The organism is Pseudonocardia terrae (genome assembly GCF_021343995.1).
GTDB lineage: Bacteria > Actinomycetota > Actinomycetes > Mycobacteriales > Pseudonocardiaceae > Pseudonocardia > Pseudonocardia terrae.
In genome coordinates, this window is the sequence record NZ_JAJTTE010000020.1 from 57202 (window position 1) to 114125 (window position 56924).

Below are 56924 nucleotides of genomic sequence, written 5' to 3' on the forward strand. Positions count from 1 at the left end.
GGCGGAGGGCGGCTACGTGGTCGCGGCCGGTTCAGTGGTTCGCGGCCGCCGCTACCGAGCGACGGACGCCGAGGTCGCGCAGCTGCCCACCTGGTTGGCGTCGCTCCTCACCGACCACGAGGCCCGGGACACTAAGGACTCGGCCAAGGGCGGTCGCCGAGCGAACTTCACGCCGCTCCTGGACGTCGTCGGTCGTCGCTCCGCCTACGTGGCCGCAGCCTTGCGCGGTGAGCTGGGCAAAGTCCTCGCCGCGCGGCCCGGCTGCCGCAATCACACCGTGAACGCCGCCGCGTTCGCGCTAGGCCAGCTCGTCGGAGCAGGTCTGCTCACGGAAGGGCTGGCAGTAGCGGCCCTGTCGGAAGCCTCCGCAGCGATCGGGCTCCCGCCGCGAGAGGCGGACCGCACCATCCGCTCGGGCCTGTCCGCCGGGTCTCGCACTCCGCGCCGTACGACCTTGGAGGGACGGACGTGACCAGGCGTCGCACCGCCAACGACATCCTCAACGGCCTCGACGCCGACCGACACCTCCGCGCCCTCCACGGCGAGGACCTGCCGCAGAGCCAGGGCTGGGATGCCGATCCGACGCCGCTGACCCCGCGCCGCCTCGTCCCGCCCTTCCCCGTCGACGCGCTACCGCCGTGGGTGGCGGACATGGTCATGGCGGTCGCCGAGTTCACCCAGACCCCGCTCGACCTGCCCGGCTGCCTCGCCCTCGCCGCGCTCTCCACCGCTGCGGGTGGGCGGGCCGAGGTCGAGATCCGCCCCGGGTGGCGCGAACCGCTCAACCTCTACACCGTCGTCGCGATGCCACCCGGCTCACGCAAGAGCGCAGTGTTCGCCGCGATGACCGCACCGCTGCTGGAGGCCGAGCGCCAGCTCATCGATGCCGCCCGCCCCCGGATCGTGGAGGCGGAGCTGGCTTGCAAGATGGTGGTGAAGGAAGCCGAGCGGCGCTCGATCGACGCCGCGAACATGCGCGATCCTGCGGCCCGAGCCGAGGCCCTCGCGGCAGCCACCGACGCCACTATCGAAGCCGAGAAGCCCGTCCCCGCGCTGCCACGTCTGATCGCCGACGACGTCACCACCGAAGCCGCCGCGTCCCTGCTCGCCGAACAACAGGGCCGCCTCGCGGTCCTGTCGGCTGAGGGTGGAATCTTCTCCACTCTGGCCGGCCGCTACTCAAGCGGCGTTCCGTCCCTTGAGGTCTTCCTGAAGGGCCATGCAGGCGACCTGCTGCGGGTGGACCGCAAGGGCCGCCCGGCCGAACATGTCGCAGCTCCCGCCTTGACACTCGGCCTGGCGCTGCAGCCCGAGGTCCTGACCGACATTGCGAAGATGCCCGGCTTCCGCGGCCGTGGCCTCCTGGCCCGGATCCTCTACTCGCTGCCGGAGAACACCGTGGGCCGCCGCCAGGTCGGCGCGCCGGCGGTCCCGGCTCCGATCGCCAATACCTATGCCAGCCGCCTGACCAGGCTCGTCCTTCACTTGGCCGACCACGACGAGCCCCGCCGTCTACGGTTGAGCCGCGAGGCCGACCGCGAAGTCCTCGACCTCGAACGGCGCCTCGAGCCGCGCCTGGCCCCGCACGCCGACCTGGCCCACATGACGGACTGGGCCTCCAAACTCAACGGCGCGATCGCACGCCTCGCAGGGCTGCTGTTTGTCGCCGACGTGCTCCCCACCGGCTGGGGCGAGCCCATCCCGCCTCGCCGCGTCGACGCTGCTGCACGACTGGGCCACTACTTCCTCGGCCACGCCCTCGCCGTCTTCGACCACATGGGAGCGGATCCGACCGTTGACGACGCCCACGCCGTCTTGGACTGGATCAGGCGCACTGGCGCCCAGCGGTTCACCCGCCGGGACGCCTTCACCGGGCTGTCCCGATCGCGCTTCCGGAAGGTCACCGACCTTGAAGCTCCCCTGGCGCTCTTGGAAGCCCACGGCTTCATTCGGAGCACCGCACCGGCTGCGCCGACCGGCGGGCGCCCGTCCTCACCGCGCTGGGAGGTCCATCCCCGTGCCGCGAAAGCCGCAGAAGCCGCAGAACTCCGGGGGTGAACACCTTTTGCGGCTTCTGCGGCTTCTGCGGCAGGGCAAGTGCTTCTGGAGCCGCCATCGCGGCCCGGGGCGAGGCCGCGCCGATCTGGCCCAATCCCCAGACCGCACCGGGACTCGGTGGTTTGCCACGACGGGGTGGAGTCCGGCATCGTGTGCGGCTGCAGCGGTTACAGTCAGTCTTGACGGTATACCGATCATGGGATCGGGAACGGGCGTACCCGATCGAGTGGTGAGTCGTTGTAGCAGCAAGCGGCGATGTCGCTGTCGGATGCTGACCTCGAGGAGGAGGACGGTATGGACGGAGAGACGCGAGTGGCGCTCATGCGCCGCCGGGACTCCGGCGAGTCCTGGGTCGCGCAGGGGCACCGGCTGTCCAAGCCGCAGGCAGACGAGGTCGTGGAGCTGCTGCTCGCCGCCCGCCGTCAGCTCTCGGACGACCTGCTCCCGCACCCCGAGCACGTCGTCGACTACCCCTCGGCGCGGGCGGTGCTCAGCGCCGTCTGGACCTCGGCCGTCACGACGGTGACAGCCGCGGCGACCGGAGGCAGTGCAGCCGTCAGCACTGACTTGGTATCGCTACTCCAGTCGGTCAAGGAGGTCGACGAGCGCATCCTTGTCGCGCAGGTCCGCTACCGGGACCAGGCCTTTCAACGGGTCCGGGACGCTTTGGCGATGCTGGGCGAGGCGAAGAGCAGCAAGGCCCTCGTCGACCTGGCACCCGTCACCGCGTGCAGCCTCGGCTTCGACCGGTCGATCATCTCCCGGGTCGAGGACTCGCTCTGGATCCCCGAGCGCGTGCACGTCGAGAGGGACACCCAGTGGGCCGAGGAGATCCTCGAGGTCGGGCGTGCCCAGCCACAGGTCCTCAACGGGACGCTGGTGGAGACGGAGATGGTGCGCCGCCGGACGCCGATCCTCGTCGACCAGGTGCAGGACCGGCCCGGTGTGCACCGCCCCATCGCCGACGCCTCGATGTCCCGCAGCTACTCGGCCGCCCCGATCATGATCAAGGGCGAGGTGGCGGGCTTCGTGCACGTCGACTGCTACTACCAGCAGCGCAACCTCGACGAGGCGGACCGGCAGGTTCTCGCCATGTACACCGAGGGACTCGGCCAGGCGTTGTCCCGCACCATGGTCCTCGACCGGCTCGACGGGATCCGCTCGGACATGGACAGCCTCACCCGGAGGGTCTCGGAGGCGCGCGACGACACGGGCGCGCCCTGTCCGTGGGGGATCGAGGAGCCGGTGCTCCAGGCGGACTCGCGCCGTCCCCGCGTGACGGCGGGGGTCGAGCAGTTCCTGCATCATGCACCAGTCGATCCCACTCTGACCCGGCGCGAGGTCGAGGTGCTCCGGCTCATGGCGGCGGGAGACACCAACGCCCGCATCGCCCGACGCCTCGTCATCTCCGAGGGCACCGTGAAGTCGCACGTCAAGCACGTCCTGCGGAAGCTCGGCGCGGCCAACCGCGCGGAAGCCGTCTCGCACTGGCTGCGGATGGGGCAGGGGATGCAGCGTGAGCACACCAACCCCGGTGACGCCTGGCGCTGAGCCGGACCCGGTCGCCGTCCCGGCGACCGTCGACGCCTATCTCGCACGCCTCGACCGCGCGAGTCGGGGCCACCGCCGATCGGTCCGGGCTGACCTGCGTGCGTTGGTGTGGACCTCCGTCGCCCGCGAGGTGGGCGGCGACCCGGCGCCTGCCCGCGTGGCCGCCGCGTTGGCCGCCCTCGGCCAGCCCGAAGATCTCGCCGCCGGGTCCGGCGGCGTCCCCGCCGCGCCCGCCGGCAAGCGTGCGGCGCCGCCGTCGTGGACGTGTATCCACCTCCTCGGTGCGTCCGCTCTGACCCTTGGTGTCACGACCGTCGTGGGCGTCATCCGGCTGTGGCGCGATCGTGAGTGGCGGCGACTTCATGTACTCAGCGCAATCATGCTCATCGTTCTGGGCGGCGTGCTCGTGCCTCTCCTGACTCCTCTCGGAACGGTCGTCGGAGGAGCGATCGGCCTCGTGGCCGTAGGCCCACTCGGTGCTGCCGGCTACCTCGCGGCAGTGCGCAAAATCGCCCCCTGAACACCCGTAACCTTGTGCCTTCCCGCTCGTTGGCGGCCTCTTCTACCCCTCAAGGGGGAGGGGTATACGCCCCCAACGGGAGGTGTGCCCCACGCCACCGGTTGGACAGACTCCCACTAGACGCAGTCCGCCGTCATCCGACTACTCAGGGTGACTATCGGACAGACTCAAGGGAGAGCGATGACCGCGCCTGGGACGATCGCCCAGCAGCCCGCCCGGGCTGCCGCGCCGCCGCGCCGTAAGGCGGGAGGCGGCCTGAGCCGTGTCGTCGGACCGTTCGTGACGGCCGGCGAGATGTGGCAGCTGATGGTCAAGGTCTTCGTCATGGCGGTCCGCCACCCGGTGGGCTACTGGGGCGACGTCCGAGACCAGTGCTTCGACATCCTGAAGCTGACCTGGCTGCCGATGTCGCTGGCCGCCTTCGGCTTCGGGTTCGGCGCCCCTGGGCTGACCGGTGGCGCCATCTTCTACGTCTTCGGCATCCCCTACCGCCTCGGCTCGTTCTTCGAGTTCGCGAGCGTGCGGGAGTTCGCGCCGTTCATCAACGGCATGGTCGTGGCGGGCGTCGTCGGCACCGCGATCACGGCGGACCTCGGTGCGCGCCGGATCCGCGACGAGATCGACGCCATGGAGGTCCTCGGCGTCGACCCGATCCGCACGCTCGTCCTGCCCCGGGTCCTGGCTTGCGTGATCATGACCGCGGTCCTCGACATCATGGCGCTGGTCGTGGGGCTGGCCAGCGGCTGGGTCGCGGCAGGGCCGATCTTCGACGCCAGCTATGCCGCCTATTACGGCAGCCTGTTCGACCTGCTGAACACCGCGGACTTGTGGGGCAGCGTCGTGAAGTGCGCGCTCTACGGCCTGATCATCGGGGTCGTGTGCTCCTACGTGGGGCTGAACGCCAAGGGCGGCCCGATCGGCGTCGGCAAGGCCGTCAACCAAGCGGTCGTCATCGCCTTCGCCGGCATCTGGGTCATCAACTTCGTCTTCACCCTCACGCTGCTGGGCCTCAACCCCCAGATCAGCGTCTACAAGTAAGGAGGCCGTCCGATGACCATGCTCGACGACCGGAACGGCCCTCGTGACCCGGCCCCGCAGCTGAAGGCGCCGGCGCCCAAGGACGTGGACCTCGGTTTCTCGGCCATCACGACGCGGATCCGCAACGGCTTCGAGGAGGCCGGGGACATCGGCCGGTTCACGGCCGACACCGTCAAGGACTTCCCGGACATGTTCCGGCGCTACGTCCCCGAGGTGTTCCGCCAGGCCGGGGTCATGATCTTCAGCTCCGCGCTGATCATCTGGTTCATGATGTTCATCATGGGCGGGCAGTGCGGCCTGGAGGCCAGCTACACGCTCAAGCAGATCGGTGCCCCGCTCTACTCCGCGGTGTTCGACGCCTACTGCGGGCTCCGCGAGCTCTCGGTCTACATGTGGGGCTGGATTCTCGCCGCGAAGGTCGGCTGCGGCTTCGTCGCGGAGATCGGTTCGATGCGCATTGCCGACGAGGTCGACGCCATGGAGGTCATGGGCATCAAGTCCAAGTCCTACCTGGTAGGCACCCGCATCGCCGCCACCATCATCGCGGTCCCATTCATGTACGCAGTGGGCCTGGCCATCCTCTACTGCGCAATGTACCTGATCACGGTCGTCAACCTGGGTGGTGTCTCACCAGGTGGCTTCCTCTACCTGTTCTGGCTTTACCAGAGTCCCTACGACTCGTTCGCCGTGATGTGCAAGATCATGGCCGAGTCGATCGTCATCGTCGGTGTCGGCCTCTACTACGGCTACAACGCACGTGGCGGTCCCGTCGGAGTGGGCCGCGCGACGGCCAAGTCGATGATCATCAACCTTGTGTTGATCTCGGTCATCGGCACCATCGGCACGCTGGCCTTCTGGGGCCTCGACGCCAACTCGCCCATCGCCAACTGATTCGCTGCCCGGGCACTGCTCCCCGCCGCCGCCCGGCTCCGCTCCCCTGGAGAACCCCCGTGAACTCCCCCATGCACCGCGACGCGCCCACCGAGCAGTTCTCGGCCGTTGCTCAGGCGCCCACGCGCGGCCCCGGCTGGTCGCTCGAGACTCGCGACTTCCACCACGGTGACGACCCGATCCTGCAGGTCCGCGGCCTGGCGAAGTCTTTCGGCTCGACCCAGATCCTGAAGAACATCAACTTCGAGTTCCAACACAACGCCATCACCACCGTCCTGGGCCCCTCGGGTACCGGTAAGTCGGTGCTGATCAAGCACCTCGTCGGGCTGCTCGCCCCGGACGCGGGCGAGGTCCGCGTCGGCGGCCAGGACATCTGGGCGATGAGCGAGAACGAGCGGTACGACATGCGGACCCGCTTCGGCGTCTGCTGGCAGGACGGGGCCCTGTTCGGGTCCATGAACCTCTACGACAACGTCGCCTTCCCGCTGCGCAAGCACACGCGCAAGTCGGAGAAGGAGATCGAGCAGATCGTGATGAAGGCGCTCGACGAGGTCGGCCTCGGCAAGGCCGCCCACAAGGCGCCGAACGAGGTCTCCGGCGGCATGAAGAAGCGCGCGGGCTTCGCCCGCGCCCTGGTGATGAACCCGGACATCGTGCTTTTCGACGAGCCGGACTCGGGCCTCGACCCCGTCCGCACCAGCCTGCTCTGCGACATCATCATGGACGTCCACAACCAGCACGGCGGGACCTACCTGCTGGTCACGCACGACATCAAGACCGCGCGGAAGGTCAGCGACTACGTCGGCCTCATCTGGAAGGGCGAGGTCGTGCACTACGGGCCGGCGCAGGAGGCGTTCGAGCACCAGGACCCGTTCGTGAAGCAGTTCCTCGCGGGACAGTCCGCCGGCCCGCTGGGCATGGACTGATGGCCGCCCCCCAGACCCGCCCGGTCGTCCCGATCGTGGCGGGGGTGCTCGCGCTGCTCCTGGTGGCCGGCCTGGTCCTCGCGTTCAGCGGCGGCGGCCGCTACACGGTCACCGCCGTCATGCCCGCCGGCAACCCCAACCTCATCGAGGGGGCGCCCGTCTACATCGACGGCTTCGAGGCGGGCTCCATCGAGACCATCGAGCCCGAGAACAACCAGGCCGTCATCACGGTGTCACTCGACCGCGACCTCGCCCCTCTGCACGCGGGGGCGTTCTTCCACGTGCAGTGGAAGGCGCTCGTCGGTGAACGGTTGCTGTTCATCGAGGACGGTCCGAAGGAGAACGCGGAGATCCCCAGCGGCGGCATGGTCGAGGGCGACTTCCCCAAGCCGACCGAGGTCGCCGACATCCTGGCTGCGCTCGACCCGGCGACCCGGGAGAAGCTCGGCTCGCTGACCGAGACCCTGCAGACCACCGTGAAGGGGCACGAGCAGGACCTCAACGGCACCCTGCAGACCGCGGGTCCGGCACTCGCGGCCGTCGGCGAGGTGCTTCGGGGCATCGGGACCGACGGGCCCGCGATCAACGCCCTCGTCACGGACCTGAACTCGACGATGGCGACCATCGCGAACCGGCAGGATGCACTGAGTGGGGTCGTCACCGACCTGTCCACCAGCTCGAAGGCCATGGCCGCTCAACGTGAGCAGCTCCGGGCCGCCCTGCAGAAGCTGCCCAGCACGCTCGACATCGCGCAGGGCACGCTCGGTCGGGTCCCCGGTGTCACCGAGGAGACCCTCCCGCTGCTGTCCGACCTGGAGTCGGCCACCGCCAAGCTCCCGGGCGTGTCCGAGCAGCTCGCGCCGTTGCTCGCCGATCTGCGCCCCCTGGTCGCGGACCTGAAGCCGACGCTCGAGTCGGCGTCCCTGCTGCTGGACCGCACTCCGGGGCTGCTGGATTCCGCCCACGGCGCGCTGCCGGGGCTGAGCACCGCGGCGGACGCCTACACCCCGGCGCTGGACTTCCTGCGGCCCTACACGCCGGACGTCACCAGCTTCCTCACCAACTGGGGCGGTGCGGGCCAGAACTACGACTCGAACGGCCGCTACATGCGCATCTTCGCCCAGGAGGGCACCACCAGCCCGGATGTGAACCCGGGCGTCACCCCGCCGGGGATCCAGCACGAGGACGCACCGGCGCCGTTCAGTGCCCTCGACACCGCGGGCAACGGCCCGGTCGACGCCGGCGGGGAGGGACCCCGATGAGTCTCGGAATCTCCAAGGCGAAAATCGTCGCCGTGGCGGCGGTGGCGCTGGTCGCCGCGACCGGCGCGGCCTCGGGCCTCGACGCTGCTCAGGACGACGGCCGCGTGATCATGACCGAGTTCGCCGACGTCAGCCCGATCCTCGCCGGCCAGCAGGTCAAGGTGAAGGGCGTGACGGTGGGTGAGATCGGCGAGCCGAGCTACCTGCCGGACCGCAAGATCTCCCTGGTGCCGCTGCACGTCGATGCGCGGGCGCTGCCCGTCCACACGGACGCGACGGCCAGGGTGGCGCCACTGAGCCTGTTGGGTGAGCGCTACATCGACCTCGACCCCGGCAGTGCGGGTGCTCCTGAGCTGCCGCGAAACCAGTCGATCACCGCCGACAAGACCGGCCAGGCCCAGGACCTGCAGGACATCCTCGACACGCTGGACGACCCGACGGCGGCGGGGCTCGCCTCGCTGGTCACGACGCTCGGTCAGGGCGCCGACAACAACGGCGAGAACATCCAGAAGACCCTCGCCGCCCTGGCCCCCGCGATGGGCGACACGAACAAGCTCGTCTCGGTGCTGTCGGACCAGAACGAGCTGCTGGGCCGGGTCGTCGACCAGGTCCAGCCGGTGACGTCGGCCCTGGCGGCCGACGACGGGAAGAAGCTCGACGGGCTCGTCGGCTCGGCGAAGTCGCTGCTCGCGACGACCGCCCGGCGGGACGCGCAGCTGCGCGCCACCCTGACCGAACTCCCCTCGACCCTCGCGGCGGCCCGTCAGACACTGGCTGACCTCACCGGGACGGCGCAGTCGGCCTCGGTGACCCTGGGAAACCTGCGACCCACCACGGACAACCTCGTTGCCATCAGCCAGGAGCTGCAGGCGTTCGCGGACTCAGCAGACCCGGCGCTGGCCTCGGCCGACCCGGTGCTCGATCGGGCGAGCGAGCTGCTCGACGCCGCTCAGCCGGTCGCCGCGTCGCTGCGTGCGGCGGGTCCGGACCTGCGTGAGACCGTCGACGGCGCCGAGCCGATCGTCGGGGAGCTGCAGGGCAACCTCGGCGGCGTCCTCGGCTTCATCCGCAACTGGGCGCTGACCACCAACCAGAAGGACGGCCTCTCGCACTATTTCCGGGCCAACTTCGTCGTCAACCCGGATGCGGTGTCCGGGTTCCTGCCCGGCGGCTTGCCCTCCACGGCGCAGTTGCCGGGGGCCGACCCGACACCCGACCCGCAGATCCAGACGCCCGCCCCCCGGCCGGATGACCTGCCCACCCCGGGCGGCCTGCTCCAGGGCCAGCCCGACCCGAGCGGAAGTGCCACCGGTCTCGAGCCGGAGCAGGAACGCGGCGCGCTCGGCTTCCTCCTGGGAGGTAAGTGATGGCACAGACGTCAGCTGGTGCCGCGGCCCGCAAGGCCCGCAACGCCCGCTCACGGGCGGCTGTGATCGGTGTGCTCATGGCGGTCGGCGCGCTGTTCTTCCTCTACGTGGCGCTCAATGCGCCGAAGGGGCTGCCGTTCGAGCCGCACACCTACCGCAAGGTCGCCGTCTCCGACGTCGGTGACCTCGCGGTGGGCAACGACGTCCGGTTCGCCCAGGTCCGGGTCGGTCGGGTCGACGACATCGCGCTGCAGGACGGCCAGGCCGTCGTCACCATGCAGATCGACGACGTCGACTCGCCCATCTACAAGGACGCGCGGGCCGGAGTGGTCGGCCGGTCCGGCCTGGGTCAGCTCTACCTCGATGTCGACCCAGGCACCCCGGCCGCGGGCGAGCTCGGCGAGGACGACGTGCTGCCCGCGGACCGCTCGCTCGGATCCGTCCAGCTGCTGGACCTGGCCGGCGTCTTCGACCCGGCCACCCAGGACGGTGCCCGCACCACCCTGCAGCAGGTCGGCAACGGTGCGGCGGGACACGGCCAGGACCTGCAGGACTTCCTGGCCGCCTCCCCGCAGATTCTGCCTGACCTGGGCACGACGGCCCGCTCGCTGTCGGTCGACGACGGGCGGGACCTCACCGCCATGCTGCGGTCGCTGGAGAGCCTCAGCTCCCGCTTCGATGGCAGGCAGCAGGAGATCAGTGAGCTCGTCGGCCAGCTGGACACGACTCTCGCCGCGGTGAACGCCGACAACGGCGACGCACTGGGCAAGACCCTGGATGTCGCGCCCGTGGCGATGACCGAGGTCCGCAAGGCCCTGGTCGATCTGCAGCAGCCGCTACGTACCACGACCTCCGCAGTCACCCAGCTGCAGCCCGGGGCCCGCTCGCTCGGCGACGCGACCCCGGACCTGCGGGGCGTGCTCACCGAGGCGCCGCAGCCCCTCGACAAGCTACCCGGGGTCGCGGACACGGCTGAGCCTGCGCTCGGCTCGCTGACCCCCGCGTTCACCGACGCCCAGCCGGTGGCGCCGAAGGTCACCGAGGCCGTCGACTTCGCGCACACCCCGCTGCAGGTCCTGGCGCCGTACGCACCGGAGATCGCGCAGTGGTTCACCAACGCGGGCTTCGCCCTCTCCGACGGTGACGCCGCGGGCCACTGGCTTCGGTTCACCCTGCTGCCGCGGGTGGAGAGCGTGTCGGGGGCCGCAGGACTTGCCGATCCGCTCCGTCAGGGCGACGCCTACCCGGGTCCCGGTGAGGTCCCGAACCAGGCGTCGAACGGCATCCTCCCGCTCCCCCTCGGTGGAGGTAACTGATGTCCGTGCAGACCCCTCCGCCGCCGGCGGCGGCGAAGAAGCCGAAGCAGAAGAAGCGACTCCCCACCGCCGTCGTCGCGCTGATCGTCTTCGGCCTGGTCATCGGGTCGCTGATCGCCGCGATCGGTAAGCCCCAGCTGACCACCTGGTTCGCCGTCCTCGGCGGTGACCAGGTGCGGCACGTGCACTTCGCCGCCAACCAGTTCCTGCTGGAGGACACCAGCAAGGTGAAGCTGGCTGGCGTCGACTCCGGCGTCGTGGACAGCGTCGTGCCCGCCGCGGACGGTGGTGCGGACGTCACACTCGTCGTCGACAAGGCCGTGATCGAAGCGGCGGGGGACACCCCGTCGGCTCGTCTGCGCCCGACGACGCTGCTCAGCGGTCTGTTCTACATCGAGATCGTTCCCGGCGGGGACAAGACGTCGGAGTGGACCGAGGACATCCCGGTCGACCGCACCCGGCTCCCCACCGAGGTCGACGACGTCGCCGAGCGGCTGCAGCCCGACGCGCTCGAAGGCGCCAAGGCCGCGGTCACCCAGCTCGACACCACGCTCGGCGCGGCGGGCGGCAATGACGAGCTGCACAAGCTGCTCGCGGACGCCCCCGGCACGCTGGTCCCCGCCGGGGGTGCCCTCGACGCCCTGCGCGGCACCAGACCGGACGTCGACCTGCCCGCGCTGGTGACCAACCTTCAGAAGACCTCCGCGGTCCTCACGAAGCAGGACGGCCAGCTGGACGCGATCATCGCGACGCTGAATGACACCAGCGGCGTCCTTGCGGACACCGCGCAGCCGGTGGCCGACGCGATCGGCATGCTCCCGGCCACGCTGGACACCACGAACGCGGGTCTGACCCGCCTCGACGGCAGCCTCGACCGGCTCAAGGACACGGCAGGGCCGGCGCGGCCCGCCGTCCAGGAGCTGGACGGGCTGCTCGAGACGGCAGAGCCGGTGCTCGCCGACGCCCGTCCGCTCGTGGCGGACCTACGCGTCGCCCTGCAGGACACCCGTCCGCTGGTGGGTGACCTGGTCCCGACGAGCGCGGGCGCGACGCGCGTCCTCGACGACATCGAGGGCCCGGTCCTCGACCGGCTCAACGGCCCGGTTCGGGACGCTCTGTACAGCGGCTACCAGGGCACCGGCCCGTACCAGTACACGCAGGGCGACAACCCCTTCTACACGGAGATCGGCTACATGTTCACCGGCCTCGCCAAGGCGGGCGCCTACGTGGACCCGAACGGTCACGCGGTGGCCTTCCACCCGGGCCCCGGCATCGGCACGGTGTCCGGCCCGGTCAGCCTCGAAGCGATGTACCAGCAGCTGTTCCACGGAACGGGAGAGCGGTGATGGCAGGCGTGTCCGCCCTCAGACGAGGGTTCGACCGGGTTCGCAACGAGCCCGGCATGGGGCGCAACGTGATCGCGCTGGTGGTGGTGCTCGTCCTCGGCATCATCTGCGGGGGCTACATCCTCAGCCAGCAGCGGTTCACCGTGCCGTGGGAGGCGCGGACGTTCGTCTACGCGACCTTCGACGAGGCGCCGGCGCTCGCGCCGGGCCGCGGCCAGGAGGTCCGGATGGCCGGCGTGCCCGTCGGTGACATCCGCGAGTCGGAGCTCGACGAGCAGGGCCACGCCAAGGTCCTGCTGGCCATCGACAAGAACCTCTATGCGGACCCGGTGTACGACAACGCCACCGTCGTGCTTCGGCCGAAGAGCCCGTTGAACGAGATGTACATCGAAATGGACCCGGGCACCCCGCAGGGCCACGCCCTGCCGGACTACGGGGTACTCCCGCTGGGCCGGGCCAAGGCCCCCGTGCAGGTCGACGCCGCGCTGTCGCACCTGGACACCAACACGCTGGCCGCGGTGCAGAGCCTGCTGGAGGCCTCGGACGTCGCGCTGGCCAACGCGCCGGAGGACCTGCCGGGCGGACTCGCGGCGACCGACGAGGTGGTCAAGAACCTCAAGCCGGTCGTGGAGCAGCTCGACACCCGTCGCGAGCGGCTGGCAGGACTGGTCACCTCGGTGTCCCAGCTCTCCACCGCCTTGGGCGGGGACGACGCGCGGCTCACCGACCTCGCGAACTCGCTGCAGACGACGCTGAAGGCGGTCTCGGACCAGAGCGTCGCCCTACGGGACAGCCTCAACCAGCTGCCCGGCGTCGTCGACCAGCTGGGATCGGCCACCGGGAGCGTCCAGCAGCTCAGCGACCAGCTCGACCCGACACTCGACAACGTTCTGGCCGCAACCGAGACGCTGCCCGGCTCGTTGAACCGTCTGACCGACACGGTCGAGACCCTCGACACGACGGTCGACAAGGCTCGTCCGGTCGCGGAGAAGCTGAAGCCCTTCGCGGCCGACCTGCGGCCCTTCGTCGCGGACCTCAACGGCTCGATGCCCGACCTGCAGTCCATCTCGGGTCGGCTGGACCCGGTGACGGCAGGGCTGGTCCAGTACCTGCCCGACCTGGAGGCGTTCGTCTACCAGACGGCGTCCGTGACGAGCATGCAAGACGCGAACGGCGGCATCCTCCGCGGGCTGCTGCAGTTCGGTGACGCGACCCTGCCGATCCCGGGAGCCTCCGAGCTCTCGCCGACCCCGCGCTAGGAGGTGGCCCCGTGAAGATCTCGTACTCCGCGCTCCCAGCTATCCGGACGGGCATCCTCGTCGCGTTCGTCGCCCTCTCGGGCTTCGTGTTCCTCTACTTCTGGACCTCGGTGGGCGGCTACGTGCCGCTCTACACCCAGAAGGCCTATCAGGTGAAGTTCGACGTGGACCAGGTCAACAACCTCGTCCCGCAGAGCGACGTCACGGTGGCCGGCATCATCGTCGGCGAGGTCGAGTCGGTCACACCGACGGCGGACGGCAAGGCCGCGGTCGTCGCGAACATCACCGACGACAAGGTCCTCCCCCTCCACGAGGGCGTCAACGGCCGGATCAACGCGAAGACGCTCGTGGAGGAGACCTACGTGTCCCTCCAGGACGGCACCGGCCCCGTACTCCCGGACGACAGCGTCCTCCCGGAGGGCGCGGTCCAGCCAGCCGTCACGATCGACGACGTCGTCCGGGCGCTGCCGGACGACAAGCGGGTCGCTCTGGCGGGCACCCTCCAGTCCTTGGGGGCCGCGACCGCGGGCACCCAGGACGGCGTTTCCGGGGCCCTCCACGGGCTCGGCGCGCTCGGACGCGAGGGTGGCACGGCGCTGGAGGCGTTGTCGGCGCAGTCCGCGCAGCTCGAGGAGCTCTCGGCCAACACCACGAAGGTGCTGGCAGCGCTGGACACCCGGCGCGGCCAGATCGCGGAGCTGGTCAGCGACGCGAACCTGGTGACGCAGGCGACGTCGGGCAGCTCCGAGGACATCCAGACCGTCATGCGGAAGCTGCCGAGCGTGCTCACCACGGCGAAGGACGCGAGTGACGACCTGTCGCGGTTGGCCACCGGCCTGCAGCCGGTCGCGGACAACCTCGACCGGGCCGCGCCCTCGCTGAATGCGGCGCTCAACGAGCTCCCGGCGACGACGGGCGACCTACGCACCCTGCTGCCGGCGCTGGACCAGACCCTGGACAAGGCCCCGGCCACGCTGGACCGCGTTCCGGTGCTGTCCGACGACCTCGTCGACCTGATGCCGAACGCCGACAAGGCACTGGCGCAGCTCAACCCGATGCTGAAGTACCTTCAGCCCTACGGCGGGGACCTGTACCAGTTCTTCACCAGCTTCGGATGGACAGTGTCGCGCGGCGACACCAACGGCACGCTGCTGCGCGTCATGCCGGTGTTCCACGCCCAGTCGTTCAAGGGCAATCCGGTGCCGATGAACGAGCTCGCCCCGCTGGACGACAACGACCCCTACCCGCGGCCGGGTACCCAGGACAACCCTCCTGACGACAGCCCGCCGCCGCAGGTCGACGAACCGTCGACCACCGGGAACTGATGAGGTCGGCCGTGAACGAGGTGGCGTCCGGGCTGTGGCGTAGGGCGGTTCCCGCCCTGCGCCCCACCCGGCGCCGCCTGGCGGGCGTGCTCGCCGTGGTGCTGGTGGCGGTGTTCGGCGTCGCCGGGCTCGCCCGGGTCGACGTCGAGACCGGGGTGGAGTCCTTCCTCCCCTCGTCGGACCCGTCGGTGCAGCGCTACTCCGAGCTCGCGGCCTCGTTCGGCGGCGACCCCCTCGTGGTCCTGCTCCGCTCCGACGAGCGGTCGGCACTCCTGCAGCGGGACGCGATAGGCCAGCTCCTCGGAGCGGAGGGGGAGCTGTCCCGGCTCCCCGACGTCGCCTCGGTCTACGGACCCGCCACCACGCTCAATCAGCTCTCTGCGCAGGCCCAGCGCCTGCTCGCGGAGCTGACGGGCCGCCGGGACGGCCTGCGGACCTTCGCCGCGAACGAGGCTCGTGCCCAGGGCGCGTCCGAAGCCGCCGCCGCGGCGGCGGGGGAGCGGGCGGTCGCGGACTTCGACCAGCGCTACGGCCCGCTGATCGTGCAGGGCCTCCCCGTCGGGCTGCCGACGCTGCGCAACCAGCGCTTCATCGACAACGTGCTCTACAACCCCTCCGGCGAACCGCGGCCCCAGTGGCGCTACGTCGTGCCGGACGACCACTCGGTCGCGATCCTCATCCGGCCCCGTGAGGGTCTGTCCCAGGACGCCACCGAGCGGCTCGTCGCGGCGGTCCGCGAGACGGTCGACGGGGCCGTCGCCCAGGGCATGCCTGCCGCCGACGTGACGGTCTCGGGGGTGCCGGGGATCGTGGCGGCGCTCGGACAGGCCGTGGACCGCGAGATCCCGCTGATCGGCGGGATCGCGGTGGGCGCCATCGCCCTCTGCCTGTTCCTGGTGCCGTGGACCGCCCGCCGACGGCGGCTCGCCCCGCTCGCCGTGACCCTCGCCGCCACCGCGCTGACGGTCGCGGTCCTGGGCTGGCTCGGTCGCCCGGTGTCGCTCGGGGTGGTGGCCTTCCTGCCGGTCCTGATCGGCCTGGGGACCTTCTACCCCACGTACTTCGCCCGTGGCGCGCGGCCACGGACCGTGCTCGTCGTGGCGGGCGGGACGACGGCGGGCTTCGCCACCCTGGCGTTCTCGCCGCTGCCGTTCGTCCGCGACCTGGGCCTCACGCTCGCGATCGGCATCGTGTTCGCCGTCGCGCTGGGGTGGCTCGCGTTCCGGAGGGCGGACCCCGCTCCCGCGTCCCCCGCCGCCGTCGCCCGGCCCCGCCCGTCCCGGCGCGCCCGCATCGGTGCGACCGTCGCGGCCGGGGCCATCGCCCTCGGCGGCTGGGCGACACTGCCCTTCCTCACCCTCCAGACCAGCATCGACGACCTGACCTCGGGCCTGCCCGCGGTGGCGGACGCGAACCGCGTCGAGGAGGTCCTCGGCAGCGGCGGCGAGCTCTCGGTCGTCCTCACCGCGGACGACGGCCACTCCGTCCTGAGCCCCGAGGCTTGGGCCTGGATGAACGAGGCGCAGCAGACCGTGGTGCGGTCGCACGGCGACGAGGCCCGCCCCGCCCTGTCGGCCACCGGCATGCTCGGGTTCCTGGGGACCGAGCCCACCCAGGAGCAGATCGACGCCGGGATCCGTCTCCTTCCGCCGTACCTGACCAACGCCGTCGTCCGCGGTGACGCCCGCGTGTCGACGATGTCCTTCGGCGTCCGGCTCGACGACCTCGACCGGCTCCGGGACCTCACCACCGCCCTGAACGCCGAGCTGCCCGCCCCGCCGCCCGGCTACCGCGTCGAGCTCTCCGGCCTGCCCACCGTGGCGGTCCAGGGCTACGACCTGGTCTCGGCGGACCGCTACCTCGCGAGCCTCGCAGGCCTGGTCGCCGCGGGCGCGGTGCTCTTCGCGGGCCTGCGCAGGCGCAGCGACGCGACCCGTGCGGTCGCGGCAGCGGTGCTGGCCACCGGCACCGAGCTGTTGCTGCTCTGGGCCTCCGGCACGCCGCTGAACCCGCTGACCGTCGCGCTCGGGTCGCTGACCGCGGCCGTCGGGTGCGAGTTCACGGTGATGATGTGCGACGCTGCACGCCACGGCGACAAGCGGCTGCGGACCGCGGTCACCCTGGCCGCGCTCACAGCGGGCGCCGGGTTCGCGGTCCTCGCCGTGTCGCAGCTGGCCGTGATGCGGGAGTTCGGTCTTCTGCTGGCAGGCTCGGTCCTGCTCTCCGCCCTCGCCGCGCGGCTCGTCGTCGCGGTGCACCCCCCGCTCCCCGCGTCCCGGCCGGACGATGCCGGACCGGACGCGTCCTCCGACACGCCCCCGCTCGTAGGAGTCTCCCCATGAAGGTCGACGAAGACCGGCACGACACCGGCGCTGAGGAGGTCGGTGCCACCGCCCCCGGCGCGGACAGCCCCGACACCCCCGACACGCCCGCCGAGGGCGCCGCCGGCGACGCGACCGAGGTCGGCGCGGACGCCCAGGCCGGTGAGCAGGCCGTTGCGACCGACGCCGAGTCCGGCGAGCCCGCCGCCGAGTCCGGCGAGCCCGCCGCCGAGTCCGGCGAGACCGACTCCGAGGCCGCCGGGTCCGCCGAGTCCGCCGAGTCCGCCGGGAGCGACGCCGCCGAGACGGCCGAGCCCGCGGAGCGCTCCCGCTCGGCCGCCGGGCGGATCCTCCACCGGAGCGTGCACGCGGTCCGCCACCCCCGCGTCCCGCGGACGTGGCCGGGTCGGATCGTGGCCGGGGTGGTCGTGCTCGCGCTGCTCGCCGGCGTCGGCGGGTTCGTCTGGTATCGCGCCACCGCACTCCCCGAGGGAGCGGCGCTGGCCGTGGGCGACCGCGTCGTGACCGTCGCCGAGCTCGACGACCGCGTGCAGACCCTGCACGCCCTCTACGGCGTGCAGGCCCCGACCGGGGACCCCGCCAAGCTCGACGCGTTCCGCCGCGACGCCGCGAAGGCCGTCGCCGTGTCGCTGGTGCTCGACGGCCAGGCGCAGCAGCTCGGCGTCGGGGTGGCCGACACCAAGGTCCGCGAGACCCTGAACGGCTACATCACCCAGCAGCTCGGCCCGGGCCCCACGGCCCATGACGACTTCGTCAAGGTGCTCGGCAACGTCGGGACCACCGAGGACAAGGTGCTCGACGAGATCCGCCAGCAGATGGCCGTCGGCGCGCTGTTCACGAAGGTCACCGAGGACGTCACCACGACCGACGAGGACGTCCAGGCCGCCTTCCCGCGGTACGCGGACCGGCTCGGGGTCCCGGAGACCCGGGCGCTGCGCAACATCGTGGTGACCAACCAGGACGCCGCGAACCGGATCGCCGACAAGCTCCGAGGCGGCGCGGACTTCGCGGAGCTGGCCCGGTCGTCGAGCATCGACACCAGCACCCGGGACAAGGGCGGCGACCTCGGCACGGTGAGTGCCGACCAGCTCCAGTCCGACTACGGCAAGGCCGCCTTCGGGACCCCGGCGGGCCAGGTGTTCGGCCCGCTGCAGAACCAGTTCGGCTGGAACGTCGGCCAGGTCGTCTCCGTGACGCCGGGGACACCGGCCCAGTTCGACCAGGTGAAGGACAAGCTCCGCCAGCTGGTGGACTTCGACCGCCGGGTCGACGCGTGGGGCGCCTGGATGCGCCAGGCGCTCGAGGACGGCGACGTCCGCTATGCGGAGGACTACACCCCCGCGGACCCGCTCGCCATCCCGACCGGCGCCCAGCCGGGTGCCGCTCCCGCCCCGGGCTCCGCCCAGCCGGACACCGCGGTGCCCGCCGCGCCACTCGCGCCCGGGGGCGGCGGGTGACCGTCGTCGCGATCTTCGTGGTGCTCGGCCTCGCGGTCGGCTCCATGGGCTGGTGGGGACGGCGCAACGCGAGCTCGCTCGGCGCCGTCCCCGGCATGCCCGCCGAACACGTCGAGCACCGCACGGCGGTGCTCCGTCGCGGCGCGACGGTCTGCTTCGTGGTCGGGGCCTGCATGGTCGTCGTGGGCGTCGCGGCCCCGTTCCTCTAAGAACCGCTCGGCGGGCCGATCAGGTAGAGCGCGGCGAGGGTCGCCACGACGATCAGCGCCGCCGCCGCGACCAGGATGATCCGTTGGTCGATCTCCCAGGTCCGCGGCTCGTCGTCCTCGCCGATAGCTCGGTGGGCGTCGGCGAGGGTGGGGGGCCCGCCCACGTCCCCGCCGACGAACCGGCGCTCGAACTCGGCACCGTCGTCGATGCCCCGCAGCAGGGCCTCGGCCGGGCCCGCACCCACGATGCGGCCGTGGCAGAGCACCGCGAGCGTGCCGCCCAGCTCCCGGGCCAGGCCGAGATCGTGGGTCGTCACCAGCACGGTGGCGCCGGTGCGCTCATGCTGGTCGAGGATGACCTCGACGAGCCCGGCGGCGTGCGGGCCGTCCAGCCCGGTCTCCACCTCGTCGAGCACGAGCAGCCGCGCCTCCGGGGCGAGCGCGCGGGCGAGCGCGAGCCGCCGGCGGGCGTGCGCGGGCATCGCGGAGGGCAGCGCGTCCCTCCACTGCTCCAGGCCCAGGGAACTCAGCAGGCGCACTGCCCTGCGGTCGCGTTCGGCCTCGCCGATCCCGCGCTCGCCGAGGCCGTAGCCGAGGTTCTCCCACGCGGTGAGGGAGCCGAACAGCGAGGTGTCGAACAGCGATGACCCGCCGAGCAGCACGCCGCTGTCGCGCCGCAGGGCCCGGAGTCGGTCCTCGCTCGCGGCGAAGACGTCCTCGCCGTCGATCCGGACCCGGCCCGCGTCCGGCGCGCGCAGCCCGGCGAGGTGGTTCACGAGGGTGGTCTTGCCGGCCCCGGAGGGTCCCATCAGCACCGTCACCGACCCGGGAGCGAGCCGGAGACCGAGCCGGACGAGCACCGGGTCGCCATCGAGGACGGTCGTGACCCGGCTGAGCTCGACGCCGGGACCTGGTTGCGCAGGCATCGACGGCCTCCGATGGTCGTGTCGGCCGACGGTAGCAATCAGTGACCTGACGATCGGCCCTCCGTAATGGGGATATCCCTCTCTCGTCCTGGGTGCTTTCGTCCCGGACAGAGCTTCGCCCGCCTTAGCCTGCGGCTATGTCGCACCCCGATCAGGTCACCGGGCCCATGCCGGTCACCCGGTACGCGGACGAGGACCGGTCCGACCGCCTGCCGCGGCGGGTCGTCGTCTCCGGCGTCGCCTGGGTCCTCGTCGCGGCCACGGCGGTCGTCGGCTGGATCGGTACGGGGGAGGCAGGCGCCAGTGGCGTCGATGACGAGTCGCTCGGCCGCATCCAGGGCCAGCTGGGGGAGTCCACGGTCGACGGTCCGTCGGCCGCGGTTCCACCGGTGCTGCTCCTCGTGGTCGCCGCACTCCTGGCGCTCGCCACGATCGGGCTCTTCGCCCGCCGGGCCGTCATGCGTCTGCTGCTCGTCGTGCTCGGGGTCGCCGCGATCGTGCTGCTCGCCCTCGTGGGCCGTTGGGAGACCCTGCCCGCGATGGTCTTCGCCGTGGTCGGCACACTCCCCCTGGTGACCGGTGGCGCGCACCGATGGCTGACGTCGCGGTGACGCCGCGGCACGGACGAGGAGGTCCGACCATGTTTCCGGGATGGGAATGGTTCTCGGTGCGGGTGGATTGGGTCCACCTGGCCCGCGGCGCATCACTGTGCTTCAGCGTGCTGGTGATCGGCGGGCTGTCCGCGCCGCTGGCCTCGCGGATCCCGCTGATCGGGCCGGCGTGGCTGATCATCACTGCCGTCGTTGCCTTCGTCGCGGCGGGGTATCGGATCGGGGACGCCGCGGTGCCCCGCCTGCACGGCGCTGCCGCTGCGGTCGCGGGGTACCTGCTGGTCCTCCCACTCGTCGCCATGGCGACCCGGTCCCTCGACCCCGTTCAGCTCGGCCTCACAACGCTCACCGCGGTCCTGATGGGGGGGCTTGCCGGCCACTTCGCCGGGCGCAACCGCGCACGCCGTCAGTCGGGCGGCTGATCTCTCAGCCGACCCGCAGTCGTCCGGAAGGGTGATGCCGGCGTCCGGGGCCCCCGGTCACGGTGACCACCCCCTTCGACCCGTCGACCTCGACGTGACCGCCGGTCGTGAGGACCCCGGTCGCCTCCTCGGTGGCGACGACGCACGGGACGCCCAGCTCACGGCAGGTGACCGCGGCCGGTGACCACCATCGCCCAGCGTCGACAACGAGGGCCGAGACGGCCGGCAACAGCGGGTTCCAGGCGGACGTGCCGGTGGGCACGGCGAGAACGTCCCCCGGCGAGAGCGCGGCAACCTCGCTCGGCGACCGCAGGACGGTAACCGGACCGTTGCCCGCGCCGGGGGCGGCCGGCGCCCCCGACAGCAGTTCGCCGACGGCGAGGCGGGGCAGCCCGCCCTCCCGCGGCCAGCGGACCGCCGCCGGGATCTCGCCCACGACGGTGACGGGTGCGCGGAAGGTGCTGAGTGCCCGGTGGTCGTAGCCCCGAAGGGAGAGCCCGTCGGGCACGACCCCACACGTCATCAGGGCGTCGAGCTCGTGCCGGGTGAGGTGGGGGAGATCCGCCCGGTGGATGTCGGTGCCCGGTCCGGGAAGCCCGTCGGCGATTCGGGCGAGGGCGATCCGCTGGGTCTGGGCGTACGCCGCGACCATTTCGGCGGCCCGATCACGCACGTCCAGCCAGACGTGTCCCCAGCCCGCGGGATCGGCGGGGACCGAGGCGATCCGGCGGCGACCCGCAGGCGCCGACGAGTCCGGGAGGTCCCGGAGCAGGTCGACGATCGCGAGCAGCTCGAGCGAGTTCCCGGCCCAGCTGCCCGCGGCCAACTCCCACGGGTTGGGACCGTGGTGTCCGTAGGAGACAACGACGGTCTCGATGGCCTGGTGCACACCGCGGACGGGACCGCTGCGGGACGCCGCGATCCGGTCGGCGAGCCCGCCCAGACCCTGGTCGAAGAGCGCCGCGACCTGACCGGCCGTCGCCGCCCGGCCGAGGGCCCACAGCACGTCCTCCACGTCGTCCCGGCTCGCGGTAGTCGTCCCGACGGCCGCGCCGGGACCGAGGGACTCGAGGGCGAGTTCGGCGAGGATCAGCAGGGTCAGCGCTTCCACCCGGGCGTGGTCGTGCTGGAACGTCGCGGCCGGCTCGACCGAGTGGTCCGGGTCCGGGGCGAGTCCGGGATCGGCGACCCGGCGCTGCGCGTCCGGAGCCAGCTCGGCGACCCAGGGGGGCGGGTGGTCGGCGGCGCTCGACGGCGAAGGGTCGAGGACCCGCTCGTCGAGCCAGACGTGTCCTCCGACCCGCGCGAGTCCGCCGCCCGCGGGCAGGCCGATCCGCTCCAGGGCAGCGTCCAGGGCAGCATCCAGGTCGGCGGCCGGGCCCGCCGACAGCGAGAAGGCGGTCAACGGGCCCGTCAGATGGTCGCCGAGGAGCGTTCGTGAGTATCTGGGGCGCTCAGGCACGTGTCGCTCCCCCCACCGGTCGATGTCGGGCGCAGTGTGCAGCGACTGTCATTTACAGTCAACTCAGACTGTTTCGCAATCAGTCCCGTGAACTGGGAAAACACTCCCGATATCGGTCGTTCGAGAGAGGTAGACACCCCGCACGGGCGATGCCCGGGCAATCGGCCCGACAGAAGGATTCCCACCGTCGGCAGCCGTGTGCGAAGGAGAGCCCGTGTTCCCAGGAGTCCATGCGAAGACGCATCCGGACAAGGCCGCGATCATCGAGGCCGAGACCGGTCGGGCCACCACCTATGCAGAGCTCGACGAGCGGTCGCTGCGGCTGGCGCGCGTGCTCGCCGACGCGGGCCTGCGGCGGGGTGACCATGTCGCGTTCCTGTCCGAGAACGCCCCTGAGGTGTTCGAGGTGTATTGGGCCGCGCTGCGTTCCGGCCTCTACGTCACGGGCATCAACCATCACCTGGCTCCCGCCGAGGTCGCCTACATCGTCAACGACTGTGGGGCCCGCGCGCTGATCGTCGGCGCGTCCAAGGCGGAGCTTGCGACGGACGTCGTCGCCGAGACGCCGAACGTGCAGCTGCGGCTCGCATTCGGCGGAGCCGTGCCGGGCCACGGCTCCTATGAGGACGCGCTGGCGGGCGTCACCGCCGAGCCGCTCGAGAGCCAGCCCCGCGGCGCGGACATGCTCTACTCCTCCGGCACCACGGGCCGTCCCAAGGGGATCAAGCCTGCTCTCCCGGACCGCCAGGTCGACGAGCCCGGAGACATGTTCACCGCCGTGTTCGGGAAGATTTACGGGTTCGGTGAGGACACCGTCTACTACTCCCCGGCTCCGACCTACCACGCCGCGCCGCTGCGCTTCGGAGGGATCGTGCAGGCGCTCGGCGGCACGCTGGTCATGGCGAAGAAGTTCGACGCCGTCGCGGCGCTGGAGGCCATCGCGCAGCACCGGGTCACGCACAGCCAATGGGTTCCGACCATGTTCGTGCGGATGCTCAAGCTCCCCGAGGAGGTGCGCACCGCCTACGACGTCTCGTCGCTGCGGGTCGCCGTGCATGCCGCGGCGCCCTGCCCCGTCGACGTGAAGCAGCAGATGATCGACTGGTGGGGTCCGATCCTGCAGGAGTACTACTCCTCGACCGAGGGCAACGGGATCACCCTGATCGACTCGGAGCAGTGGCTGCGCAAGCCTGGCTCGGTCGGGAAGGCGGGCCTGGGCGTCATCCACATCTGCGACGACGACGCGGGCGGCAAGGAGTTGCCGGTCGGCGAGGTCGGCACCGTCTACTTCGAGCGCGAAGCCGTGCCCTTTGAGTACCACAACGACCCCGAGAAGACGCGTGCCGGCCAGCACCCGGACCACGAGAACTGGTCGACCACCGGTGACGTCGGCTACCTCGATGACGAGGGCTACCTCTACCTGACCGACCGCAAGGCCTTCATGATCATCTCCGGCGGGGTGAACATCTACCCGCAGGAGGTCGAGGACTGCCTCACCCTGCACCCCAAGGTCTACGACGTGGCCGTGATCGGCATCCCGGACCCCGAGATGGGCGAGCAGGTCAAGGCGGTGGTGCAGCCCGCCCACGGCGTCGTCATCGGCCCCGAGCTGGAGGCGGAGCTGCTGGAGTTCGTCCGCGAGCGGATCGCGCGCTACAAGGCGCCGCGCAGCATCGACTTCACGGACACGCTGCCGCGCAGTGCCACCGGCAAGCTGGTGAAGCACCAGATCAAGGAGCGTTACACCGCGAAGGTCTGATCACCACCGCCATCAGGGCCCCGGACGCGGATACGCGCTCGGGGCCCTTCGCACGTCCCTCCACAGTGGCTGGTGAGTGCCCCGATGGGGATGGCCGATGGAGGCACGGATCCACCACCGGCGGGCGATGTGGCGGGGGCCTCGTCCCGGCGACCATTCGTCACGTTGCTGATACGCACGGTGACAGTCGGTCCGCCGCCGTGCCGAATCCCCGAGGAGAACCAGATGGGCTACTTCGCCGACGCCAACGAGGTCGACAAGTACATCGGTGGCGTGTTCCGCGCCGCAGCGGAGCACCCCGAGTCGGGCCCGAAGTTCCGCTCCGCCGGCATCAACCTGCGGGTCCTGTACACCGACCCTGACGTGGAGATGTGGGTCCTCATGCGCGAGCCCGCCATGGAGGTCACCACCGGCCCGTCGGACGAGACCGCCGACATCACGCTGATGATGCGCAGCGACACCGGCGACAAGTACTGGCGCGGGGAGTACAACCTGGCCGTCGGTCTGGCCAAGGGCGAGGTCAAGGCCAAGGGCCCGGTGAACAAGATCCTGAAGCTGGTCCCGCTGACCAAGCCGCTGTTCCCGATGTACCGCGACCTGGTGGCCGACAAGGACGCGGCCCAGGCCTGATTCGGCTGCGCGAGAAGGAGACACCCCCATGGCGACGATGAAGGCTGTCGTCCTCCGCAAGCCCTTCGAGGTGGTGGTCGACGAGGTCGAGCGCCCCACGATCACCGATCCCGCCGATGTGCTGCTGCGGGTGGACCTCACCGCGATCTGCGGCACCGACCTGCACCCTTACGACGGGCGGATCGAGCTCGAGGAGGACGTCGTCCTCGGCCACGAGTTCGTCGGCACCGTCGTCGAGGTCGGCAGCGCGGTCAACCTGGTGAGCGAGGGCGACCGCGCGGTCGCCTCCTGCGTCGTCAGCTGCGGACACTGCCGCAACTGCAACCGCGGGCGTCCCGGACAGTGCGCCGGCACCCGAATCTTCGGTCTCGGCCTCACCTTCGGCAGCCTCTCCGGCGGCCAGGCCGAGTACGTGGTCGTGCCGAATGCGGACCTGACGCTGCGTAAGCTGACCGACGAGGGCGCGGGCAACGACGAGGACAAGCTCTTCGTCGGCGACATCATGGCCACCGGGTACGAGGCTGTGCGCAAGGTGATCCGCCCCGGTGACAGTGTCGCCGTGGTCGGTGCCGGGCCGGTCGGTCTCTGCGCGGCCATGTCGGCGAACGTGCTCGGTGCCAGCCGGGTCATGGTCGTGGACAAGGTCGCCGCGCGACTCAAGGAAGCCGAGGCGATCGGCGCGGTCGGCATCGACGCGTCGGTGACCGACCCGACCGAGGCGGTCCAGGACCTCACCGACTGGCGGGGGGCCGATGTCGTGATCGACGCCGTCGGTCATCCGTCGGCGCTGCTCTCGGCATGCGCGCTCGTTGCGTCGGGTGGGTCCATCTCGATCCCGGGCGTGTACCTGGAGGACTCCATCGACATCCCGTTCGGGGACCTGTACCTCAAGGGCGTGTCGATTCACCAGGGCGTCGCGAACATCATCAACTACATGGACGAGACGCTGGCGCTGATCGCCGCGGGCAAGCTGGATCCGAGCCGGTTCATCTCGCATCGCATGCCGATGTCGGAGGCCACCGAGGCCTACCGGATGTTCGCCGAGCGCGAGGCGACCAAGATCGTCCTGGACCCGACCCGATGACCGCGACGACGGTGCGGCACTTCCCGATGCTCGTCGGCGGGGAGGCGGTGGACTCCGAGCAGCTGCTGGAGATCCGCGACCCGCAGAACGGCGAGCTGATGGCCACCGCGGCCGCGGGCGGGGCGAAGGAGATCGACGCGGCGGTCGAGGCCGCCAAGTCCTCCTTCGCCTCCGGTGAGTGGTCCAGGGCGACCCCGACACACCGTGCCCAGGTGCTCCATGCAGTCGCCGACAAGCTGGGCGAGCGGCTGGACGAGCTCGTCGAGCTGGAGATCATGGCGAACGGCGCCACGATTCGGCAGGCGACCGGCTTCCACGTCGGCTACGCCGCGCCGCACCTGGCGTTCTTCGCCGATCTCGCCGCGAAGTACGAGTTCGAGACGCCCATGCCGCGCGCCACCTTCCCCGTACTCGGGCAGAGCACGCTGCGGCGTGAGCCGATCGGAGTCTGCGGCGCGATCGCGCCGTGGAACTTCCCGCTGCTGCTGGCACTGTGGAAGTTCGCGCCCGCACTGGCCGTGGGGAACTCGGTGGTCGTGAAGCCGGACGAGAAGACCCCGCTGACCACGTTGGAGTTCGGCCGTATCGCCGAGGAGTGCGGTCTGCCGAAGGGCGTGTTCAATGTCGTCCCCGGCCCCGGGCCCGAGGCGGGCGCCCGCCTGGCCTCCCACCCGGACGTCGGCAAGATCGGGTTCACCGGCTCGACGGACATCGGGCGCGAGGTGATGCGGCTGGCGTCCGGCACGGTGAAGTCGGTGACGCTGGAGCTCGGCGGCAAGTCGCCGGCCCTCGTCCTGGAGGACGCCGACATCGACCTCGCGGTCGACGGCGTGCTGTACGGCTGCATGCTGTACTCGGGCCAGATCTGCGAGTCGATGACCCGCCTGCTGCTGCCCGACTCCATCCACGACGAGTTCGTGGAGCGCCTCGTGGCGCGGGCAAGCACGATCCAGCTCGGCGACACCCGGGACTGGGAGACCGACATGGGGCCGGTGGTCTCGGCCAAGCAGCACGAGCGGATCCTCGGCTACATCGCCTCCGGCAAGGAGGAGGGCGCCACGGTGGCCCTCGGCGGCGGCGTGCCGAAGGGCGAGCAGTTCGAGCGTGGGCACTGGATCGAGCCGACCATCTTCACCGGCGTGCGCAACGACATGCGCATCGCCCGTGAGGAGATCTTCGGCCCGGTGCTGTCGGTCATCCGCTACGGCAGCGAGCGCGAGGGCATCGAGCTCGCGAACGACACCCCGTACGGCCTCGCGTCGTCGGTGTGGAGCAGCGACAACTCCCACGCCCTCGAGGTGGCGGACAAGATCCAGGCCGGCTCGGTGTGGATCAACGACGCGCACCAGATCAACTGCGAGGTGCCGTTCGGTGGCTACAAGCAATCGGGCGTGGGCCGTGAGCTCGGCCCGCACGCCCTCGACCCGTACACCGAGGTGAAGAACGTCCACCTCGACCTGTCCGGTCGACGCGACGCACGGCCGTACGACGTCCTGCTCAGCCACGCGGACGACTAGGCACGTGAGCGCGACGGCCGCGGAGGCCGGGCTGTGGGGCATCACGTCGCAGCCCGGCCTCCGCGGTGCGTGCGGCAGGAGCGTTCCATGACCACGGCGATCGACCATCGTCTCCTGGAGATTCTCCGGCGGGCCGCAGACGGCGTCCCGCCCGAGGGCTCGCCGGGTGGGATCGAAGTGCTGTCCCGTCCGCTCGGTGGACCGTCTGCAGTGCTCGTCCTCGACGGTCGTGGCATCGTCGCGGCGGACGTCGCGCCGTCCTGGGTCCTCGACCACTTCCCGCCGGGCTTCGACGGACCGGACGAACACCACCCGATGCTGTCGCCGACCTTCCTGGCGGCGCTCGGACGGCGCCTGGGTGCCCCCTCGGCGGGTGTGGACGTGCTCTTCGGCGTCCCGGGGACGGCGGCAGGCACCGCCGGGCGGTTCGTCGAGATCGGCGACCACCCACTGGCTTGGTCGGACCATCGCACCGACGTGCGCACGTTCCGGTACCTCGGCCAGGAGAGCGCGACCATCTCGGTCGGGCGGGGGCCCGCCGGGCGCTGGGACGTCTGGATCGACCCCGCGGGACACCCGCCGTGCAGACCGGGACGGACGTGCGAACTGCTCGACGCGATCAAGGTCCTCGTCCCCCCGCGATCCCCGGTCTTCACGACCGTGCCCGCGTGCTCGGCCGCCGCGCTCGCCCTCGTCGTGGGGGTGGGGTTCCGTCCCCTCGGTGCGGAGGTGCTGTTCCCCGAGCCCGAGGGCCCCGACGAACCCGATGACGAGGAGGCCTGAGTGAGGCTCGGCTACCACCTGGGCTACTGGTCCGCCGGCCCGCCTGCGGGCGCAGCCGATACCGTTCGTGAGCTCGAGGATCTGGGCTACGACTCGGTGTGGACCGCCGAGGCCTACGGCTCCGATGCGTTCACCCCGCTCGCCTGGTGGGGCGCCGCGACCAGCCGGATCACCCTCGGCACCAACCTCGTCCAGCTCTCGGCCCGCACCCCGGCTGCGACCGCGATGGCGGCCATGACACTGGACCACCTGTCCGATGGGCGGATGGCGCTGGGGCTCGGTGTGTCGGGGCCCCAGGTCGTCGAGGGTTGGTACGGCACCCCGTACCCGCGTCCCCTGGCCCGGACGCGCGAGTACGTCGAGATCATCCGGCGGATCGTGGCTCGGGAGGAGCCCGTCGAGTTCGACGGGCAGTTCCACCAGCTTCCCGTCGCGGGCGGAACAGGTCTGGGCAAACCTCTCCGGTCGACGCTGCACCCGCGGCGCCCGGACATCCCCATCCTGCTGGGTGCGGAGGGTCCCAAGAACGTCGCCCTCGCCGCCGAGATCGCAGACGGTTGGCTGCCATTGTTCTTCTCCCCGAAGGCCGACTCGTTCTACCGGGACGCGTTGGCAGAGGGTTTCGGCCGTCCGGGCGCCCGGCGCAGCGCCGCCGACTTCCAAGTCGCCGCGTCGGTGCCGATGATCGTCGACGACGACCTGGAGAAGGCCGCGGACCGGGTCCGGCCACTTCTCGCCCTCTACATCGGTGGAATGGGCGCCCAGGGGACGAACTTCCATCTCGACGTCTTCGCGCGAATGGGGTGGGAGGGCGCGTGCGCAGACGTTCAGGAGCACTTCCTGGCCGGGCGCAAGCGCGAGGCCATCGCCGCAGTCCCACTCGAGCTGGTCACCGACGTGGCGCTGATCGGTCCGCCGGGCAGGCTGCGCGAGGAGGTGGCTCGCTGGTCGGAGACGGCTGTGACGAGCCTGCTGGTGCAGTCGGTGCCGTTCGGCGGCGACGATCTCGCCGGCCTGCGGGCGATCGCGGGGGCACTCCGCTGAGCTGTCCCGGGGCGTCCCTCCCCCTTTGGAGAGACGGGGACGCCCTCCGCGAGGGATGTAGGAAGCTCTCGCATTCCGCACACTAATGACAACGGTGCGTAACCCATCCCGAACCGGCGACGTACCAAGACCAGGAGGCTCCTGTGAGTACCGACACCTCTTTCGAGAACGACTTCGCCACCGAGTTCGAGGATGACGAGGACGGCGTCCAGATGCTGCCGGCCACGTCCGAGCGCAAGCCGGAGCACTATCCGGTGGACATCTCGACGAAGGCGTTCTGGAACCTCACGTCCGAGGAGCGCGAGGAGACCTTCAAGATCCTCCGCAAGGAGCAGCCGGTCTCCTGGCAGCGCCCGGTCGACGACGCCGTCAACCCGGACCCGGACGACCCTGGCTACTGGGCCGTGGTGAAGCACGCCGACATCGTGAAGGTGAGCCGCGACAACGAGACCTTCGTGTCCGGTCAGGGCGTGCTCTTCGACCTGCTGCCGCCGATCTTCCTCGAGCTCACCCAGTCCTTCCTGGCGATGGACAACCCGAAGCACGACATGCTGCGCAAGCTCGTGTCGTCGGCGTTCACCCCGAAGCAGATCAAGCTGATCGACGACAAGATCAAACTGGCCGCCAAGGAGATCGTCGACTCCTTCGCCTCGGATCCGTCCGGCGAGGTCGAGTTCGTCGCCGCCTGCTCCGAGAAGCTGCCCACCCGGATCTTCTCCGACATCATGGGCATCCCCGAAGAGTTCCGTGAGCAGACCGCGAAGTCGGCCGCCGACATCGTGGCCTGGGCGGACCCGGAGATCCTCGGCGACCGGCTCGCCGACGAGGTCCAGGTCGAGGCCGCCACGATCCTGCACGACATCGCGGAGCAGCTCATCGAGCTCAAGCGCCGCGAGCCGGGCGACGACCTGCTGACCTCGCTGATCGCCGCAGAGGTCGACGGGCGCAAGCTCGACGAGTTCGAGATCGGTTCGTTCTTCGTGCTCATGGCGGTGGCCGGTACCGACACCACCAAGCACACGACCAGCCTCACCATGCGCGCCTTCACCCACTTCCCGGAGCAGAAGAAGTGGCTGATGGAGGATTACGACGCGCGCATCGGCAACGCGATCGAGGAGTTCATCCGCTACGCGTCGCCGGTGATGACCTTCCGCCGTACCGCGGTCAAGGAGACCGAGCTGGGCGGGCACCCGATCATCCCGGGCGACAAGGTCGTCATGTTCTACCCGTCGGGCTGCATGGACTCCGACGTCTTCGAGAACCCCGAGAAGTTCGACCTGGCCCGGCCCAACGCCCGCGAGCACGTCGGCTTCGGTGGCGGCGGTGTGCACTTCTGCCTGGGCAACCAGCTCGCGAAGTCCATGCTGCGGGCGATCTTCAAGGAGCTGCTCTTCCGCATCCCCGAGTTCGAGGCGGGCGAGCCGGAGCTGCTCGGGACGAACTTCATGCGCGGTGTCAAGCGGATGCCGCTGCGCTTCACACCCGAGAAGGTGAGCTGACATGGGACTGCGGATCGAGCTCGACCCCGGCAAGTGCAGCGGCCTCGGCCTCTGTGAGGCGGAGGCCCCGGAGCTGTTCGAGGTCCAGGAGGACGGCTCCCTGACCGTCCTCGACGACCACCCGTCGGCCGACCGCCGCGCCGAGTGCGAGGCCGCCGTGGCCTCCTGCCCGACCGAGGCGCTGCGCCTCGTCGAGGACTGATTCCCGAACCGACCGCGCTCCCCACGCGGTTCCTGCCGCCCCGGCCCCACCACCGCACCCGTGGGCCGGGGCGGCTCCCCTTCCCAGGAGTCCTGATGGATCACCTCGTCGTCGTCGGCGCGTCGCTCGCCGGCATCCGGGCCGTGGAGTCGGCCCGGAAGGCCGGGCACACCGGTCCGGTCACCCTGGTCGGTGCCGAGGAGCACCTTCCCTACGACCGGCCCCCGCTGTCCAAGGCCTACCTGGAGGAGGCCGAGCCCGACGACGTCCGCTTCCGTACCGAGGAGCACCTGCGCGACGAGCTGGCCGTCACCCTGCGGCTCGGTGCCCCGGCGACGGGGCTGGACCCCAAGGGCCGCATCGTGGCGGTGGGGGAGGACGAACTCGCCTACGACGCACTGGTCGTGACGACCGGCGGCGCCGCCCGGACCCTGCCGGGGGAGCCGCTCGAAGGCGTGCACACCCTGCGGACGCTCGATGACGCGATCGCGGTCCGTGCGGCACTCGATGCCGGCGCGCGCACCGTCGTGATCGGGGCCGGCTTCATCGGCTCGGAGGTCGCCAGCGGCGCTCGCAAGCGTGGCCTGTCCGCGACGATCGTCGAGGCGCTCCCGGTGCCGCTGGTGCGCTCCGTGGGTGAGGACATGGGTCATGCCTGCGCCGCACTGCACCGGGCGAACGGCACCGATCTGCGGTGCGGGGCCACGGTCGAGGCGCTCGAAGGAGCGGACGGCCGGGTCACCGGGGTCCGGCTCGAGGGCGGCGAGGTCCTGCCCGCCGACCTGGTCGTCGTCGGAATCGGGGTGAATCCGGCGACCGGTTGGCTGGAGGGCTCGGGGATCGAGCTGCACGGGCGCGACGGCGGCGTCGTCGCCGACGCCACCCTGCGCGCCGCCGACCGCGTGTATGCGGCCGGCGACGTCGTCCACTTCCCGAACGCGCTCTTCGACGGTGAGCTGATGCGCCTGGAGCACTGGACCACCGCCGCCGAACAGGGCGCTCTGGCGGCCCGGAACGCGCTCGACCCGGAGTCCGCCACCGAGCTCGGCACCGTGCCGTATTTCTGGTCCGACTGGTACGGCAGCCGCATCCAGTTCGTCGGGCGCCCGCAGGCGGACGAGATCCGGGTCGCCAGTGCGCCCGATGACCCGAAGTTCCTCGCGCTCTACCGTCGGGGTGACCGGCTGATCGGCACGATCACGATCGACCGCCCGACCCAGATCATGAAGTACAAGCGGCTGATCTCGAAGCGCGCGAGCTGGGCCGAGGCCCTCGAGTTCGCCGGGTTGGGCTGACCTGGCGAAGCGGGTGAGCCGTCAGGGGCGGCGGCTGCTCCCGCGGGGAACGACGAGGTGGGGCTGCCGGGGCGGCTGCCCCACCTCGTCGTCGTTCCTCGGGTCGAAATCCGGTCCTCAGCCCGCGCCGACGAGCTTTCGGTAGGCGCCCACCACCGGCTCCAGCTCGTCGGGCGTGGCCCCGTGCATGATCACGCCGGTGGCGCCGAGCTCGACCTGCCGGCGGACCGCCTCGGCGCACTGCTCGGGGTCGCCGTAGGCGGCCGCTCCGGTCCACTCCGCGGGCAGCAGTGTGGCGATGTGCTCCAGCTGTTCGACGGTGGCGACCTGGTCGATCATGTTCCCGCCGAAGGAGCGCACGACGGGGTCGTCGCGCAGCCGACGCAGCACCGCCGGGTCCCAGCGGTTGGCCCGCACGACCCCCTCGCCGTACCCCGGCAACTGCAGGTAGGTGGCGAGCCGTGCTGTGACCTTCTTCAGCCGCACCTCGGGCTCGGGTTCGCCGGTGATGGTGGCGAGCACCGACCAGATCTCGATCGAGTCCGGATCGCGGCCGGCCTGCTCGGCTGCCGTCCGGACGTCCTGCACGCACCGGACGAGGGTCTCGTCGGTGAAGAAGGTGTGCAGCACAATCTGGTCGAACGCCCGCCCGCCCAGCGCACAGGTCTTCGGGCCCCACGCAGTCAAACCGAGTGGGATGTCCTCGTCGAACGACGCGTCGAGCAGGCGGAGGGTGTCGTAGCGCCCGGCCGGCCCATCGTGGCCGACCACGGTCTCGCCCCGCCACAGGCGCCGCATCAGGCCGGCGAAATCCTCCAGCTGGTCGGTGGTGACAGCCGGGATGCCGAGCATGTCGAACAGCGGCTTGATCCCGCGCCCCAGCCCCAGGGTGAAGCGGCCGCCGGTCATTCGGTGCATCGTGGTGGCGTACGAGCCCGTGATCACCGGGTGGCGGGTGTTGTGGTTGGTCGCCGCGGTTGCGATTGCGATCCGCTCGGACACGGCGCCGGCAGCACCGGAGAGTACGGCGGCCTCCTTGACGTTCCACCGCTCGGAGATGAAGGCGGCGCCGATCCCGATCTCCTCCGCCCGCCGGACCTCGTCGATGAGCGCTCGGGGCGTCTCGGCGTGGCCCGCGAGCGTGTAGAAGCCGAGCTCGGGGATCTGGTCGATCGCGGCCGGGCCGGCGCTCTGCGGCCGGGTCACGGGCGGGGAAGCAGGCTGAGGGCGTCCAGGTCCTGCACCTGTGCCGAGACCCGCTGGAGCCAGAGGGCGAACATGGCGTCACCCCGCTCGGTCCGCTGTACGAGCATCGCGGCGTAGGTCGCCATGAAGTAGCCGAGGAAGGCGTTGTAGCGGTAGTCGTCCCAGCAGCGCTCAAAGGGGTAGCCGGTGACCCCGCGCGCCAGCAGGCCGTCGTGGTAGATGCGCAACAGGTCGCGCTCGTGGTCCCGGCGCACGTCGGTGGGCAGGCAGCCGCCGAGGAAGTAGGCGACGTCCGCGGTGCCTGGGGCCGGCAGAAGCGTCTGCCAGTCGACGATCCCGACGGGCTCGGCGCCGCCCAGGATCTCGAACAGCATGTTGTCGAGGCGGAAGTCGCCGTGGGTAAGAGTCCACGGCCGGGGCTGGTGGGCGAACCACTTCCCGATGACGGGCGCGAAGACGCGGCCGATCGCCAGGTCGTCGTCGCCCAGCCGCGGCCCGAAGAGCTCGGCGTACTGGGCGAACAGGCCGGGGTAGGTCTCGGCGATGCGGGCGGTCCACGGCTCACGGACATCCCACGACGCGGAGTCGAGGTCGGCGTGGCCCCACAGCGGGGCGTGCATGCCCGCGGCGGCATCCATGACGGCCTCGGCCTGGGCGAGGGAGCAGCCCGCGATCTGATCGCCGGTCTCCGCGGGCCCGAGGTCCTCGAGGACGAGGACGAAGTCACCGCTCGCCTCGTCTCGGGCGACGTGGAAGCAGTGCGGAGCGCGGACGTCGAGCGCCGCGACCAGCTCGGCGTAGAACGTGGTCTCGCGGGTGTAGAGCAGCTCGCCGGCGGCGACCTGCCGGAAGGCTTCCACCTCGGACGGGAACTTGCAGACCACGCTCGCGGGCGCCTCGCCGGCTTCGCCGTCGTAGGTCAGGGTGAAGCGGATGCTCTCGCAGACCAGGCCGTTGCCGACCCTGCTGTGCTCGACCGCGACGACGGTCGCGGTGGAGGCCAGCGCACCGGCGGCGCGCAGCACCTGGGTGAACCACGCCGGGGTGGCCTCCTCGGCCCCGCTGGGGACTGTGATCTCCGACGACACTGGGGAGAGGGTCATGGTGGTCCTTCCACGCTCGCGGCCATCGACGTGGCCATTTCCGACGGGTGCAATCCCGCGCGCCGGGCGGCTGCGGGTCGCTAGACGTGTCGGCGGCGGCCGATCACGTCGTCGTGATCACGCTGGGGAGCGGAACAACGGGAGAAGTCTCGCTGCGAGCGAGGTCACAAAGCCATGGCTGCGCGGCCAGCGTTGGCCACCCGAGCTCCTCCAGTTGAGGCAGAATCCAGAGGACAGTCCGGCCATTGACGGGGTTTGTTGTCGCTGATGCGCAGAACCTTTGCCTCTTATGCGCGACTTTCCCAGGAGGAGCTCATGACCGACGCCCCCTCGGATCTGGTCCGCCGAGTGGCCTACGAGCTGCTCCCGTTGACGGTGAACATCGCGGAGGAGATCACCGAGCACGTCCTGCGGGTCGTGCCGGAGCTTGCGCCGGGCCGGTCGGCCGACGAGGTGCATCTGGTGCAGGAGAGCAACGAGCAGAACTGCGGCGCGGTGCTGTCCACGCTCGCCTTCGGTGTTACTGCGACCACCATCGAGCCTCCTGCGGCGACGCGGCGGCTGCTCCACGACCTCGCCGCGAACGGGGGGACGCTGGCCCACCTTCTGCGGGGATATCGGGTCGGGCAGGAAGGGCTCTGGCGGATCTGGAGCGCACATGCCCACGAGCGGGTGCCGTCGGCCGAGCTCTACGAGGTTCTCCGGGTGTCGTCGGCGCACCTCTACGAGTTCGTCGACCGGGCCTGTCAGATGATCGTCGAGGAGTACGAGGCACTTGCGGAACCGTCCGGATCCGCGCCGGGTGCGGGCCGGGACGAGCTGATCCGGGCGCTTCTGGGGTCGGGGCCGGTCGATCTCGCCGCCCTGTCGCAGGCCCTCGGCCACCCCTTGACGGACGTTCACGTGGCACTGTTCGCCGCGCCACTGTCCGCCGCGGCAACCACGCGGCGGCAGCTGCAGCACGTCGTCACGGCGGCGGGTGTCCCTGCCTTGGTGCTCCCGGGGGCCGCAGGGACGTGGTGGGGCTGGCTCAGCTGGCCGGCGCAACCGTCCTCCGACGTGCTGAACGGGCTCGCCGCCCTACCGGTCGCCGACGTCGTGGTCGGCATGGGGGAGCCCGCCGCCGGCCACGACGGGTTCCGCCGTTCCCACGCGCAGGCCCGGACCGCGCACCAGGTCGCCACGATGGGCCTGGCTCCGCGGGCCGGCGTCGTCCGGCACCGCGAGGTGGAGATCGCCGCCGTACTGTGCAGCGACCCCGAACGGGCGCGGCGGCTGGCCATCGACCGGCTCGGCCCCTTGGCCGCGCAGGACGAGACGGCGGCACGGCTGCGCGCCACGCTGCGAGCACTGCTGCGACACGGACACAACCGGGCGGCGGCGGCGAAGGCCCTCACCGTCCACCACAAGACCGTCACCTATCGCGTGACCCAGGCCGAGGAGCTGCTCGGACGCTCCCTGGCCTGGGACACCTTCGACCTCGAGGTCGCCCTGGCGATCGAGGAGGCGCTGGGTGGGCTGTAGTGAGTGACCCTCAACTGGTCTCGCCGGCCTCGCGCAGCAGGTAGGGCTGCAGGTGGCGGTAGCCACGGACCTGCAGGGGCTTGAGCCGGCGCACGCGGAGCCGCTCGTCGCCCTCGATCCCGTGCGCGACCTCGCGGTCGACCAGCACGGTGTCGGGGCGGGCGTGGGTGGTGAGCCGGGCGGCGATGTTGACCGGTTCGCCGTAGACGTCGCCGTAGCGCATCAGGACGTCGCCGGCGGCGAGCCCGATCCGCAGCGGGGGGAGCGAGGGGTCGCGGCGTACCCGTTCGCGCAGCCGCAGGGCCAGCCACGCGGCCTCGGCGGGCTCGTCAATCACGAAGAGCACCTCGTCGCCGATCGTCTTGACCAGCCGCCCGCCGCACTCGGTGATCACCCCGGTCGTGCCGGCTTCGAAGTGCTCGATCATTTCGGACAGCTCGGCGAAGGAGCGCCGCCGCGTGGTGCGGGTGACGCCGACCATGTCCGCGAACCCGACGGTGGTGCGGCTCTGCGGGGTGTCGTCACCGACGCCGTCGACCATGAAGCCCGTCGCGTGCCTGAGTTGCGGCCGAAGACCCGCGCGCCGACCCGTGCGACGACACCGTGGGGCGCTCCTGGGCGGGCGTCTCCGGCGCCGGGTGGGGGCCGGAGGGAGCACCGGTCCCCACCCGTGGGCCGGGTTGGGTCGGGCCGCTGCTCAGTCGCGGTAGCGGCCGTGGCGCTTCTCGGCGAAGGCGGCGAGCGCCTCGTCCAGGTCCGCGGAGAGCAGCATTCCGCCGTTCCACGTGGCGATCTGCTCCAGGCCGTCGGCCACCGAGTGGTCACGCGCGTACGTGATCGCGTACTTGGTGCCGCGCAGGGCGAGAGGCGGCTTCGCCGCCAACTGGACCGCGAGGGCGTCGACCTCGGCGTGAAGAGTCTCCACGTCCGCGAAGGCGCGGTTGACCAGCCGGAGTCCCTCGGCCTCACCGCCCGGTACGGTGCGGCCGGTGTAGGCGAGTTCGCGGGCCACACCCTCACCGACGATGCGGGGGAGCCGCTGGAGGACGCCGACGTCCGCTGCCAAGCCCATGTCGATCTCTTTGATCACGAACTTGGCGTCCGCGGTCGCGTAGCGCAGGTCGCATGCCACCGCGAGGTCCATTCCGGCCCCGACGCAGGCGCCGTGCACGGCTGCCACAACCGGCTTGCGGCACCGTTCGACGCTGGTGATGACGTCCTGCAGGTCGAGGATGATCCGCCGTAGCTCCTCGGCCGCCCGGCCGGCGCAGTCCTGGCCGGGGCCCGCGACCCGCCGGAAGTCCGCGAGCATATCCAGGTCGATGCCCGCGCAGAAGTGCTTGCCCTTGCCCGCCAGGACGACGACCCGGACCGCTGGGTCCCGGTCGAGTGCGTCCACGGCTTCACGCAGCTCCGACCACAGCGCACGGTTCATGGCGTTGGCCTGGCCCGGCCGGTCGAGCCACAGGTGCGCGACCCCACCCTCCACCGCGACTGCGACGGTCGTCGGTTCTCCCATCGTCGGCCGCCTAGCGGGGGTCGACGAAGAAGTCGAGCTCGGGATCGTCGCCGCCGCCGTAGGGCGACAGGTCGGTGACCCCGGTCTCGGCCAGCACGTCGACGTCGATGAAGGTCTCGCCGGTCCGCTCCGACGGCAGCCCGAGGACGGCGACCGCCGCGTCCGCCATGATCTGCGGCGAGCGGGCACGGGAGGCGGCCTCCTCCCCGCCCAGCAGGTTGACCACGGCGGCGGTGGCGATCGTGGTCTGGGGCCAGAGGCAGTTGGCGGCGATCCCGTCCTCGGCGAACTCCGCCGCCCAGCCCAGCGTCAGCAGGGTCATCCCATACTTGGACAGCATGTACGCCGGGAACTTGCCCAGCCAGTGCGGTGCCAGATTGATCGGCGGTGACAGCGTCAGCACACGCGCCCGGTCGGACTTGCGCAGGTGCGGCAGCGCGGCGCGGGTCAGTAGGAACGTCCCGCGCGAGTTGATCTGCTGCATCAGGTCGTACCGTTTGACCGAGAGCTCCTCGGTGCCGACGAGGTTCAGTGCACTGGCGTTGTTGACCACGATGTCGACGCCGCCGAAGCGCTCGACGGCGGAGGCGACCGCGCGCTCGACGTCCGCCTCCACACGGACGTCCCCGACCACGGCGAGGGCCTGGCCCCCCGCCTCCTCGATCTCGGCGACGGCGGTGTGCACCGTTCCGGGCAGGCGGGGGTCCGGCTGGTCGGTCTTGGCGAGGATGACGACGTTGGCACGGTGTCGGCCCGCCGCGACGGCGATGGCAAGGCCGATGCCGCGGCTACCGCCCGACATGAGGATCGTGCGGCCGCTGAGGGATTCGCTCATGGGATCTTCTCCGTGGGTGGTGGGGCTCAGCCGGTGACGTCGCGGCCGATCAGCTGGCGCGCCACGATCCACTGCTGCAGCTCGTTGGCGCCCTCGAAGATCTCCAGGATCTTGGCGTCGCGGTACATCTCCTCGAGGCGGTAGGACTCGCCGCTCTCCGAGACCTGCCGGGCGAAGCCGACCGCGCCGTGGATCTGGATGGCCTCCCGGACGAGGTCGTTGGCCAACCGGGTGCCGTAGGCCTTGGCCATCGCGGCCTCGGGCTCCGCGGAGCGGTCGCCGCGGTCGAGCAGGACGGCGGCCTTCTGGTAGAGGCTGCGGGCGCACTCGATCTCCGTGGCGCGCTGGGCCATCTGGAACTGCCAGTGCTGCATGGCGCCGAGCGGGCCACCGAAGACCTGACGGGTGCGCAGCCGCTCCACAGACAGGTCGAGCGCGGCCTGGGCGACACCCACACCCGCGGCGCCGATCCCGATCCGCCCGCGGACGAGCGCGGACAGGGCGACCCCGAGTCCGTTGCCGGGCGTCCCGAGCAGGTTCTCGCGCGGGACGTGCACGCCGTCGAACACGATGTCGGCGGTGATCTGTCCGCGGTGGCCCATCTTCAGGTCCGGGTCGCCGATCCGGACGCCCGGCGAGGCCAGGTCCACGAGCAGCATGTGTGCCCGCTTCGTGTCGGAGGCGCGGACCAGGACGGACACCCAGCCGGCCACCACGCTGTTGGTGATCCACCTCTTACGACCGGTCACGACGAACCCGTCGGCGGTCTCCTCGGCCACGGTCTGCATCCGCTCGGCGGTGAGGTCCGAGCTCGTCTCGGGCTCGGTGGTGGCAAACGAGAACGCGGTCCGCCCGGAGACGAGCTCGGGGATCAGCCGGGCCCGCAGCTCGTCGGACGCGTAGGTCAGGGTCTGCGGGACAAGGATGCACTGGCCGTCGTACACGCCCGCCATCGACGAAGAGTGGTAGGCGATCTCCTCGGTGACGGTGCAGGTGCCGAGCATCGGGTACTCGAGGCCACGGCCGAAGTCCTCGCCGAACGGGACCGCGAACAGGCCCTCGTCGGCCAGTCCGCGGAACGCCTCCCACGGGAACGATTCCCTCGACTCCTCCCGCGTGCCGATGTCCCGGGCGAACGGGGCGAGCCGCTTCTCGACCGCCGCGCGGGCCTCGGCCCGTAGTGCGACGGTCTCCTCGGGCAGGAAGACGTCGTGGGTCATCCGGTCCTGCGTGCGGGGTACGAGCGAGGTCATCGAGGTCCTTCGTCGGTCGGTGGTAATCGGGGTCGAGCCTGGTCGAGGTGGGCCCGCGGAGCCAGGCTCCGAGCCATTCGGGGGAGGTCTTCACCCCCAATGCCGGAGGCCCGGGCGGGCCGGGGTCATCGAGCCGGGCGGCTGACGAAGCAGTCGGCGTGGAACCATCCGGCCGCCTCCTTCCCGGTCGGATCCAGCCCGCGGGTGCGGACGTCGGCCACCGCGGCGGCCTGCTCCGCGGCGTCGGTGAAGCGCCGTTGGCGCACCGTGCCCGGTACTCGGCGGGTGACGAGGCCGTGTGCGTCGAGGACGGCTTCGATGTCGTCGTAGGGGAAGACGCGCAGCACGAGGACGATCAGGCGGACGGTCGGCGGCAGGTGCGCCAGGAGTCGCTCGAAGGTCGCGGGGCCGATGTAGCCGACCCCACCGGTGCAGACAACCGTCCCTACCGAGGCCAGGGCCCGGGCGAGCCGCGGGGACGGGTCGGCACTCTCGAGGTCCTCGGCGAAGCCCTCGTCGAGCAGTCCCGCCCGGGTGGCATAGCGGACCGCCGGGGCGGAGGCGTCGAGCCCGAGGACCCGCAGGAGCGGCTGCGTCGGTTGCGCGGCGTAGTAGGCCGCGTCCGCGGCGGCCAACTCGTCCGCACTCAGATCGGTGAGGGCGGGAGCGGTGTAGCGCGCTGTCAGGTCGGCGAGGCCCAGCGAGGTGCGCAGGAGTGCGGCGTTGATGCCGTAGGAGCAGCACAGGTCGAGCACCGTGCCGGCGCGGGGGTCCCGGCCGGGGGCGTCGATCTCGGCGCGCACGAGGGGTGCGGCGTGCTCGGGGACCTGGTAGCCGAGCGGGGCCAGGGCCATGAAGTAGGGGCGCGGGTCGGGCGCGGTGTAGATGCCGCTGAAGTCGGCTTTCGAGGTCGCCGTCCGCGGTGCCTGTGCGGCGGGGGCCACGGTCACCCTGCCTCGGCGGCGAGCAGTGTGTCGAGCTCGGCCACGGCTTCGCGGACCCGGTCGGCGAAGGCGTACATCTGGTCGGCCACCGAGCGCGGGGTGGCGAGGTAGATGTCGAACCGGTCGTGCTGCAGCCCGTAGCCGACGCCGATGCAGGTCGGGCTGGTGGAGCCGAACCCGAAGTACTGCACCCGTGGGGAGGGCACCGAGCTGGTGGACAGGTAGTCGTCGCGCAGGATCGTCCAACCGGGGCTGTCGAAGAACGGGATCTCCGGGCCGCCGGGGCGGCGCTGGATCCACTGCAGCTCCCACAGGTGCTGCTCGGGAGCGTGGCCGGCCTGGCACTCCTTCGCCCGGCGCACGTGGGCCTCAGCTGCGACGCGGAAGGCAGCTCGCCGGACGTCATCGTTCGTGGCCGGATCGGTCATGGCGTCGACGAAGGCGACGATCTCGGGGGTGACCACGCGCATGGCCTCGGTGCGCCCGTGGTGGTAGCGGCGCGTGGCGATCGACTCGTACGTCGCTCCGGTGAAGCCCTTGGAACGCCGGTGCGCGAGCTGGAAGGCCAGCTGCGCGAAGGCATCCGGTGAACAGCGCAGCTCCTTCGCCCGCGCGCTCGTGAACCCGTCGATGCTCAAGGTCGAGGTGGCGCAGGCCGCGGCGTAGTCACCGAACTCGGCGCCGGACCGGGCGATGTCGGCGCGCAGGTCGTCGTCGAGCCGCCAGGTCAGCGGGATGACCGTGGTCGGCCCGGCCCCGGGCAGCTCCGGGGTGGGGGTGTCGAGGATGGTGTCGACGTACCCGACGACGGTGGTGCCGTCGAGTTCGCAGTGCTCGCCGTTGAGTCCGGCGGTGCCGTCGCCGAACACGATCAGCGTGAGGGACTTGTCGAACCAGCGGTTGCCAGAGTCGCCGTGTAGCAGCAGATCACAGGCCTCACGTGGCTCAGCGGGGACCGCGTCCTCCAGGGCCACGCAGAACAGCGCAGTCTCTATCGCCTCCAGGGTCTCGGCGTTCTCGGCACGCAACCGGTCGCGGGTTTGTGCCCAGGCGGCGCGGGCCTTCGTCGTCAGGTGCCCGACCGCGTCACCGCGGGCCTCGGTGGCCGCGACGATGGCACGGAGCCCGTCGGCGATCTCGGCGACCGAGTGCGGGGTGCCGTCCGCAGCGAGGACGTCGAGCCGGACGACGTGCCCGTGATGGAACACGACGATGTGGCGCTCGGTGGACGGTCCCGGCCAGGCGTCGGTGTACGGGGTGCGGCTGGAGTCGATCTCCCGGCCCGGGATCCGGCAGGCGGAGAAGAGGTACTTCAGCTGCACCATCGACAGCGGCTTGCCGCGTTGGGTCGCCGGCGGTACCGCCTGGGCGTCGATCGCGAGCTTGTAGGCGACGGTCGCGGCGGTCAGGGCGGCGGCCCGCTCTATCCGGCCCAAGCCCGGCGCGTCCTCGAACAGGAAGAAGAAGTTCGCGTTCAGCGCGATCCGGTCGCGGCGGCCGAGGTAGCGGGAGCGCCAGAAGTCGTCCCACACGCTGTGCACACCGGGGGTGGCGTCGTAGGCGCGCAGGGCGGCGTCGAGCTCGGGGGCCTCACCGGCGAGGAACTCGTCGAGGGCCTTCTCGGTGCGGGCGCGTTCGTCGTCGGTCAGAAGCGGGGCGCACCAGTCGAGGAACCGCGCCGCGGTGTCGGTGAGGGCGGGCAGCGGCACGCGGGGCAGGGCGTCCTCGTTGCCGAAGGTCAGGGGGGAGAAGGTCATCGCGGGCCGCCTCAGATCAGGAGCTGGTCGACGCGACCGGCGCCGGCGGGAACGGTGTGGGCGTCGGTGACCCGGCCGAACAGCTGCCGGGTGCGCGCCGGGGTGCCGACGACCCCGGGGCGGGCGCTGTAGGCGAGGATGGCGGTGTGCCGGTCGCGGGCGCCCTCGACCGGGCTGACCCGGTGCAAGGAGTAGCGGCCCGCGAAGAGCTGGAGATCGCCGGGGTGCAGGTCGAGCGTCCGGACGCCGCTGTGGTCGCCGTCGAGCACGGATACGACGGCCTCGAGGTTCTCGTCCTCGGGGGTGCGGATGCCGGGGAAGTATTGGAACAGCCCGCCCGCTTCGGGGGCCTGGGTGAGCAGGCTGACGGTGAACTCGTTGGTGTCGAAGTGCCACGGGTGCTCGCGGCCCGGGACGACGACGTTGAGCACCAGCCCCGCGAACGGATCGCCGAGCTCGAACACCTCGGGGAGCCCGAACGCCGCCGCGACGAAGCGCTGCACGGCCCGGTCGGTGTAGAGCCGCTGCAGCAGCGCGTCCGCCGGGATGCGGTCGCGCGCCACGAACGCGTTGCCCCGTGGCATCCGGCGGTGGGCCGGGTGGCCCGGAGGGAGAGTGGGGTTCGGGTCGGTGTTGTACACGTTGACGATCTCGGTCTCGTGGTGGGCCAGCGGAGCCAACGATTGGCCCTCTCGCCGCAGCACGTCGATCCGGTCCGCCCGGACGAAGCCGGGCAGCACACAACATCCCGAGGCCCGGAGCTCGGAACGCACCCGCGCCGCGAGCTCCGGACTGTGCAGTGGATAGCGATCCGTGTCCACGATCGTCGGATTCACCCGAGCCCACTCCTCACGTCGTCATCGACTCGGTCATGTGACCTGTGCGATTATGCGGACGCAGAGAGTAACGGTCAATGCTGACTGTTCATGACCTGTGACTCACACGTAAGGCGCGAGATCGGGGTAGTTGGTGAACTCCCAACCGCCGTCGACGACCAGGCTCGTACCGTTGACGTACGACGCCTCGTCGCTGGCCAGGTAGAGCACCGGGCTCGCGATCTCCTCCGGCGTCGCGGGGCGCCGGGCCGGGATACGGCGGGTGAAGTCCTGCTTCAGCGCCTCGATTCCGAGGAACGCCTCGGTCAGCGGGGTCTGGACGAGCCCGGGGAGCACCGCGTTGACCCGGATTCCGTCCTGCGCGAGTTCCAGAGCCGAGCTCTTGGTGAAGTTCTCCGTACCTGCCTTCGCCGCGGAGTAGGCGCTCCCCCCGTACAGCGGGACGTGCGCGTTGAGCGAGGAGACGTTGACGATGGCCCCACCCCGGCCGCCGGCGCGCATCGCCCGCGCTGTGTGCCGGGTGCACAGGAACGTGCCCTTCAGGACCAGGTCGATGGTGAATGACCAGTCCTGCTCGGTGATGTCGGTGAGCGTGCCGAACCGGGCACCGCCCGCGATGTTGAAGCAGAGGTCCACGCCTCCGAAGCGCTCGACCGCCGCCGCCACCGCCGCCTCGACGTCCGACTCGGACGTGACGTCGGCCGCCGCCGTCACGACGCGGTCGCCCGCCTCCTTGGCGGCGAGCTCGAGCGCCTCCGCGTTCAGGTCCACGAGGACCACCCGGGCGCCCTCGGCGAGCAGCCTCGCGCCGACCGCCGCCCCGATCCCGGAGGCGCCACCAGTCACCAGCGCAACCTTGCCGTCGAACCTCGTCATCGCGTTCTCCTGTTCGTGAGTGGTCATCGCGCGTCGACCCAGGCACGTACCGCCTCGGCCCCGGCGGCCGGGTCCTGGAGCATCCAGAAGTGCCCGAGACCGGGCAGGTCTCGGACGGTGGCGCCGAGTCGTGCGGCGACGTCGGCAGCGAGGGCCGGGTCGTCGAAGGGATCGGCGGTCGGGCGCAGGACGAGCCCGGGCGCCTGCGCCGTGGTCCACGCCCAGTCCGCGTGAACATTGGGTTGGGCCGAGCGGTACAGCCTGAGGATGGACTCGGCCATGGCCTCGTCGAACGCCGCGCCCATCGCCTTCGCCTCGCCGGTCCCGATGCCGAACGCGGGGAGCTGGCCGAAGAAGCCGGCGGGGTCGTCCGGTCCGGTGTCGAGCGTGGCCCGCATCCATGCCTCACCCTCGCCCGGGGTCTGCCACAGCCGGGCGAAGTCGTGCCAGGCGTAGTCCGGGTGGGACACCGAGGCGACGTCGACCGCCCAGCTGCGCACGAGATCGCCGTGTGCCGTGGCGATCCGCAGCGCGAGCAGCGAACCCCAGTCGTGGCCGACGAGATCGACGGGTCCGGGCATCGCCTCGAGCTCGGCGACCAGCCAGCGCTCCCAGTCCTCCTTGGCCTCGAAACCGGCGGGGAGCGGCGAGCCGAAGCCGGGCAGGCTGAGTGCGACCGAGTCCCGGTCCAGGCGCATGCGCAGTGCGTCCCAGACTGCGGCGGTCTCCGGCACGCCGTGCACGAACACGACGGTCACGACGGCCTCACCAGCACCTTGATGTCGTCACCCGGGTCGGTGGCGAGACGGTCGAACCCCTCGGTCACCGCGTCGTCGAGGCTGATCTCCCGACTCACCAGCGAGGCGAGGTCGTGGGCCCCGGTTGCGGCGATCTCCACCGCCCGCTCGAACTCGGCGTCGGTGTAGGCCAGGGCGCCGGTGATGGTGGCCTCGGTGAACAGCAGAGCGGTCGGGTTGAGCGGGGTCGGCTGCTCCCACACGGCCACGTTGACGAGCGTGCCGCGTGGACGAACGGAGCCGAGCGCGGTGTCGAAGCTGGTCGCGACGGCGGCGGCGTCGAACGCGGCGTCCACCCCGCGCCCACCGGTCAGGTCGCGGACGGCCGCCACGACGTCGTCGCTGCGGGGGTCGAGGACCGTCGTGGCCCCGACGCGCTCCGCGGCCTTCGCCCGTCCTGCGGCGGGCTCCGAGACGATCACCTGCTCCGCACCGGCGGCCTGCGCTGCGACCGCGGTCATCAGGCCGATGGGGCCGCCACCGAGGATCAGCGCGGTCGAGCCCGGGCCGATTCCGGCGCGACCGACTGCGTGCACCCCGGTCGCGAGCGGCTCCAGCATCGCGCCCACCTGGTCGGACACGCTGTCCGGGAGGGCATGGGCGAGGTAGGCCGGGAACGTGTCGAACGCGGCGAACGCGCCGCCGCCGCCACTCAGCCCGTGGAAGCCCAGGGTCGCGCAGAGCTGTGGCAGGCCTTGGGCACACGATGGGCAGGTCCCGCACCGCACGACGGCGCTCGCGGCCACGCGCTGACCCACCTGCACGTCGGTGACACCCTCACCGACCGCCACGACCGTTCCCGCGAATTCGTGCCCGAGGGTGACGGGCGCGTGCTCCCCGGTCAGCGGGTGGGCGTCCGTCATCGGGACGGCGATCGGGCCGCCGCGGTACTCGTGGATGTCCGAGCCGCAGATCCCAGCGGCGGCGATCGCGACCTTGACCTCCCCGGGACCGGGCTCCGGCTCCGGTACGTCGTTGAGGCGGATATCGCCGCGTCCGTGATATTGCAGGGCCTTCATGGCCGTCTCCTCCGCGTCGAGGGCTTGCTCGCCGCAGACGCTAGGCCGCTGCGGAGTGCTCTGGCACTGAACGAAAGTGGACTGTCCTTGGTCACCTTCGTCCACTGGGCGCCGCCGAACGGCCCAGTCAGGCTCGGCGTCACCAGCTTCATGGCCGGCGTGGTCGCCGGCTCTCGGACGAAGGAGTCAGAACATGGGCAGGATGAAGTTCGGGGTGTTCCTGGCGCCGGTGCACGCACCGGGCCTGAACCCGACGACCTCGCTCGAGCGGGATCTCGAGCTGATCGAGCACCTCGACAAGCTCGACTACGACGAGGCCTGGATCGGCGAGCACCACTCCGCGGGCTCGGAGATCATCGGCTCCCCGGAGATCTTCATCGCCGCCGCGGCGCAGCGGGCCCGCCGGATCAAGCTCGGCACCGGCGTCACCTCGATCTCCTACCACAACCCGCTCTGGGTCGCGGACCGTCTCGTGCTGCTCGACCACCTGACCCGGGGCCGGGTGCTGTTCGGTGTGGGGCCGGGCTCGCTGCCCACGGACTCGGCGATGATCGGGCTCAACCCGACCGAGACCCGCGAGCTGCTCGAGGTCAACCTCGACATCATCCTGCGGCTGTTCGCGGGGGAGACCGTCAACGCCAAGACCCGCACCCACGAGCTGATCGACGCGCGCCTGCAGATGCGGCCGTACTCGGACCCGCTGTTCGACATCGCGGTCGCGGCCGTCGCCTCGCCCACCGGCGCGCGCCTCGCGGGCCGTCACGGCCTCGGCCTGCTGAACATCGGCGCCACCCTCACCCCGGACGGGTTCGACGCCCTCGCCCACCACTGGAACATCATGGAGGAGCGCGCGCAGGCCGCCGGGACAACGGTCGACCGCTCCGGCTGGCGTCTCGTCGGGCCGTTCCACATCGCCGAGACCGTCGAGCAGGCGTACAAGGACGTCGAGCACGGGATCGAGCACTGGTTCGGGTACTTCCAGAAGGTGGCGGCGTTCCCGCAGATGGCGGTCTCGGGGAACAACGTCAAGGAGATGATCGACTTCATCAACACCGCGGGCATCGGGGTGATCGGCACTGCCGACCAGGCCGCCGCGCAGGTCCAGCGCCTGGTCGACCAGTCCGGCGGGTTCGGCAGCATGCTGCTCATGGGGCACGACTGGGCCAACCCGGAGGCCACGAAGCGGTCGTTCGAGATCTTCGCGCACGAGGTCGCGCCGCGCTTCCAGAACCAGGCCGAGCGGACGCTCGAGTCCGCCGCGCTCGCCGAGGCCGGCCGGGCGGGCCACGCCCAGGCCCAGCTCGACGCCATCGCCCACATGTCGAAGAAGTACGAGGCCGAGAAGGCCGCCGGCTGACGGTCTCGACCAAGCGAAAGCAGACGACGATGTCACGCTCCGGACGCCGCTCCCTGGTCCGCCTCGCACTGACGGCGGCCGGCGTCGCGCTCTTCGCAGCGCTCCTGCCCGGGGCGGCCTCGGCCGCCCCGGGTTCCCCGACCATCACCGAGTACCCACTCGGCCTGGGCACCGCCCCCATCGACCTCAAGCCCGGCCCAGACGGCGCCATCTATGTGGGCGAGACGGTCGGCAACCGGATCGCCCGAATCGACCCGGTCACGAAGGAGATCGAGAAGTTCCCGCTGCCGCAGCCCGCGTGCATTCCGTACGCGATCAATGGCGGCCCCGGCGACGCCGTCTGGTTCACCGCAACCGGCTGCAACAGCATCGGCAGGCTGGACCTGGGCACGAAGAAGATCGAGCTCTTCCCGATCCCCACGCCGGTGTCCTACCCCGCGGACCTGAAGATCGGCCCCGACGGGGCCTTGTGGTTCACCGAGACGACCGGCAACAAGATCGGCCGGATGGACCCCGCGACCCACGCCATCCAGGAGTTCCCGCTGGCCACTCCGGCCGCTCTTCCGCAGGACATCGCTGTGCTCGACGACGGCGGTATCTGGTTCTCGGAGCAGGGCGCGAACCGCCTGGCCCGCATCGACGCGACGACCCACGAGGTCACCGAGTACCCCTACCCGACCCCCGCGGCCCAGGTGCTCGACATCGACCCGGGCAAGGACGGGCGCTCGGTGTGGTTCACCGAGATCGCCGGTAACAAGGTGGGTGTATTCGACATCGTCACGAAGACGTTCCGGGAGTTCCCGTTGCCCACGCCCGCCGCTGCGCCGACCACCATCTCGGCCGGGCCGGACAACGCCATGTACTTCACCGAGACCGCCGGCGGGAAGATCGGACGCATCGACCTGGCGACGTTCGAGGTGACGGAGGCCCAGACCCCGACCCCCGTGTCGACGATCGGCGACATCACGTGCACCAAACCGCCGGGCGACGACTCACAGGACGCCCCGTGTGCGCCCGACGGATCGGTGTGGTTCGCCGAGATCGCGCACGGCAAGATCGGCGAGCTGCGCCCGTGACGGCATGGTGCTCCGCCTGCGGCTCAGCCTTGGGACCGCAGGCGGAGCACCAGTTCGGTCCGGGAGCGACAGCCCGTCTCCGCGAGAATGTGGCTGACGTACTTCTTGACGGTGCCCTCGGTCAGCGAGAGGACCCGACCGATCGTCGCGTTGGTGAGACCCTCGCACACGAGGGCGGCGACCTCGCGGTGCCGGGGAGACAGCTTGCTGAGGTCGGGCTGGTCGACGCGGGCCCCCGGAAGGTGACGACACACCGCGGACAGCTGCTTACCAAGGAGTCGCAGGATCCGCAGGTCGGCCGGACCGACGACGCCGTCCTCACCGAAGACCCCGATGAGGGCGTGCTCGCCCGCGGGGCGTATGTAGACGGCGTTCGCGGACGGCAGGCCACGTCGGGCCAGCCAGTTGTCGAGGTACTGCCGGGACTGTTCGGGCATCCGGTGCAGCTCGTCGACGGACACGGCGTGGGTACGGCCGAGCAGGGCCAACGACTCGGGGAGGGAGAAGACGTCGTACTTGCTCCAGCCGGAGCGGTACTCGCGGACCAGGGCGCGCATCCGGCCGTTGAGCAGCGGGCTCGGGTCCTCGAAGAGGGTCGCGTACGTCGGGCCCCGGAAGAACGTCGTGTTGCGGTAGCCCAGCACCGAGCCGAACGCCTCGAGCGTCCGCTCCCGGAAGTCGTCGACGTCCTTCGCCGGGTTCACGTGCTCGAGCACGTCGAACACCCGTGTGTAGTCCCTGACGGTCAGCTCACCGTCGTCGTTCGCGATCCGCACGCTGATCACCTCGTCGTAACCGCTCGTCGGGCTCCGAGTGTGGCACAACAGCCCATCCGGCCCGTCGACGTTCCCACGCTGCCACCGCGAGGCGGAGCGCAGCAGTCCACTTTCGTTCACTACCGGAGTCCCTCGTGTCCAGTCAGCCTGCGGCCATGTCACCGACCAGGAGGTCTCGCCGATGAGCACCACCCGATCCAGCACCGTCGACGACGTCCTGCGGCGGAGCGCGCTGAGGTTCCCCCGGCGGGCCGCCCTCCACTTCGCGGACCGGACGTGGACCTACGCCGATCTCGACGACGCCGTGACCCGCGCTGCCGCCACGCTGTTGGCCCTCGGGCTGCAGAAGGGTGACCGCGTCGCGACCTACGGCCGCAACTCGGATGCGTACCTGATCGCGTTCCTCGCGGCAGCGCGCGCCGGCCTGGTCCACGTCCCGATCAACTACGCGCTGACCGGCGACGAGCTGGGCTACCTGCTCGAGCAGTCCGGGAGCCGGCTGGTCCTGGTCGACCCCGCGCTCGCCGACCGGCTCCCGGGCGCGGGCGTCGAGGTCGAGCAGGTGATGTCGCTGCGGGACGCTCCCGGCTCGCTCCTGACGCAGGCATCGTCCGGCCCCCTACCCGTCCTCGACGTGGACGTCTCCGACACGGATCTCGTCCAGCTCCTCTACACCTCGGGGACGACCTCTCGCCCCAAGGGCGCGATGATGACCCACCGCGCCCTGGTCCACGAGTACGTCTCCTCTGTGCTGGCGCTGGAGTGCCACGAGGACGACGACCCGCTGCACCCGATGCCGCTGTACCACTCGGCGGGGATGCACGTGTTCCTCATGCCGTACCTCTCCGTCGGCGCGACGAACCGGCTCCTGGAGACCCCGGACATCCCCGAGGTGCTGCGTCGCATCGAGGAGGACCGGCTCGGTGCCGTCTTCCTCGCGCCGACGGTCTGGGTGCCGCTCTCCCAGCACCCGGACCTGGCGACCCGGGACCTGTCCTCCCTGCGCAAGGCGTTCTACGGGGCGTCGATCATGCCTGGGCCGGTGTTGGAGCGGCTGCAGGAGCGGCTTCCGGAGCTGGGCATCTACAACTGCTTCGGCCAGTCGGAGATCGGCCCGCTCGCCACGGTGCTGGGCCCTGCCGAGCACAAGGACCGGCCGGAGTCGTGTGGCCGTTCGGTGCTGTTCGTCGAGATCCGGGTCGTGGACGAGACCGGCAATGACGTCGAGACGGGCGGCACCGGTGAGGTCATCTATCGCTCCCCCCAGCTCTGCGAGGGCTACTGGGAGAAGCCCGAGGCCACCGCGGAGGCCTTCCGCGACGGGTGGTTCCACTCGGGCGACCTGGTGCGCATCGACGACGAGGGCTACATCACCGTCGTCGACCGAATCAAGGACGTGATCAACACCGGCGGCGTGCTCGTGGCGTCCCGCGAGGTCGAGGACGCCCTCTACACACACCCGGCCGTGGCCGAGGTCGCCGTGATCGGGACCCCCGACGACCGGTGGATCGAGGCCGTCACCGCGTTCGTCGTGCTGAAGGAGCCGGCGACGGAGGCGGACCTGATCGCCTATGCCAAGGGCAGGCTCGCCGGGTACAAGGTGCCCAAGCACGTGCACCTCGTCGACGCGCTTCCCCGTAACGCGTCCGGGAAGCTGCTCAAGCGTGTGCTGCGGGACGAGGTCCCGCAGGGCACGCCCGCGTGAGAGGACGAGAACGGTGACCGTACCCACCACCCCGCCCGCGAGGGTCGGGAACGTGCAGTACCCGGTCGCCGACGTCGCTGCGGCGACCGACTTCTACCGGATGGCGTTCGGGTTCAGTCCCCGCTTCGTCGACGGCAGCCGCTACGCGGTGCTGGAGACCGGCGGGGTCGCCCTGGCCCTGGCCGGCGCCGAGGAGGACGTGACCGGCGGCCGCGTCGCCGCGTCGTGCAAGGTGCCCGAGGTCGCCGTCGCGGTCCGTGCTGTCGTCGTCGCCGGGGGCTCGGTGCTCCAGGACATCCAGCAGGGACCGCACGAACTGCGCGCCGTCGTCGCCGATCCGTGGGGCAATGCCGTCGTCGTGTACGGGCCGAACTGAGGAGGCGGAGTGCTCGAGCTCGAGGAGTGGGACCGGGATCCCGCCGCACTGCGCCGCACCTTCGCGTGCTTCCCCTCCGGTGTCGTCGCAGTGTGCGCGGCGGTCGACGGTGCCCCGGTGGGCATGGCCGTCAGCTCGTTCACGTCGGTATCCGTCGACCCGCCGATGGTGTCGGTGTGTGTCCAGACGATCTCGACGACGTGGCCGACGCTGTGCCTGCGCCCCCGGCTCGGGATCAGTGTTCTCGCCGAGGGCCACGACGAGGCCTGCCGGAACCTCTCCCGCAAGGCCGGCGACCGCTTCGCCGGGATCGAGTGGGAACAGACGGCGGATGGAGCCGTGTTCGTCCACGGAGCGACGGCCTGGCTGGACTGCAGCGTCGACGGTGTGGTTCCCGCCGGTGACCACACCATCGTGCTGCTGGAGATCCGCGGCCTGCGGGCCTCGCCCGACGTCGCACCGCTGGTGTTCCACGGCAGTAGGTTCCACGCGCTGACCGGACTCGCGCCGGCCTCCTGACCGTCGCGCGTCCACAAAGGTGAAGCTCGGTCCGGGCGCCCCGTCGGGGTGCCCGGACCGAAGTGTCAACGCGCGGCCATGCGGATGGCGCCGTCCATGCGGATGGTTTCGCCGTTGAGGTAGTCGTGCTCGGCGATCATGGTGACGAGGCGGGCGTACTCGGTGGGGTCGGCGAGGCGCTGCGGGAAGGTCACGGACTTGGCGAGGCTGGTCTGAACGTCCTCGGGCAGGCCCGCGAGCATCGGGGTCTGCACGATGCCGGGGGCGATCGTCACCACGCGGATGCCGTACTGGGCCAGGTCACGGGCGGCGGTGATCGTCATACCCGCGACGCCGGACTTCGAGGCGGTGTAGGCGATCTGGCCGATCTGGCCCTCGAACGCGGCGACGGAGGCGGTGTTGACCACGACGCCGCGCTGGCCGTGCTCGTCCGGCTCGGTCGTGGCGATCTTCTCGGCGGCCAGGCGCATGACGTTGAACGTGCCGAGCAGGTTGACCTTGAGCACCGTGTGGAACAGGTCGAGGTCGTGCACGCCCTTCTTCGACAGGATCCGGGCCGACGGGGCGATGCCCGCACAGCTCACGACCAGTCGCAGGGGCTCGGGGCCCTCGCCGGCGCGGTCGACCGCGTCCCGGACCGACTGCTCGTCGGTGACGTCGGCGGGGAGCAGGGTGACACCGTCGGGCGCCTGGGCGGCGGCGACAGCCTTCTCCAGGTCGAGGCCGTAGACCGAGACACCCTGCTTGGCCAGGTGGGCCGCGGTGGCGGCGCCGAGGCCGGACGCCGCTCCGGTGACGAGCGCGGAGATGCCGTTGAGCTGCATGAAAGGCTCCTTGTCGGGGAGGGTCAGCGCGCGAGGCCGCGGCTGATGACGAGTCGCTGGATCTGGTTGGTCCCCTCGAAGATCTGCATGATCTTCGCCTCGCGCATGTAGCGCTCGACGGGGAAGTCGCGGGTGTAGCCGTAGCCGCCGAGGACCTGCACGGCGTCGGTGGTGACCTTCATGGCGGCGTCGGTGGCGACGAGCTTGGCCACGCTGGCCTGCCGGCCGTAGGGGCGGCCGAGGTCGCGGCGGCGGGCGGCGTCGAGGTAGGTGGCGCGGGCGGAATCGACCGCGGCAGCCATATCAGCCAACAGGAAGCCCAGGCCCTGGTGGTCGACGATCTTCTTGCCGAAGGTTGTGCGCTCGTTGGCGTAGTCGACCGCGGCGTCGAGCGCGGCCTGGGCCAGTCCGGTGGCGCACGCGGCGATGCCGAGGCGCCCGGAGTCCAGGGCGCTGAACGCGATCTGTAGACCCTGGCCCTCGGCGCCGAGGAGGCGGTCGCTGTCGAGCAGGGCGCCGTCCCAGTTGGCCGTGGTGGTGGGGATGGCGTGCAGGCCCATCTTCTCCTCGGGCCTGCCGAACGACAGGCCCTCGGCCCGACCCGGGGCGAGCAGGCAGGAGATGCCGCGGCTGCCCTCGCCGGTGCGCACGAACAGCGAGTAGAAGTCGGCGCGGCCGCCGTGGGTGATCCACGCCTTGGTGCCGGTGACCCGGTACCCGCCCTCCTCCTTGACCGCCTTGCAGGCGAGCGCGGCGGCGTCAGAACCTGCCTGCGGCTCGGAGAGGCTGTACCCACCGATCCGCTCCCCCGCGAGCATGTCGGGCAGCCAGCTCTGCTTCTGCTCGGCGGTGCCGTAGGTCGCGATGGGGAAGCAGGCCAGACCGTGCACGCTGGTGGCTACGGCGACCGCGGCCCAGCGGGCGGCGAGTTCCTCGAGAACCTGCAGATAGACCTCGTACGGCTGGGCGCCGCCGCCGAACTCCTCCGGATAGGGCAGGCCCAGCAGCCCGGCCGCGCCCAGGGTCGCAAACAGCCCCTCGGGGTAGGTCTCGGCCTTCTCGTGCTCGTCGACACGGGTGGCGAGCTCCTTGTCGGCGAGGTCACGGGTCAGCGCGAGCAGGTCCTCGGCCTCCTGGTTGGGCAGGAGTCGGTCGACGGTCACGGTGCTCTCCGTTCGGTACGCACATCGGTACGATCGTCTCTACGAGAGTACCGTTAAATGATGCGTGCGAGACTGCGGGAGTGACCGGCACCCCTGTCCGCCGCGGCAAGACCCGCCGCGCGGAGCTCGAGGACGGGGTGCTAGCCCTGATCCTGGAGGAAGGGTTCGCCCACCTCACCCTGGACGACTTCGCGGCCCGGCTGCACTGCTCGAAGCGCACTCTCTACACGTTGGCGCGCAGCCGGGAGCAGCTGGTCCGGGCCGCCGTCGTCCGGTTCTTCCGGGACGCCACCGCGCGCGTCGAGGCCGCCGTGACGGAGGACGCGCCGATCCGTAGCTACCTCGAGGCCGTCGCGGCGGAGCTGGCCGCGGCGAGCCCGGCCTTCTTCGACGACGTGGCGTCCTTCCCGCCCGCCGCCGAGGTCTACGGCCACAACACCCGGGCGGCCGCGCGACGGATCGGCGAGCTCATCGAGCAGGGCGCCGCCGACGGCACCTTCCGTCGGGTGAACGCAGGCTTCGTCGCCGACCTCGTCGCCGCCCAGATGGTCCGCATCCAGCAGCGCGAGGTCGCCACGGCAACGGGATTGTCGGACAGCCAGGCGTACGCGGAGCTCGCGTCGCTGGTCACGGCGGGTCTCGTTCGTCGGACCTGACCGGAGTCTCCCGACCGGGGGACACCGCTCGTCCGAACTGGAGGTGCATACCTATCTCGGCGCGCGGCACGAGATCCTTAACGAGACCAACCGCGACGAGATCGAGGCCGATCTCGTGCATCGGCTCGACCGAGTGGCCCCGCTGCGTGGGGGCGGGAGTAGCCGTTCACTCGAACTAGGTATGCGTCTCCCCCTTGAGGGAGGAGGCACGGTGTGGCCAGGTTTCTACGCTCAGTGAATGCGGCCGGGGTACCCCGCGCAGGGGTGCCCCGGCTTGCTGTCTCGACGCCGGTGTCGTGCGCAGTAGAGAAGGGTGCTCCTATGTTGACTGTCGCTCCCCAGCGCTATCGGGCCGACGTGCTGCGCGCTTTATGCGTCGCCGGCCCGAGCGCCGTCGAGGCGGTGGCGCGCCGGTCCGGCATCAAGACCGGCATCGTCCACGGCGAGCTCCTCGCCGCGGAGGCGGTAGGTCTCGTCGTCCACTGCCCTGCTACCGGCCGCTGGTCCTCGTCGGCTGCGGGACGCGTGATGACTAAGCGGCTGGTCTCGGGGGAGGTCGACCCCGGCGCTCGCACCGGGCTGGGAAGCCTCGCCCGCCGTCTGGCCGATCTCGACCGTGAGGTCGCGGTCCTGATGTCGCGATGGTTCCTCCGCGAAGGCGAGACGGATGGCGAGCACGGAACTGTCACGATCAACGACCACACGGACCCAATCCACGATGCCGCGGTTCTCGAGGAGGTCAGCCGGTCTCATCCCGACCGGATCTCCGCGATTTACGCGGCGGTGGTCATCGTCCCGAGGTTGGAGCGCTACGCCGGGCGCCTGGCCGACGCCTGGCGCCGCGTCAGGCTCGGCGACCACGCCGCGCTCGGGGACCCGGACTGCGACCCCTACTTCGACGTCTGGGCAGAGTTCCTCCGCGACGTCCACACCCTCGCCCACTGATTGGGGCGAGGGTGAGGTGCTCGTCGCGCGCCTGGCGTCGGCCTGGGTCCCGACGGTTCCGGCCATCCGGTCCCCACGCGTACCCGGCCGCCCGCGGGACGGGCGTCTCGTGATGACTAGGACTGCGACGAGGCCGAGCAGCAGGATGCCCGCCATGGCGACCAGGCCGGTGTTCGTCGACCCGGTGCGGTCGACGAGGCAGCCCATCAGGAACGGGGCGACGAAGCAGGCTGCAGCCGAGGATGAGGTCGTCAATCTCGGCGGCGTCGAGCGCGGGCACCTGGTTTGGCGGCGTAGTAGGTGCTCGGGGCCACCTGCAAAACCCGGCAGATGGGCTTGACCCCGAGCGGCTTGCCCTCGACCACGCCGTCGCGGTGGGCGGCGATGAACGCCACTACCTGCGATGCTGGCGGTCGAGCTCCGCGATGCTCCTATGTCAAGCCGCAGCGAGTAGCTCGTTGTCGGTGCTGGTGTCCTTCTCGTCGGCGCAGCGCACGGTTGCGGGCGGTTCGTCGGCGCGCAGGGCGGCGAAGACCGCGTCGGACAGGCGGCGCCGCAGCAGCCGGAGGGCTTCGGTGCGGGTCTTGCCGGCCCCGAGGAGTTTCTCGACGTAGGCGGCGCCGGGTCCGATGCCGCGGGTCTGGTCAGGGCGATCATGTGCAGGGCGCAGTTGGCGGTGCGGTTGCCGCCGCGGTTGAGCCGGACCTTCCCCGCGGTGTTGCCCGACCACACCGGGATCGGGGCGGTGCCGGTGAAGCGGGCGTAGGCGTCCTTGGACCGGAAGCGCCGCGCCCCGGCGGTCTCGGCGAACAGCGTCGCCGCGGACAGCACCCCGCAGCCGGGTAGCGCCAGCAGAGTCGGGGCGAGCCGGCGCATTAGGGTGCGGAGTTCGCGTTCGAGCTGGTTGATCTGCACGGTCAGCTCGCGGCAGCGCGCCAGCTGTTCCCGGCTGACGCGCGCGAGCACCCCGTCACGCTCGGCGAGCAGCTCGGCGAGGGAGTCCATCACGCAGAAGCGGCGCAGCCCGCGGCTGGGCACCGCCAGGGCCGGGTCGAGTTCGTGCGGGTACCAGCGCAGCCGGCTCTGGATCCGGGTGCGTTCGGCGACCAGGTCCCTGCGGTGATCGACCAGCAGCCGCACCTCGCGGGCGGGCCCGTCGAGCTCGGCGATCGGCAGCCCGTCGTGGCGCAGCGCGGCGAGCGCGACCGCTTCGGCGTCGATCGGGTCGGACTTGCCCGGCTCCCACCCGCCCCGGCCATCAGCCGGGTCGGCACCCGCACCACCCGCGCCCCGGCGCCGAGCAGGTCGCGCTCGAGACGGCGAGTGAGATGCCGGCAGTCCTCCAAAGCGAAGCTGACCTGGTCCCACTGCCGCGACCAGGCGAGCAGCTTGAGGTGCCCGTCCGTGGTCGCGGCGACGGTCAGCTCGTCGAGCCGACGTCCGATGTCGTCGAGCGCGACCACGGTATGGGTCCGCTTGTGTGAGTCGGTTCCGATCATCACCACGAGGGCTGCTCCGAGAGATGCGTAGGGGTCGGTCCTCCGCATCGCCCGGGAGCGGGCACGCCTCAGTCGGCCGAGCGCATGCTCCTATCAGGCCACGCGTCCCGGGCGATCCGGACGCCTGCGCAGGGCCGCACATCGCGGAGAAGCCAACGCCGCGGCGATCCCGTGGCGAGCACCGAAGAAACGAGCGAACCCTGCCAGACATGATCATCGTGGCACTGACCCGAAGAAATTGGCGGCCCGCTTCAAAAT

The 56924-nt window shown here is 71.1% G+C and carries 53 protein-coding genes and 4 pseudogenes (2 of these 57 only partly in view); 35 read left to right on the plus strand and 22 right to left on the minus strand.

Translation table 11 applies throughout. The features are described from left to right. From LWC33_RS15435 to LWC33_RS15510, 16 genes are all read left to right on the plus strand, one after another. Window positions 1–472 carry the 3' portion of a bifunctional DNA primase/polymerase gene (locus LWC33_RS15435; protein ID WP_233305073.1) on the plus strand. The gene continues 107 nt to the left of window position 1, outside the view, so the window shows 472 of its 579 coding nt (coding positions 108–579); its start codon lies beyond the left edge, outside the window; it ends in the stop codon at window positions 470–472. Beyond that, window positions 469–2058 carry a YfjI family protein gene (locus tag LWC33_RS15440; protein WP_233305074.1) on the plus strand — a complete coding sequence of 530 codons (1590 nt, stop codon included), beginning with the start codon at window positions 469–471 and terminating at the stop codon, window positions 2056–2058. The genes LWC33_RS15435 and LWC33_RS15440 overlap by 4 nt, the downstream gene beginning before the upstream one ends. A gap of 294 nt (window positions 2059–2352) precedes the next feature. Continuing rightward, window positions 2353–3609 carry a LuxR C-terminal-related transcriptional regulator gene (locus tag LWC33_RS15445; RefSeq protein ID WP_233305075.1) on the plus strand — a complete coding sequence of 419 codons (1257 nt, stop codon included), beginning with the start codon at window positions 2353–2355 and terminating at the stop codon, window positions 3607–3609. Next, the gene (locus LWC33_RS15450) at window positions 3575–4129 is read left to right on the plus strand and encodes a hypothetical protein (protein ID WP_233305076.1); all 555 of its coding nucleotides are present in this window, start codon (window positions 3575–3577) and stop codon (window positions 4127–4129) included. The genes LWC33_RS15445 and LWC33_RS15450 overlap by 35 nt, the downstream gene beginning before the upstream one ends. Before the next feature lie 180 nt (window positions 4130–4309). Beyond that, window positions 4310–5167 carry an MlaE family ABC transporter permease gene (locus tag LWC33_RS15455; protein WP_233305077.1) on the plus strand — a complete coding sequence of 286 codons (858 nt, stop codon included), beginning with the start codon at window positions 4310–4312 and terminating at the stop codon, window positions 5165–5167. Between the two features lie 12 nt (window positions 5168–5179). Beyond that, complete coding sequence (locus LWC33_RS15460) at window positions 5180–6058, plus strand: ABC transporter permease (protein ID WP_233305078.1); 879 nt, start codon at window positions 5180–5182, stop codon at window positions 6056–6058. A gap of 59 nt (window positions 6059–6117) precedes the next feature. Then, window positions 6118–6984, plus strand: a complete 867-nt coding sequence (locus LWC33_RS15465) for an ABC transporter ATP-binding protein (protein WP_233305079.1) — start codon at window positions 6118–6120, stop codon at window positions 6982–6984. Further along, window positions 6984–8246 (plus strand): MlaD family protein, encoded by a 1263-nt coding sequence (locus tag LWC33_RS15470; RefSeq protein WP_233305080.1) that lies wholly within the window; start codon window positions 6984–6986, stop codon window positions 8244–8246. Before LWC33_RS15465 ends, LWC33_RS15470 begins: the two co-directional genes overlap by 1 nt. Then, window positions 8243–9613 carry an MlaD family protein gene (locus LWC33_RS15475; protein ID WP_233305081.1) on the plus strand — a complete coding sequence of 457 codons (1371 nt, stop codon included), beginning with the start codon at window positions 8243–8245 and terminating at the stop codon, window positions 9611–9613. The genes LWC33_RS15470 and LWC33_RS15475 overlap by 4 nt, the downstream gene beginning before the upstream one ends. Further along, entirely contained in the window at window positions 9613–10929 is a 1317-nt protein-coding gene (locus tag LWC33_RS15480) for an MlaD family protein (protein WP_233305082.1), read from the plus strand. The genes LWC33_RS15475 and LWC33_RS15480 overlap by 1 nt, the downstream gene beginning before the upstream one ends. After that, entirely contained in the window at window positions 10929–12275 is a 1347-nt protein-coding gene (locus tag LWC33_RS15485) for an Mce/MlaD family protein (protein ID WP_233305083.1), read from the plus strand. The genes LWC33_RS15480 and LWC33_RS15485 overlap by 1 nt, the downstream gene beginning before the upstream one ends. A gap of 56 nt (window positions 12276–12331) precedes the next feature. Then, entirely contained in the window at window positions 12332–13534 is a 1203-nt protein-coding gene (locus LWC33_RS15490; protein ID WP_233305084.1) for an MlaD family protein, read from the plus strand. An 11-nt stretch (window positions 13535–13545) separates the two neighbouring features. Next, on the plus strand, window positions 13546–14859 hold the full coding sequence (locus LWC33_RS15495; RefSeq protein WP_233305085.1) for an MlaD family protein: 1314 nt from the start codon (window positions 13546–13548) through the stop codon (window positions 14857–14859). An 11-nt stretch (window positions 14860–14870) separates the two neighbouring features. Then, the gene (locus LWC33_RS15500; protein ID WP_233305086.1) at window positions 14871–17201 is read left to right on the plus strand and encodes an MMPL family transporter; all 2331 of its coding nucleotides are present in this window, start codon (window positions 14871–14873) and stop codon (window positions 17199–17201) included. Further along, the gene (locus tag LWC33_RS15505) at window positions 17198–18658 is read left to right on the plus strand and encodes a peptidyl-prolyl cis-trans isomerase (protein WP_233305087.1); all 1461 of its coding nucleotides are present in this window, start codon (window positions 17198–17200) and stop codon (window positions 18656–18658) included. The genes LWC33_RS15500 and LWC33_RS15505 overlap by 4 nt, the downstream gene beginning before the upstream one ends. Then, complete coding sequence (locus LWC33_RS15510) at window positions 18655–18867, plus strand: hypothetical protein (protein ID WP_233305088.1); 213 nt, start codon at window positions 18655–18657, stop codon at window positions 18865–18867. The genes LWC33_RS15505 and LWC33_RS15510 overlap by 4 nt, the downstream gene beginning before the upstream one ends. Here LWC33_RS15510 and LWC33_RS15515 read toward each other — a convergent pair. Then, window positions 18864–19793 (minus strand): ATP-binding cassette domain-containing protein, encoded by a 930-nt coding sequence (locus LWC33_RS15515; protein WP_233305089.1) that lies wholly within the window; start codon window positions 19791–19793, stop codon window positions 18864–18866. The two genes, LWC33_RS15510 and LWC33_RS15515, sit on opposite strands and share 4 nt — an antisense overlap. Before the next feature lie 137 nt (window positions 19794–19930). Here LWC33_RS15515 and LWC33_RS15520 point away from each other — a divergent pair, with 137 nt between their 5' ends. Both LWC33_RS15520 and LWC33_RS15525 read left to right on the plus strand, forming a co-directional pair. Continuing rightward, window positions 19931–20404 carry a hypothetical protein gene (locus LWC33_RS15520; RefSeq protein ID WP_233305090.1) on the plus strand — a complete coding sequence of 158 codons (474 nt, stop codon included), beginning with the start codon at window positions 19931–19933 and terminating at the stop codon, window positions 20402–20404. Beyond that, on the plus strand, window positions 20386–20826 hold the full coding sequence (locus LWC33_RS15525; RefSeq protein WP_233305091.1) for a hypothetical protein: 441 nt from the start codon (window positions 20386–20388) through the stop codon (window positions 20824–20826). Before LWC33_RS15520 ends, LWC33_RS15525 begins: the two co-directional genes overlap by 19 nt. A 4-nt stretch (window positions 20827–20830) precedes the next feature. Here the strand turns inward: LWC33_RS15525 and LWC33_RS15530 are convergent, their stop codons facing one another. Continuing rightward, entirely contained in the window at window positions 20831–22231 is a 1401-nt protein-coding gene (locus LWC33_RS15530) for a PEP-utilizing enzyme (RefSeq protein WP_233305092.1), read from the minus strand. Window positions 22232–22502: 271 nt separating this feature from the next. Between LWC33_RS15530 and LWC33_RS15535 the strand changes: the two genes are divergently transcribed. The 9 genes from LWC33_RS15535 (at window position 22503) to LWC33_RS15575 (ending at window position 32101) form a co-directional block, all read left to right on the plus strand. Beyond that, window positions 22503–24047, plus strand: a complete 1545-nt coding sequence (locus LWC33_RS15535) for an acyl-CoA synthetase (RefSeq protein ID WP_233305093.1) — start codon at window positions 22503–22505, stop codon at window positions 24045–24047. A gap of 225 nt (window positions 24048–24272) precedes the next feature. Continuing rightward, window positions 24273–24677, plus strand: coding sequence for a sterol carrier protein (locus tag LWC33_RS15540; RefSeq protein WP_233305094.1), 405 nt, complete (start codon window positions 24273–24275; stop codon window positions 24675–24677). 28 nt (window positions 24678–24705) lie between these two features. Next, window positions 24706–25761 carry an alcohol dehydrogenase catalytic domain-containing protein gene (locus LWC33_RS15545; RefSeq protein ID WP_233305095.1) on the plus strand — a complete coding sequence of 352 codons (1056 nt, stop codon included), beginning with the start codon at window positions 24706–24708 and terminating at the stop codon, window positions 25759–25761. Beyond that, entirely contained in the window at window positions 25758–27278 is a 1521-nt protein-coding gene (locus LWC33_RS15550; RefSeq protein ID WP_233305096.1) for an aldehyde dehydrogenase family protein, read from the plus strand. The genes LWC33_RS15545 and LWC33_RS15550 overlap by 4 nt, the downstream gene beginning before the upstream one ends. Window positions 27279–27365: 87 nt before the next feature. After that, window positions 27366–28061 (plus strand): hypothetical protein, encoded by a 696-nt coding sequence (locus LWC33_RS15555; protein ID WP_233305097.1) that lies wholly within the window; start codon window positions 27366–27368, stop codon window positions 28059–28061. Next, complete coding sequence (locus LWC33_RS15560; protein ID WP_233305098.1) at window positions 28062–29105, plus strand: LLM class F420-dependent oxidoreductase; 1044 nt, start codon at window positions 28062–28064, stop codon at window positions 29103–29105. It abuts the gene before it with no gap. A gap of 143 nt (window positions 29106–29248) precedes the next feature. Further along, window positions 29249–30604, plus strand: a complete 1356-nt coding sequence (locus tag LWC33_RS15565) for a cytochrome P450 (RefSeq protein ID WP_233305099.1) — start codon at window positions 29249–29251, stop codon at window positions 30602–30604. Window position 30605: 1 nt separating this feature from the next. Continuing rightward, window positions 30606–30806, plus strand: coding sequence for a ferredoxin (locus LWC33_RS15570; RefSeq protein ID WP_308190952.1), 201 nt, complete (start codon window positions 30606–30608; stop codon window positions 30804–30806). A 95-nt stretch (window positions 30807–30901) separates the two neighbouring features. Continuing rightward, window positions 30902–32101 carry an NAD(P)/FAD-dependent oxidoreductase gene (locus LWC33_RS15575; protein WP_233305100.1) on the plus strand — a complete coding sequence of 400 codons (1200 nt, stop codon included), beginning with the start codon at window positions 30902–30904 and terminating at the stop codon, window positions 32099–32101. Window positions 32102–32218: 117 nt separating this feature from the next. Here LWC33_RS15575 and LWC33_RS15580 read toward each other — a convergent pair whose 3' ends face one another. Both LWC33_RS15580 and LWC33_RS15585 read right to left on the minus strand, forming a co-directional pair. Beyond that, entirely contained in the window at window positions 32219–33307 is a 1089-nt protein-coding gene (locus LWC33_RS15580) for a TIGR03857 family LLM class F420-dependent oxidoreductase (protein ID WP_233305101.1), read from the minus strand. Then, on the minus strand, window positions 33304–34410 hold the full coding sequence (locus LWC33_RS15585; RefSeq protein ID WP_233305102.1) for a phosphotransferase: 1107 nt from the start codon (window positions 34408–34410) through the stop codon (window positions 33304–33306). Before LWC33_RS15585 ends, LWC33_RS15580 begins: the two co-directional genes overlap by 4 nt. Before the next feature lie 315 nt (window positions 34411–34725). On the opposite strand from LWC33_RS15585, the gene LWC33_RS15590 reads away from it, so the two are divergent. Further along, window positions 34726–35934 carry a PucR family transcriptional regulator gene (locus LWC33_RS15590; RefSeq protein ID WP_233305103.1) on the plus strand — a complete coding sequence of 403 codons (1209 nt, stop codon included), beginning with the start codon at window positions 34726–34728 and terminating at the stop codon, window positions 35932–35934. Between the two features lie 10 nt (window positions 35935–35944). Here LWC33_RS15590 and LWC33_RS15595 read toward each other — a convergent pair whose 3' ends face one another. The 10 genes from LWC33_RS15595 to LWC33_RS15640 all read right to left on the minus strand — a co-directional run bounded on the left by LWC33_RS15595 (window position 35945) and on the right by LWC33_RS15640 (window position 45770). Next, window positions 35945–36475 (minus strand): adenylate/guanylate cyclase domain-containing protein, encoded by a 531-nt coding sequence (locus LWC33_RS15595; protein WP_233305104.1) that lies wholly within the window; start codon window positions 36473–36475, stop codon window positions 35945–35947. Window positions 36476–36631: 156 nt separating this feature from the next. After that, on the minus strand, window positions 36632–37453 hold the full coding sequence (locus LWC33_RS15600) for a crotonase/enoyl-CoA hydratase family protein (protein WP_233305105.1): 822 nt from the start codon (window positions 37451–37453) through the stop codon (window positions 36632–36634). A 10-nt stretch (window positions 37454–37463) separates the two neighbouring features. Continuing rightward, window positions 37464–38288, minus strand: a complete 825-nt coding sequence (locus tag LWC33_RS15605; protein ID WP_233305106.1) for an SDR family oxidoreductase — start codon at window positions 38286–38288, stop codon at window positions 37464–37466. A 26-nt stretch (window positions 38289–38314) separates the two neighbouring features. Beyond that, on the minus strand, window positions 38315–39541 hold the full coding sequence (locus LWC33_RS15610) for an acyl-CoA dehydrogenase family protein (RefSeq protein ID WP_233305107.1): 1227 nt from the start codon (window positions 39539–39541) through the stop codon (window positions 38315–38317). A gap of 125 nt (window positions 39542–39666) precedes the next feature. Continuing rightward, the gene (locus LWC33_RS15615; protein ID WP_233305108.1) at window positions 39667–40491 is read right to left on the minus strand and encodes a class I SAM-dependent methyltransferase; all 825 of its coding nucleotides are present in this window, start codon (window positions 40489–40491) and stop codon (window positions 39667–39669) included. Then, on the minus strand, window positions 40488–42242 hold the full coding sequence (locus tag LWC33_RS15620) for a choline/carnitine O-acyltransferase (protein ID WP_233305109.1): 1755 nt from the start codon (window positions 42240–42242) through the stop codon (window positions 40488–40490). Before LWC33_RS15620 ends, LWC33_RS15615 begins: the two co-directional genes overlap by 4 nt. A gap of 11 nt (window positions 42243–42253) precedes the next feature. Continuing rightward, a complete protein-coding gene (locus LWC33_RS15625; protein WP_233305110.1) occupies window positions 42254–43078 on the minus strand; it encodes a HalD/BesD family halogenase in 825 nt (274 codons plus the stop codon). Between the two features lie 102 nt (window positions 43079–43180). Next, entirely contained in the window at window positions 43181–43954 is a 774-nt protein-coding gene (locus LWC33_RS15630; protein ID WP_233305111.1) for an SDR family NAD(P)-dependent oxidoreductase, read from the minus strand. A 23-nt stretch (window positions 43955–43977) separates the two neighbouring features. After that, window positions 43978–44712, minus strand: a complete 735-nt coding sequence (locus LWC33_RS15635) for an alpha/beta fold hydrolase (RefSeq protein WP_233305112.1) — start codon at window positions 44710–44712, stop codon at window positions 43978–43980. Beyond that, window positions 44709–45770, minus strand: a complete 1062-nt coding sequence (locus LWC33_RS15640; RefSeq protein WP_233305113.1) for a 2,3-butanediol dehydrogenase — start codon at window positions 45768–45770, stop codon at window positions 44709–44711. Before LWC33_RS15640 ends, LWC33_RS15635 begins: the two co-directional genes overlap by 4 nt. 193 nt (window positions 45771–45963) lie before the next feature. Here LWC33_RS15640 and LWC33_RS15645 point away from each other — a divergent pair, with 193 nt between their 5' ends. Then, window positions 45964–47127 carry an LLM class flavin-dependent oxidoreductase gene (locus tag LWC33_RS15645; protein ID WP_233305114.1) on the plus strand — a complete coding sequence of 388 codons (1164 nt, stop codon included), beginning with the start codon at window positions 45964–45966 and terminating at the stop codon, window positions 47125–47127. A 29-nt stretch (window positions 47128–47156) separates the two neighbouring features. Further along, window positions 47157–48203 (plus strand): Vgb family protein, encoded by a 1047-nt coding sequence (locus LWC33_RS15650; RefSeq protein ID WP_233305115.1) that lies wholly within the window; start codon window positions 47157–47159, stop codon window positions 48201–48203. 23 nt (window positions 48204–48226) lie between these two features. On the opposite strand, the gene LWC33_RS15655 is transcribed toward LWC33_RS15650, so the two are convergent. Then, a complete protein-coding gene (locus tag LWC33_RS15655; RefSeq protein ID WP_233305116.1) occupies window positions 48227–48979 on the minus strand; it encodes a helix-turn-helix transcriptional regulator in 753 nt (250 codons plus the stop codon). 181 nt (window positions 48980–49160) lie between these two features. Between LWC33_RS15655 and LWC33_RS15660 the strand changes: the two genes are divergently transcribed. From LWC33_RS15660 to LWC33_RS15670, 3 genes are read left to right on the plus strand one after another with little or no spacing between them, the layout of a single operon-like run. Next, window positions 49161–50684, plus strand: a complete 1524-nt coding sequence (locus LWC33_RS15660; RefSeq protein WP_233305117.1) for a fatty acyl-CoA synthetase — start codon at window positions 49161–49163, stop codon at window positions 50682–50684. 13 nt (window positions 50685–50697) lie between these two features. Further along, window positions 50698–51060 (plus strand): VOC family protein, encoded by a 363-nt coding sequence (locus LWC33_RS15665; protein WP_233305118.1) that lies wholly within the window; start codon window positions 50698–50700, stop codon window positions 51058–51060. A gap of 9 nt (window positions 51061–51069) precedes the next feature. Next, window positions 51070–51579: a flavin reductase family protein gene (locus LWC33_RS15670; RefSeq protein WP_233305119.1), complete on the plus strand. Its 510-nt coding sequence runs from the start codon at window positions 51070–51072 to the stop codon at window positions 51577–51579. 65 nt (window positions 51580–51644) lie between these two features. On the opposite strand, the gene LWC33_RS15675 is transcribed toward LWC33_RS15670, so the two are convergent. Both LWC33_RS15675 and LWC33_RS15680 read right to left on the minus strand, forming a co-directional pair. Further along, complete coding sequence (locus LWC33_RS15675) at window positions 51645–52403, minus strand: SDR family NAD(P)-dependent oxidoreductase (RefSeq protein ID WP_233305120.1); 759 nt, start codon at window positions 52401–52403, stop codon at window positions 51645–51647. Between the two features lie 23 nt (window positions 52404–52426). Then, window positions 52427–53566 carry an acyl-CoA dehydrogenase family protein gene (locus LWC33_RS15680; protein WP_233305121.1) on the minus strand — a complete coding sequence of 380 codons (1140 nt, stop codon included), beginning with the start codon at window positions 53564–53566 and terminating at the stop codon, window positions 52427–52429. 80 nt (window positions 53567–53646) lie between these two features. Here LWC33_RS15680 and LWC33_RS15685 point away from each other — a divergent pair, with 80 nt between their 5' ends. Further along, window positions 53647–54222, plus strand: a complete 576-nt coding sequence (locus LWC33_RS15685; RefSeq protein ID WP_233305122.1) for a TetR/AcrR family transcriptional regulator — start codon at window positions 53647–53649, stop codon at window positions 54220–54222. A 321-nt stretch (window positions 54223–54543) separates the two neighbouring features. Then, complete coding sequence (locus LWC33_RS15690; RefSeq protein WP_233305130.1) at window positions 54544–55167, plus strand: hypothetical protein; 624 nt, start codon at window positions 54544–54546, stop codon at window positions 55165–55167. Window positions 55168–55430: 263 nt separating this feature from the next. Here LWC33_RS15690 and LWC33_RS15695 read toward each other — a convergent pair. From LWC33_RS15695 to LWC33_RS15710, 5 genes and pseudogenes are all read right to left on the minus strand, one after another. Next, window positions 55431–55589, minus strand: a pseudogene (locus LWC33_RS15695) (IS3 family transposase); the annotation flags it as partial. 14 nt (window positions 55590–55603) lie between these two features. Continuing rightward, window positions 55604–55897: a hypothetical protein gene (locus LWC33_RS15700; RefSeq protein ID WP_233305131.1), complete on the minus strand. Its 294-nt coding sequence runs from the start codon at window positions 55895–55897 to the stop codon at window positions 55604–55606. Continuing rightward, window positions 55867–56535: pseudogene (locus LWC33_RS36045) on the minus strand (transposase); the annotation flags it as partial. The gene LWC33_RS15700 and the pseudogene LWC33_RS36045, both read right to left, overlap by 31 nt. After that, window positions 56481–56714, minus strand: a pseudogene (locus LWC33_RS36535) (IS110 family transposase); the annotation flags it as partial. The pseudogenes LWC33_RS36045 and LWC33_RS36535, both read right to left, overlap by 55 nt. Before the next feature lie 183 nt (window positions 56715–56897). Continuing rightward, window positions 56898–56924, minus strand: a pseudogene (locus LWC33_RS15710) (transposase); its annotated part runs 284 nt beyond the window's last position; the annotation flags it as partial.

Excerpts from the sequence above, each read along its gene's own strand:
- LWC33_RS15630 (WP_233305111.1), bottom strand. The coding sequence starts at position 43,954 with ATGACGAGGTTCGACGGCAAGGTTGCGCTGGTGACTGGTGGCGCCTCC.
- LWC33_RS15445 (WP_233305075.1), top strand. The coding sequence starts at position 2,353 with ATGGACGGAGAGACGCGAGTGGCGCTCATGCGCCGCCGGGACTCCGGC.
- LWC33_RS15505 (WP_233305087.1), top strand. The coding sequence starts at position 17,198 with ATGAAGGTCGACGAAGACCGGCACGACACCGGCGCTGAGGAGGTCGGT.
- LWC33_RS15475 (WP_233305081.1), top strand. The coding sequence starts at position 8,243 with ATGAGTCTCGGAATCTCCAAGGCGAAAATCGTCGCCGTGGCGGCGGTG.
- LWC33_RS15690 (WP_233305130.1), top strand. The coding sequence starts at position 54,544 with ATGTTGACTGTCGCTCCCCAGCGCTATCGGGCCGACGTGCTGCGCGCT.
- LWC33_RS15660 (WP_233305117.1), top strand. The coding sequence starts at position 49,161 with ATGAGCACCACCCGATCCAGCACCGTCGACGACGTCCTGCGGCGGAGC.
- LWC33_RS15490 (WP_233305084.1), top strand. The coding sequence starts at position 12,332 with ATGGGGCGCAACGTGATCGCGCTGGTGGTGGTGCTCGTCCTCGGCATC.
- LWC33_RS15675 (WP_233305120.1), bottom strand. The coding sequence starts at position 52,403 with ATGCAGCTCAACGGCATCTCCGCGCTCGTCACCGGAGCGGCGTCCGGC.
- LWC33_RS15550 (WP_233305096.1), top strand. The coding sequence starts at position 25,758 with ATGACCGCGACGACGGTGCGGCACTTCCCGATGCTCGTCGGCGGGGAG.
- LWC33_RS15525 (WP_233305091.1), top strand. The coding sequence starts at position 20,386 with ATGGCTGACGTCGCGGTGACGCCGCGGCACGGACGAGGAGGTCCGACC.
- LWC33_RS15520 (WP_233305090.1), top strand. The coding sequence starts at position 19,931 with ATGTCGCACCCCGATCAGGTCACCGGGCCCATGCCGGTCACCCGGTAC.
- LWC33_RS15555 (WP_233305097.1), top strand. The coding sequence starts at position 27,366 with ATGACCACGGCGATCGACCATCGTCTCCTGGAGATTCTCCGGCGGGCC.
- LWC33_RS15460 (WP_233305078.1), top strand. The coding sequence starts at position 5,180 with ATGACCATGCTCGACGACCGGAACGGCCCTCGTGACCCGGCCCCGCAG.
- LWC33_RS15610 (WP_233305107.1), bottom strand. The coding sequence starts at position 39,541 with ATGACCTCGCTCGTACCCCGCACGCAGGACCGGATGACCCACGACGTC.
- LWC33_RS15515 (WP_233305089.1), bottom strand. The coding sequence starts at position 19,793 with ATGCCTGCGCAACCAGGTCCCGGCGTCGAGCTCAGCCGGGTCACGACC.
- LWC33_RS15605 (WP_233305106.1), bottom strand. The coding sequence starts at position 38,288 with ATGAGCGAATCCCTCAGCGGCCGCACGATCCTCATGTCGGGCGGTAGC.
- LWC33_RS15640 (WP_233305113.1), bottom strand. The coding sequence starts at position 45,770 with ATGAAGGCCCTGCAATATCACGGACGCGGCGATATCCGCCTCAACGAC.
- LWC33_RS15470 (WP_233305080.1), top strand. The coding sequence starts at position 6,984 with ATGGCCGCCCCCCAGACCCGCCCGGTCGTCCCGATCGTGGCGGGGGTG.
- LWC33_RS15455 (WP_233305077.1), top strand. The coding sequence starts at position 4,310 with ATGACCGCGCCTGGGACGATCGCCCAGCAGCCCGCCCGGGCTGCCGCG.
- LWC33_RS15590 (WP_233305103.1), top strand. The coding sequence starts at position 34,726 with ATGACCGACGCCCCCTCGGATCTGGTCCGCCGAGTGGCCTACGAGCTG.
- LWC33_RS15595 (WP_233305104.1), bottom strand. The coding sequence starts at position 36,475 with ATGGTCGACGGCGTCGGTGACGACACCCCGCAGAGCCGCACCACCGTC.
- LWC33_RS15540 (WP_233305094.1), top strand. The coding sequence starts at position 24,273 with ATGGGCTACTTCGCCGACGCCAACGAGGTCGACAAGTACATCGGTGGC.
- LWC33_RS15485 (WP_233305083.1), top strand. The coding sequence starts at position 10,929 with ATGTCCGTGCAGACCCCTCCGCCGCCGGCGGCGGCGAAGAAGCCGAAG.
- LWC33_RS15575 (WP_233305100.1), top strand. The coding sequence starts at position 30,902 with ATGGATCACCTCGTCGTCGTCGGCGCGTCGCTCGCCGGCATCCGGGCC.
- LWC33_RS15645 (WP_233305114.1), top strand. The coding sequence starts at position 45,964 with ATGGGCAGGATGAAGTTCGGGGTGTTCCTGGCGCCGGTGCACGCACCG.
- LWC33_RS15585 (WP_233305102.1), bottom strand. The coding sequence starts at position 34,410 with ATGACCCTCTCCCCAGTGTCGTCGGAGATCACAGTCCCCAGCGGGGCC.
- LWC33_RS15620 (WP_233305109.1), bottom strand. The coding sequence starts at position 42,242 with ATGACCTTCTCCCCCCTGACCTTCGGCAACGAGGACGCCCTGCCCCGC.
- LWC33_RS15545 (WP_233305095.1), top strand. The coding sequence starts at position 24,706 with ATGGCGACGATGAAGGCTGTCGTCCTCCGCAAGCCCTTCGAGGTGGTG.
- LWC33_RS15480 (WP_233305082.1), top strand. The coding sequence starts at position 9,613 with ATGGCACAGACGTCAGCTGGTGCCGCGGCCCGCAAGGCCCGCAACGCC.
- LWC33_RS15570 (WP_308190952.1), top strand. The coding sequence starts at position 30,606 with ATGGGACTGCGGATCGAGCTCGACCCCGGCAAGTGCAGCGGCCTCGGC.
- LWC33_RS15650 (WP_233305115.1), top strand. The coding sequence starts at position 47,157 with ATGTCACGCTCCGGACGCCGCTCCCTGGTCCGCCTCGCACTGACGGCG.
- LWC33_RS15600 (WP_233305105.1), bottom strand. The coding sequence starts at position 37,453 with ATGGGAGAACCGACGACCGTCGCAGTCGCGGTGGAGGGTGGGGTCGCG.